At 50.8% G+C, this 57,671-nt stretch carries 35 protein-coding genes and 2 pseudogenes (1 of these 37 running past the window's edge); 26 read left to right on the top strand and 11 right to left on the bottom strand.

Annotated features, from left to right (window positions below):
• From selD to BM123_RS17225, 4 genes are all read left to right on the top strand, one after another.
• Positions 1-398 carry the final stretch of a selenide, water dikinase SelD gene (gene selD / locus BM123_RS17240; RefSeq protein WP_090170949.1) on the top strand. Its footprint begins 643 nt before the window's first position, so 398 of the gene's 1,041 nt are visible here — the last part of the coding sequence; its start codon lies beyond the left edge, outside the window; it ends in the stop codon at positions 396-398.
• A 96-nt stretch (positions 399-494) separates the two neighbouring features.
• A complete protein-coding gene (locus tag BM123_RS17235; RefSeq protein WP_090170946.1) occupies positions 495-2,045 on the top strand; it encodes an FAD-dependent oxidoreductase in 1,551 nt (516 codons plus the stop codon).
• A 28-nt stretch (positions 2,046-2,073) separates the two neighbouring features.
• The gene (locus BM123_RS17230) at positions 2,074-2,544 is read left to right on the top strand and encodes a DUF4190 domain-containing protein (protein WP_090170943.1); all 471 of its coding nucleotides are present in this window, start codon (positions 2,074-2,076) and stop codon (positions 2,542-2,544) included.
• Between the two features lie 138 nt (positions 2,545-2,682).
• Entirely contained in the window at positions 2,683-5,316 is a 2,634-nt protein-coding gene (locus tag BM123_RS17225) for a M14 family zinc carboxypeptidase (protein ID WP_090170940.1), read from the top strand.
• A gap of 112 nt (positions 5,317-5,428) precedes the next feature.
• Here BM123_RS17225 and BM123_RS17220 read toward each other — a convergent pair whose 3' ends face one another.
• A complete protein-coding gene (locus tag BM123_RS17220) occupies positions 5,429-6,121 on the bottom strand; it encodes a thioredoxin family protein (protein WP_090170937.1) in 693 nt (230 codons plus the stop codon).
• A gap of 17 nt (positions 6,122-6,138) precedes the next feature.
• On the bottom strand, positions 6,139-6,672 hold the full coding sequence (locus BM123_RS17215) for a TlpA disulfide reductase family protein (RefSeq protein WP_090170934.1): 534 nt from the start codon (positions 6,670-6,672) through the stop codon (positions 6,139-6,141).
• 103 nt (positions 6,673-6,775) lie between these two features.
• Here BM123_RS17215 and BM123_RS17210 point away from each other — a divergent pair, with 103 nt between their 5' ends.
• On the top strand, positions 6,776-8,236 hold the full coding sequence (locus BM123_RS17210) for an NAD-dependent succinate-semialdehyde dehydrogenase (protein ID WP_090170930.1): 1,461 nt from the start codon (positions 6,776-6,778) through the stop codon (positions 8,234-8,236).
• A gap of 49 nt (positions 8,237-8,285) precedes the next feature.
• On the opposite strand, the gene BM123_RS17205 is transcribed toward BM123_RS17210, so the two are convergent.
• Both BM123_RS17205 and BM123_RS17200 read right to left on the bottom strand, forming a co-directional pair.
• Positions 8,286-9,344, bottom strand: a complete 1,059-nt coding sequence (locus tag BM123_RS17205; protein WP_090170927.1) for an outer membrane beta-barrel protein — start codon at positions 9,342-9,344, stop codon at positions 8,286-8,288.
• 87 nt (positions 9,345-9,431) lie between these two features.
• Complete coding sequence (locus BM123_RS17200) at positions 9,432-11,246, bottom strand: DUF5060 domain-containing protein (protein WP_090170925.1); 1,815 nt, start codon at positions 11,244-11,246, stop codon at positions 9,432-9,434.
• A 343-nt stretch (positions 11,247-11,589) separates the two neighbouring features.
• Here BM123_RS17200 and BM123_RS17195 point away from each other — a divergent pair, with 343 nt between their 5' ends.
• From BM123_RS17195 to BM123_RS17150, 10 genes and pseudogenes are all read left to right on the top strand, one after another.
• Positions 11,590-12,744 carry a mandelate racemase/muconate lactonizing enzyme family protein gene (locus BM123_RS17195; protein WP_090170922.1) on the top strand — a complete coding sequence of 385 codons (1,155 nt, stop codon included), beginning with the start codon at positions 11,590-11,592 and terminating at the stop codon, positions 12,742-12,744.
• A gap of 55 nt (positions 12,745-12,799) precedes the next feature.
• Positions 12,800-13,807 carry an L-rhamnose/proton symporter RhaT gene (locus BM123_RS17190; protein ID WP_090170919.1) on the top strand — a complete coding sequence of 336 codons (1,008 nt, stop codon included), beginning with the start codon at positions 12,800-12,802 and terminating at the stop codon, positions 13,805-13,807.
• Positions 13,808-13,837: 30 nt separating this feature from the next.
• Positions 13,838-15,277: an aldehyde dehydrogenase family protein gene (locus BM123_RS17185; RefSeq protein ID WP_090170917.1), complete on the top strand. Its 1,440-nt coding sequence runs from the start codon at positions 13,838-13,840 to the stop codon at positions 15,275-15,277.
• Entirely contained in the window at positions 15,274-16,227 is a 954-nt protein-coding gene (locus BM123_RS17180; protein WP_090170914.1) for a 2-dehydro-3-deoxygalactonokinase, read from the top strand. Before BM123_RS17185 ends, BM123_RS17180 begins: the two co-directional genes overlap by 4 nt.
• On the top strand, positions 16,220-16,870 hold the full coding sequence (locus BM123_RS17175; RefSeq protein WP_090170911.1) for a bifunctional 4-hydroxy-2-oxoglutarate aldolase/2-dehydro-3-deoxy-phosphogluconate aldolase: 651 nt from the start codon (positions 16,220-16,222) through the stop codon (positions 16,868-16,870). Before BM123_RS17180 ends, BM123_RS17175 begins: the two co-directional genes overlap by 8 nt.
• A gap of 305 nt (positions 16,871-17,175) precedes the next feature.
• Positions 17,176-19,203: a glycoside hydrolase family 127 protein gene (locus tag BM123_RS17170; RefSeq protein WP_090170908.1), complete on the top strand. Its 2,028-nt coding sequence runs from the start codon at positions 17,176-17,178 to the stop codon at positions 19,201-19,203.
• Positions 19,204-19,247: 44 nt separating this feature from the next.
• Positions 19,248-20,816: pseudogene (locus BM123_RS17165) on the top strand (sugar porter family MFS transporter); the annotation flags it as partial.
• Between the two features lie 46 nt (positions 20,817-20,862).
• Positions 20,863-22,845 (top strand): glycoside hydrolase family 127 protein, encoded by a 1,983-nt coding sequence (locus BM123_RS17160; protein ID WP_090170903.1) that lies wholly within the window; start codon positions 20,863-20,865, stop codon positions 22,843-22,845.
• Positions 22,846-22,872: 27 nt separating this feature from the next.
• On the top strand, positions 22,873-24,288 hold the full coding sequence (locus BM123_RS17155; protein WP_090170901.1) for a sulfatase: 1,416 nt from the start codon (positions 22,873-22,875) through the stop codon (positions 24,286-24,288).
• A 40-nt stretch (positions 24,289-24,328) separates the two neighbouring features.
• On the top strand, positions 24,329-25,969 hold the full coding sequence (locus BM123_RS17150; protein ID WP_090170898.1) for a sulfatase: 1,641 nt from the start codon (positions 24,329-24,331) through the stop codon (positions 25,967-25,969).
• A 123-nt stretch (positions 25,970-26,092) separates the two neighbouring features.
• Here the strand turns inward: BM123_RS17150 and BM123_RS17145 are convergent, their stop codons facing one another.
• Entirely contained in the window at positions 26,093-27,427 is a 1,335-nt protein-coding gene (locus BM123_RS17145) for a GntP family permease (RefSeq protein ID WP_090170895.1), read from the bottom strand.
• A gap of 136 nt (positions 27,428-27,563) precedes the next feature.
• Here BM123_RS17145 and BM123_RS17140 point away from each other — a divergent pair, with 136 nt between their 5' ends.
• The 4 genes from BM123_RS17140 (at position 27,564) to BM123_RS17125 (ending at position 34,404) form a co-directional block, all read left to right on the top strand.
• Positions 27,564-28,433 (top strand): AraC family transcriptional regulator, encoded by an 870-nt coding sequence (locus tag BM123_RS17140; RefSeq protein ID WP_090170892.1) that lies wholly within the window; start codon positions 27,564-27,566, stop codon positions 28,431-28,433.
• Between the two features lie 228 nt (positions 28,434-28,661).
• Positions 28,662-31,148, top strand: coding sequence for a glycoside hydrolase family 2 TIM barrel-domain containing protein (locus BM123_RS17135; protein WP_217642180.1), 2,487 nt, complete (start codon positions 28,662-28,664; stop codon positions 31,146-31,148).
• Positions 31,149-31,222: 74 nt separating this feature from the next.
• Positions 31,223-32,854 (top strand): sulfatase-like hydrolase/transferase, encoded by a 1,632-nt coding sequence (locus BM123_RS17130; RefSeq protein WP_090171080.1) that lies wholly within the window; start codon positions 31,223-31,225, stop codon positions 32,852-32,854.
• An 11-nt stretch (positions 32,855-32,865) separates the two neighbouring features.
• Positions 32,866-34,404, top strand: a complete 1,539-nt coding sequence (locus BM123_RS17125) for a sulfatase-like hydrolase/transferase (protein ID WP_090170886.1) — start codon at positions 32,866-32,868, stop codon at positions 34,402-34,404.
• 150 nt (positions 34,405-34,554) lie between these two features.
• Here the strand turns inward: BM123_RS17125 and BM123_RS17120 are convergent, their stop codons facing one another.
• From BM123_RS17120 to BM123_RS17105, 4 genes are all read right to left on the bottom strand, one after another.
• A complete protein-coding gene (locus BM123_RS17120; RefSeq protein ID WP_090170883.1) occupies positions 34,555-35,988 on the bottom strand; it encodes a glycoside hydrolase family 28 protein in 1,434 nt (477 codons plus the stop codon).
• Positions 35,985-37,181, bottom strand: a complete 1,197-nt coding sequence (locus tag BM123_RS17115; protein WP_217642181.1) for a glycoside hydrolase family 117 protein — start codon at positions 37,179-37,181, stop codon at positions 35,985-35,987. Before BM123_RS17115 ends, BM123_RS17120 begins: the two co-directional genes overlap by 4 nt.
• A gap of 123 nt (positions 37,182-37,304) precedes the next feature.
• Positions 37,305-38,795: a sulfatase family protein gene (locus BM123_RS17110; protein ID WP_090171078.1), complete on the bottom strand. Its 1,491-nt coding sequence runs from the start codon at positions 38,793-38,795 to the stop codon at positions 37,305-37,307.
• Positions 38,796-38,933: 138 nt separating this feature from the next.
• Complete coding sequence (locus BM123_RS17105) at positions 38,934-41,069, bottom strand: thioredoxin domain-containing protein (RefSeq protein WP_090170877.1); 2,136 nt, start codon at positions 41,067-41,069, stop codon at positions 38,934-38,936.
• A 346-nt stretch (positions 41,070-41,415) separates the two neighbouring features.
• Between BM123_RS17105 and BM123_RS17100 the strand changes: the two genes are divergently transcribed.
• From BM123_RS17100 to BM123_RS17090, 3 genes are all read left to right on the top strand, one after another.
• Positions 41,416-44,376 (top strand): SusC/RagA family TonB-linked outer membrane protein, encoded by a 2,961-nt coding sequence (locus BM123_RS17100; RefSeq protein ID WP_175489439.1) that lies wholly within the window; start codon positions 41,416-41,418, stop codon positions 44,374-44,376.
• Between the two features lie 46 nt (positions 44,377-44,422).
• Positions 44,423-46,021 (top strand): RagB/SusD family nutrient uptake outer membrane protein, encoded by a 1,599-nt coding sequence (locus tag BM123_RS17095; RefSeq protein ID WP_090170870.1) that lies wholly within the window; start codon positions 44,423-44,425, stop codon positions 46,019-46,021.
• Between the two features lie 142 nt (positions 46,022-46,163).
• Positions 46,164-49,496: a VCBS repeat-containing protein gene (locus BM123_RS17090; RefSeq protein ID WP_090170867.1), complete on the top strand. Its 3,333-nt coding sequence runs from the start codon at positions 46,164-46,166 to the stop codon at positions 49,494-49,496.
• 64 nt (positions 49,497-49,560) lie between these two features.
• Here BM123_RS17090 and BM123_RS17085 read toward each other — a convergent pair whose 3' ends face one another.
• Positions 49,561-51,141 (bottom strand): sulfatase family protein, encoded by a 1,581-nt coding sequence (locus BM123_RS17085; RefSeq protein ID WP_217642179.1) that lies wholly within the window; start codon positions 51,139-51,141, stop codon positions 49,561-49,563.
• A gap of 212 nt (positions 51,142-51,353) precedes the next feature.
• Positions 51,354-53,993, bottom strand: coding sequence for an MGH1-like glycoside hydrolase domain-containing protein (locus tag BM123_RS17080; RefSeq protein ID WP_090170861.1), 2,640 nt, complete (start codon positions 53,991-53,993; stop codon positions 51,354-51,356).
• A 327-nt stretch (positions 53,994-54,320) separates the two neighbouring features.
• On the opposite strand from BM123_RS17080, the gene BM123_RS17075 reads away from it, so the two are divergent.
• The 4 genes and pseudogenes from BM123_RS17075 to BM123_RS17060 all read left to right on the top strand — a co-directional run.
• Entirely contained in the window at positions 54,321-54,902 is a 582-nt protein-coding gene (locus tag BM123_RS17075) for a Crp/Fnr family transcriptional regulator (RefSeq protein WP_090170858.1), read from the top strand.
• 316 nt (positions 54,903-55,218) lie between these two features.
• Entirely contained in the window at positions 55,219-55,713 is a 495-nt protein-coding gene (locus tag BM123_RS17070; protein ID WP_090170855.1) for a GlcG/HbpS family heme-binding protein, read from the top strand.
• A 50-nt stretch (positions 55,714-55,763) separates the two neighbouring features.
• Entirely contained in the window at positions 55,764-57,284 is a 1,521-nt protein-coding gene (locus BM123_RS17065) for a Dabb family protein (RefSeq protein ID WP_245748603.1), read from the top strand.
• A gap of 57 nt (positions 57,285-57,341) precedes the next feature.
• Positions 57,342-57,584 (top strand): annotated as a pseudogene (locus tag BM123_RS17060) (SDR family NAD(P)-dependent oxidoreductase); the annotation flags it as partial.
• Positions 57,585-57,671 lie beyond the last annotated feature (87 nt).

Genomic DNA, 57,671 nt, shown 5'->3' with positions numbered 1-57,671 from the left:
GTACCCTTGATTACGTTAATGCCATGACCGACGTTACTGGCTTTGGCCTCCTCGGTCACCTAACGGAAATGTGCAGGGCCAGTGAAACCTCCGCGACGGTGGAGTTGAACAAAGTCCCGCTGATCGATGAGGCCATCCTTGATCACTACCTCGCCGAAGGCTGCATCCCCGGAGGAACCAAACGTAACTGGGCCAGCTACGGCCACCACGTATCGCTGCCCAACGAACGTGCCAGGTGGCTCCTGGCCGATCCGCAGACCAGTGGCGGATTGCTCTGTGCCGTAGACGCCCTTCAGGCGGATACTTTCCGGGAGATTTGCTTTCAGCATGGGCATGAGGTGGAAGCGTTGGGGCAGATGGAAGTGGCTTCCGGTGATGTTTTGGTAAGCGTCGAATAGCTGGGGCAGCTGTGTCGTTATCGCAGAGGAAATTGAAAAAATCTGCGAACTAATTATGGCGCTCTGCTCTTATGGAGGTATACCAAAAAGTGCCGTATGACCTCTGTCCTAAAACTGTCTAACCTTCCCGCTGGGGACAGCCACCAAATCGATCATGGTGACTACAAGGTATTACTCACCAACGTCGAAGGAACCGTCTACGCCGTAGAATCTAAATGCAGCCACTTCGGGCTGCCCCTCGAAAAGGCGGCCCTGAACGGCCACCGCCTGCGCTGCCCTTTTCACCACGCCTGCTTTGATGTGCGCAACGGTCAGCAGCTGGAAGCCCCCGGCCTGGATGGTATCGCGACCTTCGGTGTGGAGATCATTGATGGAGACATTCACATCAGCGAAGAACCGATTACGAAGCCGGAAGCACCAGCCACGGGTGACTTTGCCCATAAGCTGGACGACGGCCATTATGGCTACGCCATTGTCGGTGGAGGCGTTGCGGCGGCTAACGCTGTTTACGGCATCCGGGAGCATGACGCTACCGGCAGTATCGTTTTGATCACCCGCGAAGACCTGCCGCCCTATGACCGGACGCACGTAAGCAAGGCGCTTCTGGATGGGGGCAAGGACCTTAGCGATCTTCCCCTTCATTCTGAAGCTTTCTACCGTGGACAAGGGGTCAGCTTAATGGAAAAAACTACGGCTGAGGAAGTGGATGTCGCAAATAAAACAATCGCTTTGTCCGGAGGAAAAACGATCTCCTACGATAAAATTTTGCTCGCTACCGGCGGGGAGCCCCGCAAACTTGATATACCAGGATCGGAGTTGGACAACATCTTCACCATTCGAAATGCGCGGGATGGAATGGCTGCCAGAAATCAGGTGTCAGAAGGTACCAAAGTGGTCATTATCGGCGGCAGTTTCATCGGTCTTGAAGCAGCCATGAGCCTGGGCAAACAGGGAGGGGACATAACGGTAGTTGCTCCCGAAGAGGTGCTGTTTAAAGGTCCCTTTGGGGAGAAAGTAGGTAAATACGTGCAGCAACTGCACGAGGAGGCAGGCGTCAGCTTTCGGTTGGGGCGCAAGTCATCTGCCTTTACGGGCAAGGGTAAAGTCTCTTCCGTAACGCTGGATAATGGCGAAGAACTACCCGCAGATGTTGTCGTGGTTGGAATCGGCGTTCGCCCGGTCACCAATTACCTCCGCGGTCTGGCCGGTACTGCGGACGGCGGGCTGAAAGTGGATAATCACCTCGCTTGTAATGTAGCAGACACCTGGGCGGCGGGAGACATCGCCTGCTATCCGGACCGGGAAGGCGCGGCTCGCATCGAACACTGGAAAGTAGCGGCTCAGCAGGGTAGAGTAGCCGGACGAAATATGGCCGGCGCAGCAGTGCCCTACACCATGTTACCGTTCTTTTGGAGCAACCAGCAAGGCGTCAATTTTCGCTATGCCGGGCACGCTACCGAATACGATAATATACTCTTTGACGGAACCCCCGGCGAAGGCCCCTTCCTGGCCTTCTACCTTATGGGAAAACACGTTCAGGCAGTCCTGGGCGTAAAGCGGGATGCTGATGTGGCCGCAATTGCCGAAAGAATGAGTCATCGTGAAATGCCCGACAATGATGATCTGCGAGGATTTAACTGGAGGTAGTTGGTGCTAAATAGTTTATTTTAGCCCCATGAATTACACACTAAGCCTTTTTATTTTACTGGTGCTTCTTTTAACTCCCGAGCCCTCATTCGCAGCCCTCACACCGGCAGCGGAAGCGCCCGTTCGGCATTTGGACCGCGCCCACGTTGAACAACAACTCGGCCGAAAACTAAAATTCAAAGAGCGTATCGGTCTGTCAATCATCAGGGGCAAAGCAAAGCGGCAGGCCCGGAGAGCGGCAAAAACTGCTGCCGGAGGCAGCCCCGTAGATGGCTATGCTGTGGCAAGTCTGGTCTGTGGAATCCTTGGCTTCTTTACCTTCTTTACGGCTATTCCGGCACTCGTTCTGGGTATTATTGCCCTAGGACGCTTTAACCGGGACCCGCAGTACAGAAGTGGGAAAGGGATGGCTATTGCAGGTGTGATTCTTGGGGGACTGGTCCTTTTTGCTGTACTGCTGATCATTGGAATTCTTGCCGCTACCTGGGGAAGACAGTAAGTCAGAATCACACTGAACCATAATTTAAGACTAATTGAGCACTGCCCGGTCATGGTTTATCGATAGATCAGTACGTGCCCAATCTGCTTCACTTTCATTTTAATCGCAGTACCTAACTTCAACGCACAAAATAACACTATGCGATCACTTTTACTCATCCAACTATTTCTCATTTCGATAGTTGCGTTTGCACAACAAGACGTCTTCCAGCGCCTTCCTCTTCCGGATAATGGCAGGGTAGGAGAGATCGTGTCTCCGGCAGCTTTCCTCGGCTATGAGCTTGGCGAACGCTTTACGGAATACGCCCGCTCGGTGGAGTATTTCCATCTGCTGGCGGCCAATAGTCCACGCATCAGCATTGAAAAGTACGGAGAGAGCTATGAGAAGAGGCCGCTGCTCATGCTGACGATAAGCGATGAAACTAATATGGCCAGGATCGATCAAATCCGGCTTAATCAACTGGCTCTGGTGAATGCAGCCAAGGAGGCGCGGCCGCAGGTGCAGAGTTTGGTGGATGGTCATCCCGTGATAAACTCTTACAGCTATAACATTCACGGAAACGAAGCCTCTTCGACGGAGGCTGCCATGCAGGTTGCTTACGAGCTGGCCACGACTAAAGACGCGGCCCTCCTGGCCGCCCTCAAAGAAACGGTCAACCTGCTGTTCATCTGCATCAACCCGGACGGCCGTGACCGCTACGTGTACTGGGCCAACTCCGTGGCCCGTAACACCGGCGGGCAAGAGCCTCGAGACCTGGAACACTACGCTCCCTGGCCGAACGGCCGGACCAACCACTACTGGTTCGACCTGAATCGCGACTGGGTCTGGGGCGTCCACCCCGAAAGCCGGGGCCATACCACTGCCTACCAGAAATGGATGCCACAGGTACATACCGATTACCACGAGCAGGGCTACGATGCCAACTACTTCACGGTACCCGGCACCACGCCCCGGAATCTGCTGTTGCCGGATGCTTATGAGACCTGGGCCGATACCTTCGGCCGGGCCAACATCACCGAATTCAACAAGAAGGGTTTGAGCTACTTCACCCGCGATCGCTTTGATTTCTACTACCCGAGCTACGGGTCCAGCTACCCTTCCGTGATGGGCGCTATCGGGATGCTGACCGAGCAGGGCGGTATCGGCGCACACCGCGCCGTGGAAACAGAGGACGGCTACGTGCTGACCCTCCGCCAGCGGGTATACGATCATTACACCACGAGCCTGGCGCAGGTCAAGGCATCGGCCCGCAACCGAAAGGAACTGATCAACTACAGCGTGGATGCCTGGAACCCACTCAACAGCAAAGCCTCGGCAACTGCTTACCTGATCGAGAATGATGGCAGTGATTACTTTAATGATGTCCTGAAAATGCTTCTGCTCAACGGCGTGGAGGTGGAGCGGACTACGGAGACTTTCTCTGCTTCCGCCACCAGTTTTCGCACCCGCGTCAGCGCCCAAAAACAATATGCCTCCGGCAGTCTGATTGTTGCTACTGAACAGCCGCGACACCTCTTCGTCAACAGCATTCTGAGCAATGATCTGCAGATCGAGGACAGCGTGATGTACGATATGTCAACCTGGTCAGCGCCTCTGGCCTACAACCTGGAGGCCTACGCCTTTAACCGCCCCGTGATGGTGGATACGGAGCCCGTGACGGAAGTGGAGGAGAGTGGCATGGTCGTACCCGTTGGTGGCAATGGCAAGGCCTACGCCTATGTTATTGATTGGAGCCAGCGCAATGCCCCCCGCGCCCTGGCGAAACTCTGGAAGGCAGGCTACCGCGTCCGCAGCGCAAACGAAGGTTTCGTGGCCGATGATGGTTCCGAGTTCGGAGCGGGTAGTCTCATTGTACTCGCCGGCCGAAACCTGGAACGGGAACGTTCTATTGAAACGGATATGCGCCAACTGGCGGCTGCCGAAAAAGTAAACATTCATCGTTTTCTGACCGGGCGGATGAAGGATGGCAACGACCTGGCCAGTACGCGTAATTTTCCCGTTAAACCGCCTCGCGTTGCCATGCTCGTAGAGCCTCCTTTCAATGTTTACACCAGCGGACAAGTCTATTTCCTCTTCGATTGGGAAACTGAGCTACCCGTGGAGCGCATTCGAGCTTCTACGCTCAGCCAAACGGACATCCCCAAGTTCGGCTCCCGCTACGGTATGGCCGATCTTAACGACTACGACGTCCTCATCCTGCCCGACGCCAGGAACCTGGAAAAAGTCTTTGGCCAAAGTGGCCAGGCCGAGCTCAAACGTTGGCTCACCAATGGCGGAACGCTGGTCAGTATCGGCTCCAGCGCCGAGTTTTTCACTAAGCGCAGTGGCTTCCTCAAGCAACAGGAAATTGTCTCTCCGGACCGGGATACCTCCCAGGAGTCCAAACTACTCTCTTACAGCGAACGAACGGATTACTTTGGCAAACAGCGTATCCCGGGCTCTGCGCTAAAGGCCACTATTGACGTTAGCCACCCGCTTGCCTTCGGCATGAAACCGGAGGTCTATACACTGAAATTCGGATCCAACTCCCTTAAGCCCGACCTTGGGCTGCAAACGGTTGGCCGCTACGCCACGGACGCGAGCCAACTGCTCGCCTCCGGCTACGCCTCCCCGAAAAACCTTGCCTCACTGGCGGGGAACACCTGGGCCGGTGTGCGCCCTTACGGGAGCGGGCGCATCGTTTATTTCCTGGATAACCCCCACTACCGGATGTTCTGGCGCGGGCCCAGCCGGATGATGCAGAATGCGGTAATGATTGTACCGGGGATGTAGTGAGAGGAAGAATTCCTGCTCCGGAAAACCAGTTGCAAAGCAGCGTAAAAGATAGCCAGTCGCTCGCCCTGCAGGCTCGGCTTTTCGGAGCAGGAACTCCTTATTCAAGGAATTATTTGGCCTTAATGCCACACCCAATCGCCTTCACTTCAGCGGGCTTGGGGTCTTCTCCTTTTTCAAGGGCTGCAACGGCCATTTCCACGTAGGCTTCCGTGACGGCTTCGGCGTCCTGTGGGCTGTCATCAATGGCACCGTGGTAACGCAGAACACGGTCAGCATCCAGCAGGTATACCTCTGGCGTCTTGCTGGCACCGTACTGCGGGTATACGCTTTGATCGGCATCGATCACGTAAGCGAAGCCAAAGCCACGCTCCGCAGCTCTTTCTTTCATGGCTTCCAGGTTGTCACCGGGCTTAAGTTCCACGTCGTTAGGCTGGATAGCAATCAGGGGGTAGCCCATCTTGCTCAGCTTTTCGTGCAGTGCCACCAGGCGTGGCTCGTACATCTTGGCGTAGGGACAGGTGTTGCAGGTGAATGTAACCGCATAGCCCTTCGGCTTTTCGCCGTTGGCATCCACCATGGTGGCCAGGCTGTGCATTTCACCATCAATGCCTTCGAGTTTGAAGTCCGGAGCCACATCGCCGATCTGGAGTCCGCTCATGGGTTCTGAGGCCTTCTCGGGCGCAGGCGCAGGTGCAGTGGTCTGTTCAACTTCAGCAGCGTTTGCCTCTGCCGGGTTGGTTTGTCCGCAAGCGCTGAGGATAAGCAGCAGGGCGAGAGGAAGGAGGTTGAAGATAATTCTCATTGGTTGGTTTTTTAGGTTTAACGGATAGCGTCTACGCTTGATTTTAGTTCTGCGTAGGAATTATACTTTTCGGAGTGAAAAACCCGCTTATCTCCGCGATAAATCACCGTCACGGGAATAGCACCACCCCAATCAGGGTCCACCCGATCGATCCAATCGTTGTACTTACTGTCGGCCAGGGCAATGACTGGCGGGAGGTCCGGATGACCGTCAACGAACTTCTTCAGCTTGGTCTCGATGTCTTTTTTAAAGTCCAGACTCACCGCAATCACCTCTGTGTCCGGGCCAGCCTCTTTCGCTAATTGCTCGAAGTAAGGCATTTCCTCCACGCAGGGTTTACACCAGGTTGCCCAGAAATTGATCACGTAGGTTTTGTCATCATCCTGGGTGAATAGCGGAGCGATGTCATCAAAGGATTCATACACCGGGTAAGAAAGTTCCTCTTTATTAGGCTGTAGGAGGTTCGTTATCGCAGACGAAGCAGGGGCTGAGTCTGTAGAAGAGGTACAGCCAATCAGAAAGAGAGGCAGCAAATAGAGCAATATGCGCATGGGGTAAAATTATCGGGTGGCAGCTTCACGTTGATCACTTAGAAGCGATGCCTGGAGAACACCCTTCAACTCGACTGTGTTCATAGCTGTAAACGCTTAAGTTATGAAACTCTCCCGGAAAAATCTCTTGCAAACACAGTCCTACATCGATGGACAATGGTGGGGAGCGGAGCACAACAGGAAGTTCTCGGTGTTCAATCCTTTTGACGGCAGTTTGATTACCAAGGTAGCCGATCTTGGAGAGAAAGAGACTGAATCTGCCATAGAGGCCGCAACTCGTGCCTTCCCCGCCTGGAGTCGTAAAACGGCCGGCGAACGCTCCGACATCTTACGTCGCTGGTACGAGCTGATCATGGAAAACGTGGATGATCTGGCCCTGATTCTCACTACGGAGCAGGGTAAACCGCTGGAAGAAGCGAAAGGTGAAATTCGTTACGGCGCCTCCTTTATTGAGTGGTTTGCGGAGGAGGGGAAACGTGCATACGGGGATGTCATTCCCGGGCACGGAACGGACAAACGGATAACGGTTATCAAGCAGCCCATTGGCGTGGTGGCGGCCATCACGCCCTGGAATTTCCCTAACGCCATGATCACCCGTAAAGTGGCGCCGGCGCTTGCGGTGGGATGTACGGTGGTTATCAAACCCGCGCAGGACACCCCGCTTTCCGCACTGGCGCTTGCTGTTTTAGCCGAAGAAGCGGGCATACCTCCGGGGGTGCTTAACATACTGACAACCAATCAGGCAAAAGAAGTGGGCGCAACACTTACTAAAAGCAAGGAGGTGCGTAAACTGAGTTTTACGGGCTCTACGGCGGTTGGGAAAGAATTGATGCGGCAGTGTTCAGGCACGGTAAAGAAGTTGTCGCTGGAGCTAGGCGGAAATGCTCCCTTCATCGTGTTTGACGATGCGGACATTGAGGGCGCGGTCGCAGGTGCCATGGCCAGTAAATACCGCAATGGAGGGCAGACCTGTGTCTGCGCTAACCGCTTTTTCGTGCAGGCGGGCGTGTATGACCGCTTCGTCGAAGCTTTAACGGCGGAGGTGAAAAAACTTAAGCCGGGTGATGGCCGGCAGAAGAACATTGACATCGGCCCACTGATCAATGTCTCCGGGCTAGAGAAGGTCGAGCGGATTGTTGGCGATGCGGTCAGCAAAGGTGCCGTAGCCACCACCGGAGGAAATCGCTCCGAAGCCGGCGACTTGTTTTATCAGCCAACGGTACTCACCGGCGTAGACAATACCATGGCGGTCAGCGAAGAGGAAATCTTCGGACCCGTCGCGCCCATCTTCCGCTTTGAGACGGAAGAGGAGGTTATCGCGATGGCCAACGACACCCCCTTTGGCCTTGCCGCCTACTTCTACGGACGGGATTACGCCCTGATCTGGCGCGTAGCTGAAGCTCTGGAATACGGTATGGTGGGCATCAACACCGGGATGATCTCCACGGCCGTCGCCCCCTTCGGCGGCGTCAAAGAATCTGGTTTTGGGCGGGAAGGCTCTAAGTACGGTCTGGAAGAGTATTTGGTGACGAAGTATATGTGCTGGGGAGGGGTGGAGCGTTAAACAGTCAAGGTGTAAAATATTGGCTGCTGCAGGTGGATTGCCTGATTAACTAATTTTGGCCGGAACGGGAGGGAAAGACTACGATCCGGAAATTAGCCGCTACCTGATCACCGGGCGGTATAAAAGGATATTGACTCTGGATGATGGGCAACCAGCTCAGGCCCAGGTCTAATGCTACGGTAGTTGATAAATGATACATTACTCCTGCTCCAACGTCGAATGATAAGTGCTTGAAAGATATTTCATCGAATGATATACCATTAATGAAGTACTGATTACCCGCTTGTTCACGCCTTAAACGTTGTAATCCCCCCTGAACGTAAGGCTGCCACTGTTTACCATTATTGATCTGGTAGCGCAGCCCCATCCCGAGTACTGTTTCATTGGAGGTAAGGTTGCGGGGAAGAATATCTGTGCCGACGTCTGCTCTGAAGGTATTGTATCCAGCCCGTACCATTAGTGCCAGATGATTGGAGAGAAAAAAACCGCCATCCAGCTGCACAGTCGCGAAAGCATATTCAGTGCTGAAGTTCAACCCTAAAGCAGCGTTACCAATGCTGGGGTTGAGCAGGAGGTCTCCTGCTTTGTTTACGTGCCCAAGCGCAGGATCCAGACTGTGCTGTTCGCCGAACAGTACATTAAGGCCGACCCCCAGCGTAAAAAGTCTTGGTAGTCGTTGTGTATTAAAATTATGGCGAACCGTAGCCGTGAGCATGGCTCCTGGTGCTATTTGGTATTCGCCGCCCAAAGCGATTGACGGCGATAATGCTGCTTGTTCGTCAAAGTTTATTGTCAGGCCCGTTTCACTGAATAACTGGGCATTTCTAGATTTGCCCAAGGGGAAATAATAACGAGCAAATGGGGTGAATTGAAATTGATTTCTGCTAGAAATACTGGCAAAATCTCCCGCTTCAACGGCTGCCCCCAGCAGTAGTCGGTCACGCACGAAATAGCCGCCACGAGCCCGCATACCAAAGCCACCGAATAAACCGTCAGTAACGCTTAGGAATTCAATGCCGGACTCCTGGCCAAAATACACGGTGCCTTTGCTGTATTGAGCCGATAGGATGCTACAGGACGAAAGCAGGAAGAAGAACAGAAAACGCATGCTTTAATTGGATTTAGGTGTATCCCTAAGACAAGGCTTTTTGCGAATTGTTGATTGAACCCGTTTAAATTCCCTTGAATAATTTTCTTAAATTTTTCTCACCAGTACGATATAATCCATATCCATCTCAGACGGAGGCTTTGGTAGCGTTATCTTTCCATTCTTCGGGGACTCCTTTTGCATTGAGCCTGTATCTTTCCCCGTGCGGGGGTTGAAAAGACGAATGCTGTAACTGCCGCCGGGCAGAATCAGTTGATTGTCGGGCTTTTCTCCCATCTTGAGCAGTACCAGGTATACCTCTCCTTTCTTGGCCAGAATCCAGTCGTTCTCGGAAGAACTCAATTCATTGGCGGGAGACATTTCCTTCAGCGGCAGATTAGCCTGCTCCATAAACTCCAGGTGATAGCGTACCTGATCCCAGAACTTATCCCGGCTGCGGAAATCTTCACAGGAGAGATCAGAGTGCGCGTGCTTGTAGCCGAAGTACCATTCTGAGCCCCACCCGCCGGCCATAATGGCTCCCCAGAGGGCGTTTTGGCGAGCGTTGTCGTGTACGCCGTCATCATCGGCGTCCGGCACGAGGCTGTGCTGTGCGTCTCCGGGTTCGTCAATGGCAATGGCCCAATTTACCTTTTGCCGTTTGGAAAGTTCCAGCCAACGCCGAATGCTGGGGTACACCTCGCGGAAATCAGGCTTACTGGTCTGGTAGGATAATCCGGTATACCGGCTTTCCGGACCGAGCAAATCATAAAACTGCTGACCGTTGTGAATAACGACGTGGTGGCGGTAGGGATCATTCTCATAAAAGTAGCGGGCCATAGCCAGTCGTTGGGTCGTGTTCTGCCAGGGGGTTGTATGTTTTTTCATCCACAGACCATTCTCTTCGCCTACGTTCCAGTTGAGGGCCAGGTGGTGCCCGAAGCGGGCCATGAGTTCCCGATAGTAGAGTTTTCGTTGAGGGCCCAGATCTCCGCCGTCGAGTAAGCCCTGATTCTCCACTTCGGCCAGTTTGAAGTGAAGAAACATCCCCAGGCGTTCACCGTGGCTGAAGACGATCTCCCACTGGTCCATTTTCGAGACGTCAATCCGCTCGTAGTTGTGGTAACTGACGTAAGGGAAGACGTTCATATCGTCTCCGGCAATGTTATTCGTCAGGAAGCTGAAGGCGTTGAGCCCCTTACCGGCCAGGTAATTAATGGCGCCGATGAGTGCCTTTCCCTTACCGTCTTTCCAGGTAGGATCTCCGGCTTTCCAGTCGGAAAGATGTGGTGCCCAGGTTTTAACCAGATTGTCCTTCAGGCCATCATTGTGAAAAGTACCGTCGAAGTCGGCGTAAGAAAGCAGGTTCTCTGGTGCGTCGGTGCCGGACTTGATGAAGTACTCTCCGGTTTCGGCGAAGACGGGGTACTGGCGGCCATGAAATAAGAGCCGGCCTTTTGCCCGCAGGTCCTTTCCGGTCTTGTCAGAAGGAGAAACCGAAAATTGCCCGTGTAAGCCATCTGCGCCGGCGACAATCTCTCCGGCATTGGGGTTGTCACTAACGGCCACATTCGTGCCGTTTCGAAAACTAACGGTCCAGGTCCATTCTCCTGTGTGGCCCGGAGAGAAATGAGCACGCCATTTGTTCCCCTTGTCAGCACTGCTGTTACCCGCATCACCATCCGCAGCGAAATAACCCGGAATAACGTAAGTGGCAGAGTCGTGGCGGAAGGTTACGTCCATTCGGTAATGAAGAAAGGGGTTGTAATTCGCCAGTTCGCTGGTATTGGGGCCATCAATGGTCAGGGTGATTTTGTGCCACTTCCTGAGCTCGCCGCTAAGTTCTACCTGCCCGTTGAGCAAGAGACATCCGAAGGTGAAGGAGACTAAAAGCAGGTAGGGGAGAAAAGAGTGTTTTTGCATGGTAGTTGTTTTTCTGTTTTTTCGGAACGCACAATATGGCAGCTGTTGGCCAGGGCCTATCCGTAAGCTAAGGCATACGCGGTAGAATCATTGCCCCTAAAACCTTCTTTGCACCTGCGTGAGCGCCTGAGAAACTTATGGTGTAGAAAAATGAAGTTCTGTGATAGCAGGACGGAAAGGATTAAAACACCCCCGGCTTATCTTAGGACCTAGCCAATATTGATCCCTCGGAAGTAGCCTACTGCATCAGGGCAGTTAATATCCTGCTTGCCATGGATAATTACCTGCTGGTTTTCGATTTCCTCAGCGGCTAGCTTTGTTCCACTATCTAAAAGTCTAACTCGTGAAGATCGCCAAGATTGAGACCTACCTATTATCTGATCAGCTGGAAGAATCCTTCTTCTTCTCACAATGGGCGTATTCGGAGCGACGAATTTGTATTGTGAAAGTGAGCACCGAATGCGGCATCATTGGCTGGGGAGAAGGTTATGGCCCCGCAGATGTGTTGGAGGCCGGCATTAAGCTTCTCCAGCCGATGCTGATCGGGAAGAACCCGCTCGAACAGGAAGCCATTTGGTTTGACCTGTACCGCAAAACACTTGACTACGCCCGTCGGGGTATACTGGTAGCTTCCATCAGTGCCATTGACCTGGCTTTATGGGATATTAAGGGTAAGACTTTTGGCCAGCCCGTTAGTGTTTTGCTTGGCGGAAGGCATCGCAAGCAGATATTACCTTATGCTACCGGGCTGTATTTCTCTCAGGGAGAGAATTTAGCGAGCCGCCTGGCCCAGGAAGCCGTCAGTTATATTGAGCAAGGCTTCAGGGCCATCAAAATGAAAGTAGGGTTTACCCCGGAGCAAGACCTGATTAACGTGCGGGAAGTACGGAAAGCCATTGGGCCAGACACAAAGCTGATGGTAGATGCCAATCACGCTTATTCCCTGCGGGAAGCTACTGAGCTCTGCCGTAAGATTGAACCCTACGATATTGGTTGGTTTGAAGAACCCATCTCACCGGAGTTTCACCAGCAGTATCAGCAACTCAGAACCAAAACGAGCATTCCCATTGCCGGAGGAGAATGTGAGTACCTGAGATATGGCCATCATGAGTTGCTTAAAAACAACTCGGTAGACATTTTGCAGATAGACATCTGCTCCGCTGGCGGCTTAACGGAAGCCAAACGTATTGCGGCCCTTGCATCTACTTACGGCGTCGAGATTATTCCTCATACCTGGGGAACCGGAATTGCCTTTCATGCAGCACTCCACTTTATTGCTAACCTGGAACCCGTTCCCGGACGCCTCTTTCCGCCCGATTTTTATATTGAATACGATCGGACGAGTAACGGCATTCGGGATAAACTTACCTCTCCATGCATTTGCATGAAGGATGGATACATTGATGTTCCCAGCCGTCCGGGGCTTGGATTTGAAGTCGATGAAGATGTCTTAGCGTATTATTCGCTCCCCGCTCAAAACGGGAAGAAAGTAAGTTGAAGCAGACCCGGAACACCTTTTTACTTATCAAACTAACGAATTAATCCGAGTCATCATGGAAGCAAGCTTTCCTTTCATTCTGGTACTTATTGCCAGTGTTTTTCAAGGCAGTTTTGGTGTAGGCATGAAACACATGGAGCCACTGAAGTGGGAAGCCTGGTGGTTGCTACACGCCACGGTAGCTATGATTGTTTTTCCGCTGAGCTGGGCTTTACTTGTCGTCCCTGATCTGTTTGGGATCATCGCTGCGGCGCCGTCCGAAGCTATCTGGACCGGAATGCTTTACGGCTTCCTCTGGGGAATTGGCGGTATCCTCTTCGGAAAAAGTATCCCCTATATCGGGATCTCACTCACTTATGGCATCGTTATGGGCGTCTGCTCAGCGGTGGGTTGCCTGATTCCCTTCTTTCAGTTGGAAGAGGTAACCGGCATGGCCGCATTTCCCTACGTGATTGGTGGGGTACTGCTGATGCTCATTGGGGTGGCCATTACCGCCTACGCTGGTGTTAAAAGAGACCGTCTCCTTAAGCAGGAGGTAGATGGTGGCTCGAACCTTAAAGCAGGCTTGGTAATCGCTCTGCTCAGCGGTGTACTGTCAGCCTTGCTCAACGTTGGGTTTGTGAGTGCCCAACCCGTCGGGGAGATCGCGGCAGAAGCAGGGGTGATAACCCGAAACACAAGCCTGGCCGTTTGGGTGGTGGTTTTGTTGGGCGCTTACCTGATGAATGCAGGCTACGCCATTTTCCTGCTCTTCAAAAACAAAAGCTGGGCTTCTTTCTCCGTGGCGGGGTCGGGGAAAGCCTACTCCTGGTCTGTTGCTGCCGGACTGCTCTGGTTTGGTGCACTTGGCGTTTATGGCCAGGGAGCTACCCTGATGGGAGATATCGGCCCGGTTATTGGCTGGCCGATCCTGTTGGGGGTGTCCCTCATTGTCAGTAATATCTGGGCTTACCTGAACAAGGAATGGGACGGGGCCAAAGGACCTTTCATGACCCTTTTGTTCGGTTTGCTTATCCTGATAGTTGCCACCATCGTACTCGGATATTCCAACGGCCTGAGCTAACAATACATAACTAATAAAAACAGCGTGACTATGCACTTCGGTCATAAGAAACTATACATCGACGGAGAACTGCGCGAGGCAGCTTCGGGTAAGACATTTGACGTGATATGCCCTGGAGATGAAACCGTAATTGCTACCATTGCCTGGGCGGGTAAAGAGGATACCGAACAAGCCCTGGAAAGTGCACAACGGGGATTCAAAGCCTGGTCAGTCTTACCCCTTGAGAGCAGAAAGGAATGGATGACAAAACTGCGGGCTGGTATTCTGGAAAAGAGAGATTATCTGCGCCACGCCATTTCTCACGAAATGGGAAAAGTATGGGCGGGAACGGATGAAGACCTGACCAGCATTTCCAATTCATTGCAATACTACGCCACGGAGATGGAGAGTAGGGGAGACACCGATATTCCGGACCGGGAAGGAACCCACACCCATCGCTTAATTTCACAGCCCGTAGGTGTTACCGTTGCCTTCCTAGCTTATAACTTTCCGCTGTTAAATCTTGGTTTCAAGCTTGGACCGGCCCTGGCTGCGGGCTGTTCCATCATTATCAAGCCGTCGGAGTTCTCACCGCTTTCCGCTTATATCATCGGAGAGATATGCCACGAGATTGGTTTTCCGGCCGGAGTGGTAACCGTTATCTGCGGAGACGTTCAGGACGTAGGCATTCCTCTGTGTGAAAGCACCATTCCACGATTAATTACGATGATCGGCTCAACGGAAACAGCTCAGAAGCTGATCCGGCAGAGCAGTGCTACGTCTCTGAAACGGTTTAGCATGGAATGTGGTGGTAACGCGCCCTTCATCGTTTTTGAAGATGCGGACCTGGAGCAAGCAATCAATCTTGGCGTCGCACTCAAGGTGGGTAATAGCGGTCAGATTTGTGTTGCGCCTAACCGCTTTTACATTCACGAGTCAGTGATCGATGCATTTACAGAAGGAATGGAAGCGCGCTTCCGGACGACTAGCATTGGTTTTGGGAAGGAAGAAAATCCGGATATGGGCCCGCTTACGAACCGTGCTTCTGTGCTCAAGGTCGATGACATTGTCAAAGAGGCGCAAACGCAGGGGGCAGAGTTGGTTTTTGGAGGCAGTGAATTGGACCGCCCCGGTTACTACTACGAGCCTACTGTTCTCCGGCTCAATGATCCGGAGGCCTCCGTTTTACAGCGGGAAATATTTGGCCCGGTAGCCATCATCGTTCCCTTTTCTACCCGGGAGGAAGTAATTGCCCTGGCCAACGAAACGGATAGCGGCCTGGTTTCCTACGTATTTACCGGCAGCCAGGAGACCATGGATTTCTTTGCCCGTGAGCTTGAGTTCGGAGAAGTACAGCTCAATGGCGTCAAGTACGATATTTACCTGCCTCATGGTGGCATCAAAAACAGTGGTTTTGGCGTAGATTGCTCCCCTTACGCCCTGGACGATTATCTGATCCGTAAACGGGTAAGTCAGGCCATTACTTTATGAAAAGAAAACCCGATTACTTCATTAGTTGCGACTGGGGGACCACAAACTTCCGCCTCAGAGTCGTTAGCAGTATTACCCTTGACGTAGCGTTTGAGCTGACGGGCGGTCTTGGGATTCGTGACCTGAACAACGAGTTCTTACGGGCAGGTACGGGCGACCGTTACGCCCACTTTGCCCGGTATCTCAGTGGTCAAATAGGCAGAATACCTGATGAATATCAGAGGGAACCCGTGGTAGTTTCCGGTATGGCCTCGGCCAATATTGGCATGGTTGACCTGCCTTACGGAGAGTTACCCATCACGGCGGATGCTGCTGGCTTCAGGGTGGAAGAATACGTACTTGAGGGTGGACAGCCATTGCACATTATCTCCGGGGTGAAAAGCAGCACCGGAATGATGCGTGGTGAAGAGACGCAGGCGCTGGGCTTGCTCGAATTAATGAAGGCCGACCGTGAAGGAGTGTTGTTGCTCCCCGGCACACACAGTAAACACCTGAATTACCGGCAGGGAGCCTTTACCGATTTTGGATCCTACATGACGGGCGAGCTGTTCGAACTGCTCTCCAGTAAAAGTATCCTGTCTAATTCTCTCCGTCCGGAAGCCCTTGATGTGGCTAACGAAGGGGCGTATCTGTCCGGCCTTCGGGCCGGTGCGCAAGACGGTGCCGCCAGTCATCTTTTTTCCATTCGGGCCGGTGATGTGCTTAGGCAGGCTGACCCGGGAAAAAGCTATTTACAGCTCAGTGGCCTGCTGATTGGTGATGAACTTCGGTATTTATCCAACACAAATGATGAATTCTGCTATCTGGCCGGCTCCGGTCCACTATTATTACTCTACAAGCGGGCGTTGCAGGAATTAGTTGGCCCCGATCGTTTAACCGTCTTTGGGGCGGAAGAGCTGCAACGGGCCCTGCTGTCAGGGCAGCGCAAAATTATGCTACGGAATGACTAAGACTTCCTCCTTTTCAATGGAATTATTTCGGCAGGCTCCCGTGGTTGGGATTATCCGGAACCAGTCCGCAGAAGATTGTTACCGGATCGCCGAGACGATGCTGGAAGCGGGACTTTACACGCTGGAAGTGACGATGAATACGCCGAACGTTGCGGGTATAATTACCGAGGTTAAGCGCCGCTTTCCGGAGCTCAACGTAGGTGCGGGAACGGTCTGTACGCCAGCGGAACTGGAGCAGGCACTGGCCGCAGGAGCGGGCTTCATCGTAACGCCCATTCTTGACGAGCAGGTGGTGACCACCTGCGTTGGGCAGGAAATCCCCGTATTTCCGGGGGCGTATACCCCAACGGAAATTTACCGCGCCTGGCGCCTGGGAGCGACGGCCGTAAAAGTATTCCCGGCCAGCCAGCTGGGGACTAAATACATAAAAGACCTGAGTGGACCATTACCACAGATTAAGCTGATCCCCACCGGAGGCGTTTCGTTGCAGAATATTGCCTCCTTTTTTGAAGTCGGAGTGGCGGGTGTAGGCATGGGGAGTTCGCTGCTAAATAAAGCGTTAATAGCTGCCGGGGATTATAATGGACTGAGAAAACACTTTGAACACATTTTGCGGGCTATTCCCGCAAAATCAAAACAGTAGAATTGAATTCATAATAATATGTTTTTAACGGTAAATGGGTAATGATGGACAGCATGGAGTTAAAATACGGCCAGTTCGACCTCATTTTTTCCCGTCTCTTTGCTTCATACAGAGGTGGCGCGTCCGCTGGTGCAAAGGTTAGGGTAAAGGAGCAATGCTTGTCCGCAGGGCGATCATTCTGATCGCAAGGGATTAAACTACCTCCCCTTTGCTCCCTTAAGCAATCCCCTGCACCTGCGGTCCCCGCCAAGCCTGCCAGGGCGTTCGCGCCTGCCCCCATTTTACCACTAATGATCATGTAACCAATGAAACGACTATTCATCTTCTGCCTGACCTCTTTGCTATGGCTGTCAATCTTTGCCCAGCAAAAAGGTATCATCAATAATGCAAACAGTCCGCACGTCACTTTCCGAAGTATCGATATTGGAGACTGCGAATGGACCGAGGGTTTCTGGGCGGACAAAGTAAAGGTAGCGGAACACACCATGGTTCCACATATGGGCACGCTGTTGAAGGGCGATGTCGGACATGGCCTGAACAATTTCAAAATAGCTGCCGGCCTGATGGAAGGAAAGCCCAAAGGAATGTGGTGGCACGACGGTGATTTCTATAAATGGATGGAAGCATCTATGTACCTCTACGGGATGAATAAAGATGAGCGAATCGTAGAAGAACTTGACGAGCTCATTGCCATCATCGGTCAGGCACAGGAGGATGATGGATACCTTTCCACGCATACTCAGATCAAGGGGACCCCGCGGTATTCAAAAGTTAACCACCATGAAATGTATAACAGCGGGCACCTGATCACGAGTGCATGCATTCATCACCGACTAACGGGAAAGACGAACTTTCTGGACATAGCCAAAAAGAACGCAGACTTCCTCTACGAAAAGTTTCAGCCAACACCTGCCAGTTTAAAGAGTTTTGGCTTTAACCCATCGCAGATTATGGGGCTGGTAGAGCTCTACCGGACAACAGGAGACAAACGCTACCTGGAGTTAGCCCAGACCTTCGTGGATAACCGGGGAAGTAATAAAGTCGGTAAGCGCAACGCGATGCCTGCTGATAATACTGTACCGTTCTTTTTCGTCGGAGACCAGCACCAAAACCGAACGCCCTTACGGGAGGAAACGGAAGCTGTCGGTCATGCCGTTCTGGGGATGTACCTCTGGTCCGGTGCCGCTGATGTCTACGCCGAAACCGGAGAGCAAGCCATCGTAGATGCGCTTGAGCGCATCTGGGACAGTGCCGTTAACCGCAAAATGTATGTGACCGGTGCGTTGGGTCAGGTGCACCACGGAGCAAGTAAGCCCTTTGACATGGTCCATGAGGGGTTCATTGATGATTACATGATGCCCAATGCCACGGCCTATAACGAAACCTGTGCCAACATTGCCAACGCTATGTTTAACTGGCGGATGCTCGGGCTCAAAGGCGAAGCCAAATATGCTGACGTGATGGAAACGGTGCTCTACAACAGTGCGTTGGTGGGCATCAGTCTGGAGGGTAAGGATTATTTCTACGCCAATCCCCTGCGAATGAATAAGGGACAAAGGGACTATTCCAGCACAGAATCTGCTTGTCGGGAGCCCTATATCGACTGCTTCTGTTGCCCACCTAATCTGGTCAGAACCTTAGTGAAGATGTCTGCCTGGGCATACAGCAAAACGGATGACGGCATTGCCGTCAATCTTTACGGCGGCAACCGGCTCAAAACAAGCCTGTTGGATGGTTCTGAGATTGAGTTGGAGCAGGAAACGGCTTACCCGTGGAATGGAACCGTAAAACTGACGGTTAAAAAGGCAAAAAGAAAGGCTTTTGACCTCCAGCTTCGCATCCCTGCCTGGGCCGACGAGGCAAAGGTGTTGATAAATGGAAAGACCGCCGATGTTGAAGTGATGCCAGGCACCTATGTCACCATCAACCGAAAGTGGAAGAAGGGCGACGTGCTTACCCTCGAAATGCCCATGCCCGTCAATATGGTAGAAGGCCACCCGCTCATCGAGGAGGTACGCAACCAGGTAGCGCTGAAGCGTGGACCAATTGTGTACGCAATGGAAACGCCTGATTTACCAGAAGACACGAAAATACTGGATGTTTACCTGCCCGGTGACCAGGAGTTTGAAGCGGTACATCGCGGTGACTTTCTTGGCGGGGTAACCGTTATTAATGCCGACGTAAAGCTCAGACAAGATAAGAAAGAAGGAATGTACCGCAAGGTGACTAAGCCTGACTGGACGACCTATTCTACCCAACTGGTTCCTTACTACTCCTGGAATAACCGGGGGATTAGTGAAATGACCGTTTTTCTGCCTGTGATATGGAAATAGTGATTCACTAAGCCAACGCAGTTCATGCATCAGACCACCCGTATACGATGAATAAATTTCAAAGGACAGCTTTTACTTATGCGACGATTGTCGCATTGGGTGGCTTCATTTTTGGCCTGGATGCGGCCCTGATCTCCGGCACAGTCAACTTCATTTCAGCTGAATTCGGCCTGACGGACCTGCAGTTGGGAATGGCCGTAGGGGCACCCGGCCTGGGGGTTATCGTTGCTCTTCCCTTTGCCAGCTATGCCTGTAATGCCCTGGGGCGGAAACGTACGCTGCAAATTATCGCCTTGCTCTATGTCGTTTCCGCCATTGCTTCTGCTTTAGCGCCAAACTACTGGAGCCTGGTGGGGGCTCGGTTTTTGGGTGGTCTGGCCTTCAGCTCCATCTCGTTGTCTTCTATGTACATCGGAGAGATTTCTCCGCCCGCCTGGCGGGGGAAGCTGGTGTCCATGAATCAGATCAATATCGTCCTGGGTCTTTCTTGTGCCTACTTCGTTAACTACCTGATTCTTGATCTGGCGGCAGAGCCCTGGGTTTGGGTGCAGGACTGGGGCATCAGTACGCACACCTGGCGATGGATGCTGGCGATGGAAATTGCGCCGTCCATTATCTGGTTATTATTACTTTCCTTCATTCCTCTTAGCCCTGCCTGGCTCGTTTACCGGGGGCGGGAAGCGGAGGCCAGAGAAGTACTGCAAAAGCTCCTTCCCGAAACGGAGGTAGATGCTCAATTAGCTGATATGCAACTGAGCATGGAAGAGGTCGCTGATGATCGCTCCACCATGGCTCAAATGCGAGACATATTCAGTAAGCCACTGCGCGTAACGCTGATTATTGCCGTGACCATTGCTATTGTACAACAGGCGACCGGTATTAACGCCATTATGTTCTACGCCCCTAAGGTTATTGAGCAACTGGGACTGGGAACGGATGCCGCCTTTCAGCAAGCAATCTGGTTTGGGCTGACCAGTATCGTCTTTACCGTTCTGGCATTGCTGTTGATTGATAAAATTGGCCGAAAACCAATGATCATTGGCGGGCTGGTTTGGATTATGATCAGCCTGGGCGTTTGTTCTTACGGCTTCAGTCAGGCACGATATACCCTAAGCGAAGAAGACCTCACGGAGATGACGGATTTACCGAACGCCCAACGCCTGAGTGGGATGGTAGGGACGGAATACCAAAGTGATACGGAGTATAAAGCGGCCCTGGCCGCATCACTCGGAGAGGCGGAGGCGCGTGACTTTAGCAGCATACTGCTGCAAAAAGCGGCTGACCTTCCCGGGACCCTTATCCTGATTGGTATACTAAGTTTCATCGCAGCCTTCCACTTCTCCGTTGGCCCCATTATGTGGGTGCTTTTCTCGGAGATATTCCCGATTGGATTGCGGGGCGTCGCGATACCTTTTTTCGCGCTTATCACGAGTGTCACGAGCTATCTGGTTCAGCAGTTTTTCCCCTGGCAGCTAGCCACAATGGGTGGCAGCAGCATTTTCCTTTTCTATGCGCTAATGGTCGGGGTTGGCCTCTTGATTCTTTCCCGCTATCTCGTTGAAACCAAGAATCTGACGATTGAAGAGATCCAGGAGAAGTTGATTAGAAAGTAAGACCTCTTATCAGTTGATTATCAATACAAAAAGTGAATTGAGATAAATGATTGCCACAACACCACACCGCCGCTCCATTACGGACACCTCCCAAAGCACCTTCGCTCAGAGTAAGAGTATAAACATTGGAGATTGCCAATGGACGGAAGGGTTCTGGGCTAAGAAGTTCCGGCAATGCGAAGAGGTCATGATTCCCTACATGGGGGCTCTACTACAGGGAGACATTGGTCATGCCTACAATAACTTCAAAATCGCTGCCGGCCTGATGCAAGGCGAAGCCAAAGGCATGCTTTGGCACGACGGCGATTTTTATAAATGGATGGAAGCTGCTATCCACGTTTACGGAAACACGGGCAACGAAAGCGTGATTGCAGGCTTCGACGATATCATAAAGGTTATCGGTCAGGCGCAGGAAGCAGATGGCTATTTGTCTACTCACGTTCAGATTAAGGGCTTAGGGCGCTGGACTAAAGTTACCAATCATGAGCTCTACAACAGCGGTCACCTGATTACCGGCGCTTGTCTTCACTTTCGGGTGACGGGAAAAACCAATTGGCTGGACATTGCGATTAAGCACGCTGACTACCTCGGTGATGTGTTTGAGCCACAAACGGAGGCGCTGGCCCGATTCGGGTTTAATCCTTCTCAGATCATGGCACTGGTGGAACTCTACCGCACGACGGGGGAAAAGCGCTACCTCAAGCTGGCCGAGACCTTTGTCAATATGCGGGGGGCCGTTCCTTTGGAGCTTCACCCCAGCGTTCCCTATTGGTTTACCGGTGATCAGTGCCAGATGAAGACTCCCCTCCGGCAGGAAACCGAAGCAACCGGGCATGCCGTTACCGGCATGTATCTCTACGCCGGTGCTGCAGATGTTTATGCAGAAACCGGAGAAAAAGAGCTACTGGATGCACTAAAGCGCATCTGGTCAAGCGCCATCGAACGAAAAATGTATATCACCGGAGCGTTGGGGCAGGTGCATCATGGAGCCAGGGATGACCAGAACATGATCCACGAAGGCTTTGTGGACGATTACCTGATGCCTAACAGCACCGCTTACAATGAAACCTGTGCTAATATTGCCAACGCCATGTTCAACTGGCGAATGCTGAGCATCACCGGTGAGGCGAAGTACGCAGAAATCATAGAGCTGGTGCTTTTCAACAGCGCTCTGGTGGGGATTAGTGCTGATGGAAAGCATTACTTCTATGCTAATCCTCTGCGGATGACGCACGGTGCCCGGGAGTATACTAACGATCCGGATTGCACAGAGTCTGCCGAAAGAGAGCCCTACATTCCCTGCTTCTGTTGCCCCCCTAATCTGGTTCGGACTATCGCTAAAGTCTCCGGCTGGGCTTACAGCCTGCGCGAAGATGGAATCGCCATCAACCTCTATGGCGGTAACAAACTGAAAACGACGTTTCTTGACGGTGCGCAAATTGAGCTAGCCCAGGTTACAGATTATCCCTGGGAGGGAAGAGTAGAGGTACAGATAAAAGCTTGTCCGGACGCCCCGTTCAGCCTCTACGCACGGATTCCGGCCTGGGCCGAAGGCACCAGGGTATTTATCAACGGAACCGAGGTAAATGAACCAGTAGCGCCCGGAACATTCTTGCGGCTGTACCGGGGCTGGCGGGCCGGAGATCGTCTCACCCTGGAAATGCCCATGGAGCCCCGCCTGGTGGAGGGGCACCCCCGAATTGAAGAAGTGCGCAATCAGGTAGCCGTCATGCGGGGACCGCTGGTCTATTGTATTGAATCTCCGGACCTGCCGGAGGGTACCAGTATTCTGGACGTATACCTGTCTGGAGATCATCCGCTCAGGCCTGTACACCAGCGTGAGCTGCTTGGCGGCATTACTACCATAAGTGCGGAGTTGAAACTACGAAAGCACCCCGACGCAGGAATGTATCATCGTATGCAGCGCCCGGAGTGGGAACGACGGGATGCCTCCTTTGTGCCTTACTACGCCTGGTCCAACCGGGGGAAAAGTGAAATGACCGTGTGGGTGCCGGTACTGTGGAGTTAGGAAGTTTATATCAATAAAAAGATCATCATGAAATTCATACTAAAAGCTGCAGCTTTATGGCCACTGGCAATCCTGCTGAGCCTTTCATTATCGGCGCAGGAAAAACCCAATATTGTTTTCTTATTCGCGGATGATGCGGGTTACGCTGATTTTGGCTTTCAGGGAAGCAAGACTATGATTACGCCCAACCTTGACCGGATGGCGAAGCAGGGAGTACGGTTTCAGCAAGCTTACGTTTCCCACCCGACCTGCGGCCCTTCACGTGCCGGTATTTTGACGGGGCGCCACCAGAACCGTTTTGGCTTTGAAGAAAACAACGTTCCCGGATTCATGAGCGCAGTTTCGGCCGCAGATAATGAGGAAATGGGCCTCCCGCTGGAAGAGAAAACGATGGGTGAGTACATGAAATCAATTGGCTATCGGACCGGCTACTTCGGAAAGTGGCACCAGGGCGGAGCAGATCGTTTTCACCCCCTGCAGCGGGGCTTCGATGAATTCTTTGGATTCAGGGGCGGTGCCAGGAGCTACTTCCCTTACGAAAAAACGCCCGCCGAAGTTCAGAATAAACTGGAGCGTAACTTCGGAAACTTCGCCGAGCACGAAGGCTACCTGACCGATGTCCTCGGAGCGGAAGCCGCAGACTTTATTGATCGCCACCAGAAAGAGCCCTTTCTGGTCTTCCTGGCCTTCAACGCCGTTCATACACCAATGGACGCTACTCCGGAAGATTTGGCTAAGTTTCCTCAGCTAAAAGGAGCTCGGCAACAGGTTGCAGCCATGACCCTGGCACTCGACCGTGCCTGTGGCGTAGTGCTGGATAAACTTGAAGAGCTAGGACTTGCAGAAAACACCATCGTTGTTTTCTCTAACGATAATGGCGGGCCGACGGACAGAAACGCCTCCAGCAATTACCCGCTCAGCGGCACCAAGTCTACTTATCTGGAAGGGGGCATACGTGTACCTTTTGTTATGCGATGGCCAGCCCGCCTCCCGGCAGGAACGACCTATCCTCAGCCCGTCAGTACACTGGATCTGCTGCCCACTTTCTACGCTGCCGGTGGCGGATCAGTTGAAGACATTAAGGATGCTGATGGAGTGGACCTTACTCCTTTTTTGACAGGAGAGCAGTTCGGTCGTCCGCACAAGACACTTTACTGGAAACGGGAATCAAGAGCCGTGGTGCGGGACGGCGACTGGAAGCTGATCCGTTACGGTGATCGCCCGGCGGAACTCTACTACCTGCCGGAGGACGAAAGTGAGAATAAAGACCTGGCCAGTGCTCACCCGGAAAAAGTACGCAAGCTTTACAAAATGCTCTTCGACTGGGAGATGACCCTGGAAAGACCCCGGTGGCTTCTGGGTAGAAAATACGAGGGCATGGACGTAAAACGGTCCGATACTTATCGGGATCAGTCTAAGCTTTTTGCTGAAGAACGAAATTAATCTCATCGCTCTATCTCCCTCTCCGCTTTAAAGACTAACTATGAAGCATTACCTGCTATTCTCTCTATCCGTGTTATTCTTCGCTTGTGGCGGAGATCAGGCCACCGAAGCGGAACAACCATCCCGGCCCAATGTTCTTTTCATTGCCATTGATGATCTGCGTCCGGAGCTGGGGTGCTATGGCTCAGAGATTGCGGTGACGCCGAACCTTGACGCCCTTGCTGCGGGCGGCTTACTATTTAACCGTGCGTATTGCCAGCAGGCTATTTGCAGCCCCTCGCGGGCCAGCCTGATGACCGGGGCGCGGCCGGAGTCTACCGGTATCATCGAGAACTATACTTATTTCCGGGATGTGTTGCCGGACATCGTAACGCTCCCGCAGCACTTCCGCGCCAACGGATACGAGACGGTTTACAGTGGTAAAATCTATCATGGCAGGTTTACGGACGAGGAAAAGTCCTGGAGCAGAAAGCCTGCCAAGCCTGCCGTAGAAAGGCCCCAATACCCCGGTGGCTACGCACTAAAAGAAAACCAGGAAGCTTACCTTACGAACAAGGAGGCGATGAAGAAGAAGTATGGCGATGTTTACGGCCTCGGGATGGGCCCGGCTTACGAAAAAGCCGACGTGCCGGACCATCATTATGGTGACGGCTACAATACGGAAGTGGCCATTGCCACCCTGCGGGAAATGGTGGCCGACGGAAACGATCAACCGTTCTTTCTCGGTCTGGGCTTTCACCATCCGCATCTGAACTGGACTTCCCCTGCGAAATACTGGGATCTTTACGACCCGGCAGAGATCCCGCTGGCGGAGCTGACGAATGCTCCGGAAGGCGGCGCTGCTATGGGGCTGCATGCCTCCTTCGAGCTGCGGGTACGTGACGGGGTGCCGGATGGCGGAGAGATTGACCCCGAACTTTCCCGCACGCTCAAACACGCTTATCTGGCGGCAGTTAGTTACGTGGACGCGCAGATTGGAAAAATGATCGCGGCACTCGAAGAAACGGGAATGCGGGAGAATACGATCATTATGGTCTGGAGCGACCACGGCTGGCACCTGGGCGATATGGGTGTCTGGGGCAAAGCCACCAACTACGAAATTGCTACCCGCGTGCCGCTGATGATCTGGACGCCGGACATGCCGGCTGGCAGCCGGGGCAAAACATCCGATGCGTTGGTGGAGTTGGTGGACATGTACCCTACGCTTACGGAACTGGCGGGCCTGCCGCTTCCGGATCACCTGGAGGGGCAAAGCTTTGCTCCGCTGCTGGAGAACCCCGGACAGCAATGGAAAACGGCGGCCTTTAGCCAGTACCCGAATCCCGCGCTACGGGAGTGGGCGGCCAATCCGCTAAATCAGGGAATGCGGGAAACTTACTTCGGTCCGCTGATTGAAGAGGTGGAAGAACGGATCCAAAACCAACAGGGAAATGTCTGGAATCGCGACCTTTTTGAGAATCACCTGATGGGCTATGCCATGCGAACGGAGCGGTATCGCTTAGTGGTCTGGAAAGACAGGCGTAAACCCGACGCAGCGCCCCTTTTCGTTGAGCTTTATGATCATCAGGCAGACCCGGGAGAGACCAAAAACATAGCGGGAGATAATGGGGAACTGGTCAACGAATTGAGACAACGCCTGAATGCCGGATGGCAAGCAAGCAGGGTAGAGGTGCAACCCTGATTTTTTGCGGGGGACACGCATGATTTGGGCGCGGCCGCAGGTGCAAGGAAGGGGATGCAAGAGCAGGGAAATGCACTGCTCTGTTAACTTCCCCCTGCACCTGCGTTCAGCGCCCCCTGGTCGTCATGCTATGCCCAGCCAATACAGTATTCCTACCCCCACCAGGCCGGAAAATCCCATTACTAAGGACTGCAGCGTGTAGGTTCGGTACAAGGTGGCCACCGGCACCTTGTGCAGCCGGTTGAGTAACCAGAAAAAACTGGAGTTAGCATGGAAAACACAAAAGGAGCCACAGCCGATTAACGCTGCCAGCAACTCCGGAGAGTAGGGAAGTACCTCCACCATTGACCCTACGATAGAAGCTGCCCCGATGAGTGAAACCGTAATGGAGCCCGTCGCGGTGGTCAGGATAGCTGCAATGAAAAAAGGGAGGAAGAAACCAAGAAAGGGAATAGTGGTGAAGAAAGCTGACAGGGAATCCTGCACCCCTGACTCCCGGATCAGAAAACCAAAGGCGCCGCCAGCTCCGGTAATCATAATCACCAAAGCCGACTTTATGATGGCCTGCTCCACCAATTCAGCTATACTCCCTGCTTTTTCTTTCCGACGGTATTGTAAACCAGCAATGCCCGCACCTACCAAAACGGCCACCATGGGGGTACTGATGAAGCCAAGGAACTCTCCCCAATAACCAGTACGCTCGGCTTGTAAAAAAGCACCCATAGCCATGAGTGCGATGGGGACAACAATGGGCAACAGGTCCAGCAGAGCGGAGTCTTTGCCCCCGTCAACAGATTTGGCGGCAGCCTGGCTATTGAGGTGTTCTTTTTTAAGCTCTTCGTCATATTCGATCCAGGAATTTGCGCAGCAGTTGATGACAAAGAAAATGCCGCCCGCAAGAGCAAAGAGGCCCACCACTCCATTGATAAGCAACATCCTGCCGATATCTGCCTCCAGTAACGATGCGACGGCAAGCGGACCGGGAGTTGGCGGCAGTAACGTATGCGAAACGGTGAGCCCGGCCGTGAGGGCCAGCCCAATCATCAGTACCGGTTTTCGGGCACTTACCGCAATGGCTTCGGTTACGGGCTGGAGCACGATATAGGCTACGTCGACGAAAACAGGGATAGAGACCAGATAGCCCGTGAAACCCATCGCCCAGGGAAGTCTCTTTGCCCCAAATAGCCGCAACACGGAACCGGCAATTCTGAGTGCTCCACCCGTTTCCCGAAGTACTTCTCCAATGAACGCTCCGAGAATGACCACAATAGCGATCCACTTCATCGTATTACCAAAGCCCTGTGCCAGCAAGTCGATCGTAGTTTTTCCTCCGAGGCCGGAACAAAGCCCCAGGGCCATTGCCGCCAATATGAGCGCAATGAACGGATGCCACTTCCAACGCGAAACGCTCAGGATAAGTAACAAGAGTACGATCAGCAGGACAAGCAGAGGAGACATGGTGTATAATTTTTACGATAGTAGAATATTTACACCGCAAATTTTATAAACTCAAAATAGATGTTAAAATAGTGCTTTGATTCGGTAAATACTGACTATTGTTACGGCAAGTAAACAAGCTAACTTAGGCCTGATAATGAAACTAGAATACAAAAGCACAGATAAGAATCCACTTAGCTCTTTTTACATCAGACGAATAGACAAGCCCTACCTCGGGGAGAATTGGCATTTTCACGAGGAGTTTGAACTAATCTATTTCCTGAAGGGGAGGGGGATGCGCATTGTTGGCGATCATATTTCTAATTTCCAACGGGGTGAGTTAGTCCTGGTTGGCCAGTGGTTGCCACACCTCTGGCGAAACGATGAGGGCAGAGAAGATAATGGTGAAGCGGATTATATAGTCGTCAAATTTTCGCGAATGCTTAAGGGAGTTGACCTCTTTTCCTTACCCGAATTGGCTGCCATTAATCAATTGCTGAAAAGCTCTATTCGCGGATTATTGTTCTCAAGTACCACCGGTGAGAGAATTCACGACTTATTGATCCGCCTGAGTGAGAGTTCCGCTGCCGGCAGGATTATTCATTTTCTGCAAATTCTGGAGATTCTGGCCCGGGATCAGGAATATGAATACCTATGTAGTCCGGACTTTACCCTGCCCAAAGAAGTCTCTAGTGAAAACCGGTTGCAAACCGTTATCAATCATATTTTTAAACACTTTGCAACGGACATTACGCTAGACGAAATATCAGGAGTAGCCTGTATGACTTCGCCGGCGTTCTGCCGCTTCTTCAAAGGACGCACGAACAAGACTTTCTTTAGTTTTTTGAATGAGTTTCGGGTCAATAAGGCTTGTCAGTTGTTGATTAGCGGAGACTTGCCCGTGAAGGAGGTCTGTTATGAAGTGGGCTTCAGGTCTCTTACCAATTTCAACCGGACCTTTAAAAAAATCAAGGAGGTAACCCCCAGTGATTACCGGGATCACTACTTGAGGCTTAGAGCGATATAACTGTCAACTCTGGTGCCTATTCCGGATTCCTGCAGGATCGAAGTGGGTTCGGTTGAAACAAGGTCCCGTCCATCACTGGCAGGTGATATGGTTTTTGCTGATGTCAGTAAAGAATTAAACATCCGTCCTAGCATTATCACGTTTAGCCGCCTTGGGGGGCAGTTACGGCCAATACCTTTGGCGACCAGGAAGTGATGAATACTTCTTCTGTCTTTTTACCAACGATCCATGCTAATGCTCTTTCGAATTTTCACGATCTCTCTTATACCAATACTGTTATTGTCTTGCGTAGCGGAAAAACCTGCTTTTTCTGCGAATAAAGAAGCGTTCCATCACGGGTGGTTGTTTCAAAAAGGGGATCCTGCTGATGGTGCCTCAACGGCGCTGACGGATGCTGGCTGGCGCAAGGTAAACATCCCCCATGACTGGGCCATTGAGGGCCCTTTTGACAAAAAGTATAACGCCCGAACTGGTGGCTTGCCGGTTCATGGCGTAGCCTGGTACCGTAAACACTTCACGGTTTCTGAAGAGGAAGCTAAACAGCACGTCACTGTTTTCTTCGATGGAGTTATGAATAACAGCACCATCTATCTGAACGGAGAAAAAATCGGTGAGCGTCCCTTTGGGTATATGGGCTTTGAAGTAGACCTGACGCCCCACCTCCGGCCGGGGAAAGACAATGTACTCGCCGTACGGCTTGCCCCCGAAGACCTGGCGTCCCGCTGGTATTCCGGCGCGGGAATTTACCGCAACGTTCGGCTGAAAGTAGAGCATCCCGTTCGGGTGCCGGAGTGGGGAACTTACATTACCACACCAAAGATTAAAGACGGCGAAGCCACCGTCAAAATAGAAACTACCGTAGAGAATACGAGTACTATTGATGCTGAGGTTTCATTCAGGACAACCATTACGGACCCTGCTGGTGCAAAGGTTGCTACTATCGGTAAAGGCTTCCGTTTGCCGGGAAGTGCGAAAGAAAACATCGTTCAGGAATTTCCACTCTTTAATATTTTACGATGGGATATCGGCAGCCCTTATCTCTACACCGCAACCAGTATTATAGAAGTAAATGGAAAAGTCGTTCAGAGCAAGCAAAGCCCCTTTGGAATTCGTAGCATTGAATTTGACGCAGAGGAAGGCTTCATCCTGAACGGTAAACCAGTAGAACTCAAAGGCGTCTGTATGCACCACGACCTTGGTCCGCTCGGCGCAGCAGTCAACTACCGCGCTACGGAAAGGCAGATGGAGATCATGCAAAGTATGGGGGTGAACGCTTTACGGACCAGTCATAACCCTCCCTCCCCGGAAGTATTGGATGTTTGTGATCGTCTGGGCATTGTGGTGCTCGACGAAGCTTTCGATGAGTGGGGAATTGGCAAAGTCCCGAATGGTTACAGCAAAGTTTTTGATAAATGGCACGAACGTGACCTGCGGGATATGATCAGGCGTGACCGGAATCACCCTTCAGTAATCATGTGGAGTATCGGGAATGAGATTCTTGAACAAAGGGAGAAGGAGGGCTATAAAGTAGCACAAATGCTTAGCGACATCTGCCACGATGAAGACCCTACGCGGCCAACCACGGCTGGCTTCAATTACTGGCCTGGCCCCTATAAAAACGGTATGGCCGCCGCCGTTGACATCGTGGGCATAAACTATAAACCCTGGCAGTATGATAACATTGTTTCCATGATGCCGGAGGGAACGATTTTCTATGGCTCAGAGACCAGCTCAATGACCAGCAGCCGTGGGGTATATCATCTTCCCATTGAGCACGATTTTCAGCGGGAGACCGGTCATGTATCCAGTTATGATGTAGTGACCGGACCCTTTTGGGCATACCCCCCGGACATTGAGTTCGATGCGCAAGAGCAGCACCCTGAATTTTTGGGAGAGTTTATCTGGACGGGTTTTGACTACCTCGGAGAGCCAACCCCTTACGGAGGACGAGACAACAGTACAAATGGTTACTGGAACGACGACTGGCCGAGTAAGAGCTCTTACTTTGCCCCCGTCGATCTGAGCGGGCATAAAAAAGACCGATTCTATCTCTACCAAAGTCAGTGGACGGAGGAGCCCATGGTACACGTTTTACCCCACTGGAACTGGGAGGGGATGGAAGGAAAGGAAATCCCCGTATATGCCTATACTAACGCAGAGGAGGTGGAGCTTTTTGTCAACGGAAAATCCTACGGTAAAAAAGTAAAAGGAAAAGACCTGACCGAGATTCCGGTGGAGTTTCGGGGGTATGAAAAAGGGACCTATGCTTCAAAATACCGCCTGAGCTGGACGGTGCCTTACGCTCCCGGCAATCTGAAAGTAGTTGCCTATACCGGAGGAAAACCGGTAGCGGAAAAGGAAATCAGGACAGCTGGAGTGCCTGCAGGCATTAGGCTGGAGGCTGACCGGTCTGCCATCACGGCCGACGGAGAAGACCTGTCTTTCATTACCGCTACTGTTGTGGACAAAGACGGTAATCCCTGTCCGATGGCTGATAACACCATCACCTTTGACGTCAGTGGAGCAGGAAAGCTCGAAGCTGTCAGTAACGGGGATCAGCGATCCGTGGAGTTGTTTCAGACCAATAAGCGCAAAGCCTTTAATGGTAAATGTCTGTTGATTGTCCGCTCAGGAAAATCAACAGGAACGATTGAGGTAGAGGCATATTCACCTGGCCTTAGCACGGCTAATACCAGCATCTCAACCTCTAAGTAAGCATGAACCGACATTCTATATTCCTCCTCCTTTTTCTCTTACAAACCTCTTGCCAGGCGACCGCCATCAGCCGAATGGTGGAGGACGTTTCTGCGGCTGATTCCACCCGGCCAAACATCGTCTTCATCCTGACTGACGACCAATCCTACGGTTTGATGGGCTGCACGGGAAATACCATCGTGCAGACTCCTAATCTGGATCAATTGGCCTCAGAAGGGATCTTGTTTACCAACGCCCACGTCACCAGTGCCATCTGTACGCCTAGCCGGACGAGTATTCTTACCAGTCAATTTGAAAGAAAGCACGGGGTAAATTTCAACTCCGGCACCAGCCTTGCGGCCGAAGCCTGGGAAGATACTTACCCGATGATGCTGCGTGCCAATGGCTACTACACCGGCTGGGTAGGTAAGAACCATGTACCCATCGGGCAGGGCGGTTACACCAGCGGCCTGATGGAGAAGAGTTTCGACTACTGGTATGCGGGGCACGGGCACCTGGGCTTTTACCCGAAAGCGCGTCACGACATTTTTGATCACGCCCGATCTGATACTCAGGTAGAAATCGTTGCCGAAGGAATCGACGATTTCCTTTCCAACGAGCAAAAGTTGGAAGGAGCTCTGCACTTTGTTGATCAGCGTCCGGCAGATGCCCCGTTTGCCCTGTCGATCTGCTTTAACCTTCCACATGGCGCCGGAACTTCATCGATGAAAATGAGGGCGTCAGATGATGAGATTTACCGGACCTTGTACCGGGACATAGAACTGCCACTGCCCGATAATTACCTGGCAAAAGAAGACATCATTACACCTAAGCTACCTGCTTCTATCCATCGGGCAGAAGACCGGCAAACGGGCTATAACTACGTAGACACCCCTGCAGGAGTACGGGAGCGATACACCCGCCAGCTGCAGGCAATGACGGGAATTGACCGGTTGGTAGGGCAGATCAGGAAAAAATTGAAAGCCGAAGGACTTGCGGATAATACCATCATCGTATTCACGTCTGACCATGGCTTGTTTATGGGGCAGCATGGTCTGGGGGGTAAAGCTTTCTGCTATGAAGAAACTACTCACGTCCCCATGATTGTCTTCGATCCCCGTGCTGATGTGCGACGCCGGGGCCGTTCCTCCGATGCACTTGTTCAGACCATTGACATTGCCCCAACGCTTCTTCGTCAGGCGGGAATAGCCATTCCCGATAGTTATCAGGGCAGGGACCTGAGTGCACTGCTTTCCGGAAGAACAAATAGCGTTCGGGAGTATCTTTTTACGGAGAACCTGTGGTCTACTCAATTCGGCAACCCCCGCTGCGAATCCGTACAGAACATGGAGTGGAAATACATCAGGTACTACAAGAACGAAAATTTCCCAGCGGGTAAGAAGATCGCCACTGCCAAAGAAATGGGGATTCCCCTGAACGCCATGTTGTACAAAGTTCACGACCCCGACATGGCCGTTTATCGTTCTTTCGTAGAAGGGCCGTTGGCCGGGGAGCCCGCTGTTTACGAGGAGCTTTTTCACCTGACTTCTGATCCAGAAGAAGTCCGTAATCTGGCGCAGGCCCCTGACCATACAACCCGTTTAGCTGCCATGCGGACGGCCTGGAAGCAGGCTATTGTCCAGGCGAGAGGAACAGGAAAACCAAGGGTGATACGCTACACGTCTGATAGCGAGGCGGAGAGAGGCGTACTGATTGAGCCAAAGTAAACCAAGTATTTATGAGTAAGTTAATGCCATTGCTTTACCTGTTGTTCCTGGCGACTGTAAGTCTTTATGGGCAACGCCCGAACGTTGTCATGATTTATACCGACGATCATCGGTATTCTGGCATACAAGCCCTGGGAGGGATGCAAGTAAAAACACCTCATATGGACGCATTGGCAAAAGAGGGTGCCTCCTTCTCTAATGCCTACATAATGGGGTCTTTTTCCGGGGCGACCTGCATTCCCAGCAGGGCCATGCTACTGACGGGCCGTAATCTGTTTGAGCTAAAAGGTAAAGGTCATATCATTCCAAAGGAGCATGCCACCATGGGCGAAACTTTCGGTCGAGCGGGTTACCATACAGAAGTCATTGGGAAGTGGCACCAGGATAATGCATCCTTAGCACGTAGCTTTGACGATGGTAAAACCATCATGGGAAGGGGGGTGTACCTCGTTGACCATTTTCGGATGCCACTTTGGGACTGGGATGAAGACGGGAGATTTGCTCATGAAGATGCCTATCTGCTCACCTACGGTAAAACGAATACACTTGAGCGCAGACCGCTTTCAGAACGGGATCAACGTGGGCCAGTAGGCACTCATACTGATGGGCCGCACACCTCCGAAATTTTTGCGGGAGAAGCTGTCAGCTTTATTGAGCAATACCAGAAGGAGACTCCATTTTTCATGTATCTCGCCTTTCATGCTCCACACGATCCTCGTCAGGCCCCACCAGCATACCTGGCGATGTACCCATCAGATGAAATCGTTCTTCCGCCTTCCTACCAACCGCAACATCCTTTTGATAACGGTCATATGTTTTTGAGGGATGAACAGTTGGCTCCCTGGCCCCGCAGCCCGGAAATCGCCAGGGAGGAACTGGCGGGTTACTATGCCATCATCACTCATCTAGACGATCAAATCGGCAAGGTCGTTGCTGCGCTTAAAGCCGCGGGAGCTTACGAAAACACTATTATTGTACTAGCCGGAGACAGTGGCCTGGCTGTCGGTAATCATGGTCTGATGGGCAAACAAAATATTTACGATGAAGACGGGGTACATATCCCATTGATTTTTTCCGGAAATCTCATTCCTGAAAAAGACAGCAATCATGAAGCCTTTGTCTATAATTTTGACATCTTCCCAACTCTCTGTGCCATGGCAGGAATACCTGTCCCGGAATCAGTATCCGGTAAAAACTTATTACCGGTCATGGAAGGTAAGCAGGCTGGAGTCAGAGACCACACTTATCATGCTTACCGGCAATTCCAACGTGCCTGTCGCAGCGGTGACTATAAACTGATCGAATACGTCCGCAGCCCGGACAAGGACTGGAAACGAGGAGACATTGTCACCGGCTCCCGTGTCACGCAATTATTTAACGTAGCAAGTGATCCCTGGGAGGTGTATGATTTGTCTTTTTTGCCGGAGCATAGTGAGCGTATCGATAAGATGCGGCAACAAATGCGCTCCATGGCCACCGAATTAGGGGATTATAAAGAAAACATCGAAGGGGAAAAGTATGACTTTTGGGATGTCTATGAAAAACGATAGCATTGAGGTACGAGCGTAGGTCCGGAGCTTGCTGAAAGTCCGGGAGCAAGAGGAGGTTTAAAAAAGCAGCGACGAGATCTGGCATACGTACTTAGGAAAGCTCTGGCCGCTTAGACCAATTGATCGTATGCGCAGTAATACCCATTGAGGTTAGTCTTGATTTTTAGCTTGCACAACATTTACGAGCACTTCTTTCTCACGCTTGTCACTCTTTAAGAGATTGAAGTTAATGTCTTTAATTAACAGCTGGTCAATATGCCGGGCAAATAACCCGTAGGCAGGTGTTGCGCCGAGTTTAGTAAATTCGGGATATTCCATTTCGCTTTCCGGGACATTAATACTACGATGTTCAGCAGTTCCTCCGCCGGGGAGGGTTATCCGGATACTCTCCAGGGAGACTTTGCCAATAGAATGACCAGGCGTTCCGGTGATAAATAAAGCCGTAGTGGGAAAGAGCCGTAAATCCTGTTCTCTGCTGACGCTGGCGGTGATGTTTCTGATGGTAACTCCGCTGATACTGCCTACAGGCTGGCGAGTGGCATCACGATAAACTAGTCTACGCTCTCCAAGACGAATGAAGACTGGCATCTCGACGTTCTTCATATCAATGCTGTCGATCATAATGTTGGAGATGTTAGCCCCATCAACACTAAGGATCTTGATTCCGCCTCCTTTGGTGTCATGAATTGAGGTGTTTCTGACGATGATGTTTCTGAAATCTCCCATTGACTCAGTCCCGAATTTGATAGCACCCCATTCACTACTCAAGCGGCAATCTTTTACGACGATATTTTCGGTGGGCTGAGGACTGGTAGTTTTAAAGCAGATGGCATCATCTCCGGAGTCAATGTTGCAGTTGGTGATAGTACCATCCGTACTGGAATCTAAGTCAATACCATCATTATTACGATTGGCGTGGCTATAAATATCGACACCGTCAACAGAAAAGCCCTGACACTGATAAAAGTGAATCGTCCAGGCGGCTGGTTGCCGTAAGTGGATGTCCTTGATCGAAATGTTTTTGGCGCGTACCATTCTGAGCAGGAAGGGGCGATCGAATTTGCTGACTTTACCTCCGGCATACAAGCTGTCTTCCCGGATATCCTCAGTGGATTCTACGAGCTCTTGTCCGAGGCGAAGGAGTGTTTTTTCAACTTGCTTACGGGTGAATTGATCGCCACGCCCGTCAATAGTGCCACTACCAGTAATGCCGATAGATTCAGCGTCCAAAGCTCCCACCAGGCATTTGCCCCGAAGTTGGCCGGTGGCATCTACGAAGGGATCGATGCTGCGGTAGTCATTAGGATTGTCACTACCCAGCAGAGTAGCCCCATTAGAAACGTTTAAAGTAACACCATCTTTTAGCAAAATGGTACCTGTTACAAATACACCGTCCTCAATAATCACCTCTCCACCACCCGTGGCGGAACAAGTGTCGATGGCCCGTTGAATGGCCTTTGTGTTAACAGTAAGGCCATCTCCTACAGCACCGAAATCGGTGACATTCCACTGAGCAGATGGCTCCGTCCAGCAGGAGAACGCCCCCAAGATCAATAAGCAAAAGCCAAGAGAGCGGCCTGTCATTGCCCCTTTACTTTTCCTTGCCCCTGCGTTTGCGCCGCAATACGTTCCCGTTGTTTTTTGCTCAAACCATACTGGTAGTAGAATTCCGGCTTGTGGTAAGTGTTGTGCTTTTTCATTTCCTGATCGTCAATATCCTGGCTGAGATCACAATCAAATCGAAGCAACACAGCGTGATTCTGTGCCCAGGTAGTAACGTTGGTGATGTGCGAAATGCCCCAGGTGATTCCTCTCCCGTCTTTGGTGTCCGTAAAAGCGTCAGGAACGAAGGGGCCGGCGGCCACGGGTAGTAAACTTGTGATGGCCTTTATTTCAAAGTTGACCCAATCTTCGGCGTACTGAATCGTGAAATGTTCGTTCCCGTCCCTCGTTACGATGGCGGCGACTCCTTCTTTCCAGGGAAACAGGGTAGTTTCGTGGCCAGAATTAATCAGGGGGTTCAGGGGGTGCTTGGTGAAGGGGCCAAGGGGGGAATCTGCAGTGGCTAATCCTTGCATTCTTACCCTCGGATTAGCAGCATTAAAGTCCGATTTATAATAGATGTAGATCTTACCATCGTGTACCAGCGGGTAGGGGTCATGGATAGAGTATTGGTCCCATTCTCCATCTTTTCCGTTGGGGATCACAATTTCACCGTGTGCCGTCCATGGGCCGTCAGGAGAGTCTGCGTAAGAAACAGCCACGGGGCAATCATCTCCGCGCTTTCCACTTGCTTCCATAAAGCCTTGATAATAGAGGTAGTACTTTCCTTCCCATTCCAGAATGTCAGTTGTCGTGACGGAGCGCCAGCCTACTTCCGGTTTGGGGGGGCGGGCAATGGCTACGCCCTGCTCTTCCCAGGTGAAGCCGTCTTCGCTGGTGGCATACCAGATTTCAGACAGGTCCCAATCTGAAGATGGAATAACATCCGTTGAAGCATCCGCTCCCTGGGGTGGGGTAGGTGTTTCCCGATACGTGTACCAAACGTAGTACTTGCCGTTAGCGAAAATGACCTTAGAAGGGTCTCTGCGAGAGATAGTACCGTCATGGCCGTTATAGTCAACCCCCTTCAGCTCCGTGTACTTAAACTGTGAGTAGAGCTCATTGTCTTCCGGAAGCGGAGCGGGATAGTTAGTGTAATTTCTTTCCATCGCTGCACTCATCGGGCGGTCGGGCTTTTCCTTTGGCAGGATAAACGGAAATCCATTTTCCGGCATTTCGGTGGACGCCGAGGGAGCCGCTGGCGCCTGCTGTACTGATTCGCAGCCACTAATAGCCAGCAGTAAAAGCAGTGCAAGACTGGTCGTAAGTAATTGTAAGTTCTTCATACGAATGAGTAGTTATTCCTGGCTCTTTTTATACATCAGGAGGGCTTTGTGAAAACCAACCTCTTCTCCTTGCAGCATCCGTTGATAGATGTCGGGATGCGTTGTTTTTATGTATACCAAAACATCCCTCGAGGTTGGGTGCGTTGGCTCATAGGTATCATCCACCGGGCGCATTTTCCGATCAAAGCGACGGGTGATTTTCCTCAGGCGGCGCAGCTTTGAGCGGTATGTTTTGTCTTGCGCAAGGTTGACCAGTTCTAAGGGGTCATTTTTAAGGTCGTAGAGCTCTTCATCTGGTTTTCTGGGGGCGAAGAAGAAAAGCTCATCCTGATCAAGCTTGCCTGTCTCCCGCAGACTTCGCATGATGTGTACTGCCGGACGGTAAAACTCCAGGTAGGCGTGGCCAGCATCAAAGGGGATTTTAGGCTTGTCGTTGCGAATGTATTTCCAACGGCCGGAGGTAACCCCCTTAGAATCCTCGAGGATCTCATCCCAAAGATCGCGGGCGGCGTAGACGTAGTCTCGGTCAAATTTGTCGTTGAGAACGGACTGCCCGGTCAGGTAATCCGGCATTTCGGCGCCAGCCAGGTCTAGGATGGTGGCGGTGATGTCGGTCGCGCTCACTACCTCCTCCCGGACGGTGGCTCTTGTGTCACGGGGATCGTACATCAGGAAAGGAATACGGAGGCCGGAATCGTGGAGATAGCCCTTACCGCGGATATTACAGCGGCCGTTGTCACCGATGAAGAGGATGATGGTGTTGTCGGCCAGCCCCTTATCCGCCAGTTCCTGGCGGATCATGCCTACCTCCCGGTCCATGTACTCAATCTGATCGAGATAGCGGGCCCAGTCAGCCCGGATGACGGGATGGTCGGCAAAGTAGTCCGGCAGCGTAACGGAGGCCGGATCGTGCCGGTCAGGTGACTGCTGGCTAACCTCTTCCCACCAATCTCCCCGGTGGGTAACATTAAGTTGGATTTGGGCGAAAAAAGGGCCGTCATCCGCTGAGAACTCATCGTATTTGTCGAACAGCCCGAATTGTGTTTTTCCGTCCCAGGGGCCAACCTTCTGATGCTTGAAGTTGACGTCTGTTTTGCGGCCTTTTCCGCGAACGCTATGATTTCCCAGAATGGTGGTGTACCCTGCTTCGCGAAGCAGTTGGGTAAAGGGCCGGTAAGGAGCCGAAAGAGGTACCTCCCGATTGCTGCGGTGGTGATGCGTATTTGTTTTCACCTGATGCACCCCAACCATCATGGATGACCGGCTGGGAGAACAAATGGGGTTGGTGACAAAGCAGTTTTCGAAGCGGGCTCCCTCACTCGCCAATTTGTCCAGATTAGGCGTCCGGACGTCCGGCATGCCGTAGCACGCCAGGTCGGTGCTCATGTCCTCGGCCATTATCCAGATAATATTGGGTGGCTCCTGGGCAACAAGGGAGAAGTTAGCGGCTAAAAAGAATAGCCAGAAGCAGATCGTTGTGGTAGTGGGGAGCTTTTTTTTCATAGCAATACAGCCTTTCCGTTTCAGGGCAGTAGCATGAATATCCACAAATCCGGGGAAAGGAAGTAGCTGTCTTCCAGCATAAGGCAGTAAGAAAACCACCAGTATCAGGATTAAAACCAAGAGAAGAAAATAGCCTGGTCAGTCTGGCGAATTAAGCTGCTCCAAAGCCTTAGCTGCATCCGTAACGGGTAGCTGACAGACTTTGTCGAGGCAGACGTAAATGGTCGTTTGTTCCGGGATTAGTTTGTTGGTGAGAAGCTCTAAGGATCCTTCGGCATCGCCTCCGAGAAAAAGTGCATTGGGGTGGAACTCTCTGCTCATTTGGTCTCGCACAGCACCTGCGTCCGCGCCCATAATGGCTACTTCGTAAGTCGGCTGCAGCAGGTCGATGTAGAGTCTGCCCCAGTTGGCGAAAAAGCGGGGGCCATTCTTTATCAGTGGTTCCCGTAAATTGGCAAGCATAGTGCCGGCCCGTTGCTTCTTCGCATCGTCGGCCAGCAAGATGCCCGTTTGGTATACGACGCGGGCCATGACCGAGTTTCCGGAAGGGATCGCCTGGTCGTTTACGGGTACGTTTCCGGTGACTAATGCAGGGTCAAGATCAGAGGTGTAATTGTATAAGCCTGATACATTGTCGTAGAAATGCAACTCAGCGTATTCAATCAACTGATTTGCAGTCTTTAACCAGGATTCATCAAAAGTTATTTGGTAAATATCTACACAGGCTTGGGCAAACAGCGCATAGTCATCGAGAAAAGCATTGATGCCCGCTTCTCCGTCTTTGTAGTTTCGGTACAGACGGCCATCGCTTTCCATGCTGTGGTTGCGTAAGAAGGCTGCGGCTTCCACCGCCCGCTGCCGGTATTCCTCCGTACCCAGTGCCCGGAAAGCATCTGCGTAGCCAGAAATCATCAGGCTGTTCCAGGCCGTCAGAGCCTTGTCGTCCAGGCCTGGCTGTGGGCGTTTCTCCCGAAGGACCAATAGTTTATCGGATGCCGGTTTAAGTCCCTTTCGCAAATCAGCTTCAGTGGCAAAATCGTATTTCCGGGCTATTTCATCCCCGTTTTCGGCCCGCAGCAAAATATTTTTTCCTTCCCAGTTGCCGCCTTCCGTAATTGAGTAGTATTCCACAAACGCCTGCGCCAGGTCTTTTTCAGGGATGCTTTGCAAAATCTCCTCTTCCTGCCAAACATAGGTCAGTCCTTCTTCGCCTTCGGTATCAGCGTCTAGCGAAGAATAAAAAATACCTTCCGGAGAAGACAGCTTGCTCTCCACAAATTCAAGAGATTGCCGGACGACCTCCGCGTATCGCTCATAGCCCGTGACCTGATACGCCCTGGCGTACAGGCTGATGAGCTGACCATTGTCATAGAGCATCTTTTCAAAGTGAGGTACTTTCCAGTCTGCATCGGTGCTGTAGCGGGCAAAACCGCCAGCCAGCTGATCGTAGATGCCACCACCAGCCATTTTATCCAGTGTAGTCGTTACGGCTTCCAGGCTGCGCTTGTTTCCGGAGTAGAAGTATTCCGTCAGCAGGAATTCGTAGAGGGTAGGAGTGGGGAATTTCGGAGCGCCCTGAGTGCCCCCCCGGTCAAAATCAATATCATCCAACAAAAGGGAGGCCATCGTATTAACTTCTTCTTCTGTGAGCGCTTCCCCCTCTCCGGCACCACCAGCGAAGCGGTTGCGTTCCTGTAGCGCCTGGGTTAGGTCAGCAGCATACTGTTCCATTTTCGCGGGGTTTTCTCCTCTCAGTTTCCGGAACTGTGTCAATACGTCCATCCACTGCTCTTTTGCCAGATAAGTTCCCGTCCAGACGGGTTTTCCGTCGGGCAGGGCGATTACATTAAGGGGCCAGCCGCAGCCGCGCTCATTGGTGAGTTGGCAGGCAGACATGTAAACGTCGTCAATGTCAGGTCTTTCCTCCCGGTCAACTTTGATGCTTATGAAGGATTCATTCATCACGGCAGCCACGGTACTGTCTTCAAAACTTTCGTGTTCCATCACGTGGCACCAATGGCAGGCAGCGTAACCGACGCTGATGACGAGTAGCTTGTTCTCCTCATCGGCTTTATCAAGCGCCTCTTCACCCCAGGGGTACCAGTCTACCGGGTTACGGGCGTGCTGCAACAGGTAAGGCGATTTTTCGCCCGCAAGATGGTTTTGGTGACCAGTTTCATCATTGCTCACTCCTGGCGCAGGGCTGTTTGTGGCGCGGTCGCAGGTGCAAAGAAGGCTAAGGAGCAGGGAGCAGAGAGAAATTCTGGTAAGCATCACTGAATGGTTGAAGACACAAAGGAACGGCATGTGCGGCACAGTCTGACGGTTCATTTTAACATTACCTGATATCAGAACATTATTTGGTTGCAACCGATAGCTTTTTGAGGCCTGTTCTGGCTATTGGCCTAATGATTAGTATTTATTTCTCTAACACTTATGTGTTTATTGGCTTTGATAGGTTAAAATTGAGCCACTCTAGGATAATTCACTGCTATTGGGCCCTTAGATTGAAGTCTATTTTTACTCTTAACATCAGAGCTTTCAAGCTTTTTCTTTTATAAATCACTAGTAGATGAAATGCAAAAAACGTTTTTCACGATGGCAATTCTTATTGCTACTCATGACTCTTTTCAACTTTGCCTACGGGCAAATTACCGTATCGGGTACCGTTACGGATAAAGATGACAACTCTCCGCTTATTGGAGTAACCGTCTCCGTAGTTGGCACCAACTCAGGGACCATTACAGACATTGATGGATCATATTCTCTTTCAGTTCCCGGACCCGACACTAAGTTGGCTTATTCCTACACTGGCTATGGCTCTCAGGAAGTGACGGTTGGGCAGCAAACCAGAATTGATGTTGCCATGCTTGCGGGTGCGGACCTGGATGAGATTGTGGTTATTGGCTACGGTACCGTCAAAAAAAGTGACGTAACCGGAGCAGTATCTTCCGTTAGCGCCGCTGATTATGAAGATCAGCCCTTAACCAGGCTGGAGGACGCTCTTCAGGGGCGTGCGGCGGGTGTTTCCGTAGCTAAGTCTAACGGTCAGCCCGGATCTAACTTTAAGGTCAGAATCCGTGGTGTAAACTCCATTACGGGAAACAACAGCCCGTTGATTGTAGTAGATGGGATTCAGGGAGTCGATTTGAGCACCCTCAATCCTAATGATATTCAGACCATCGATGTACTTAAAGATGCTTCCGCCACCGCTATTTATGGTGTCCGGGGGTCTAACGGAGTCATCATTGTAACGACAAAGCGAGGTAGCGGTCAGGGGAAAGTAAACCTGGAATACTTTGTTACATCTGCGGCAGTACCGGAGTTTCTGCCCACACTGCAGGATAACGTTGGTGACTTCGCCAGATTAGAGAATCTCAGAAGAGTTAACGCTGGTGGCAACCCCAATTTTACGGATGCGGAAATTGCAGCTCTGGAAGCTAACGGAGGAACCAACTGGCAACGAGAAATTTTCCAAACCGGCATCGGACAAAACCTGCTGGGTTCGGTAAGTGGCTCCGAAGGCAAAATCAACTACTTCGTATCCGGTGTTTTCCGTGATCAGGAAGGCATTGTCATCAACACCGGGTTCAAACAGTTGTCGCTTCGTTCCAATATCGATGCTCAGATTAATAACAAGTTGAAAGTTGGTCTGAACGTGTTTGTTAACCGGGATCAAACCCAAAATGACTTCAGCTTTGCCGGCAATGGCCAGGGAAGCCTGGTCGCCAAGGCTTTAACCTGGGACCCAACTACTCCGGTGTTTGCGGACGATGGAACATACAACTTACGCTCCCTGCGCGGGATCGGCTCTTTGAATGATAACCCGGTAAGAACGCTGATGGAAAGTGACGCGCAGCGCGTCAGAGAGCAACTAAGTACTGCCTTAGTCCTTGGTTGGGACATCACAGATGACATTTCCTACACCCTCAATGCGGGAACCAGACTAAACAACATCAATAACCAGGTCTACGACGTCGAAGTAGGAGATGACTTTTTGCCTCACACCAACTTCAATAACAACAAGTTCCAGTCTTACCAGGTAAGTCATATTCTTTCCTGGGGTAAGTCATTTGGCAACAATGATCTGAAACTTACGGGTGTACAGGAATACCTGAAGGAAACGAGCATTGTGAACGGCTGGTCCGCTCAGGACCTCAGCTTACCCAGAGGGTATTACTTTGCTGAGCTGGCACCTGGTGCCGGGCAAACGGTCAGCAATAATTTCTCTGAACGGGAGCTGTCCTCTTACATGCTCCGTGGTGAATACGTGATGGGAGATAAATTATTCGTTACTGCTACCGGCCGCTACGACGGAACGTCCGTATTCAGAGCTGACAACCGCTGGGGCTTCTTTCCGTCTCTGGCCGTTGGATACAGTCTGAACGATCTAATTGGTGGTAGTGGTCCGCTTAGCAGCATGAAAGTGCGCTTAGGCTGGGGACAGGTAGGCAACCAGAACATTGGCCCTTACAGCACCTTTGGTGGCTTACGCACCAATGCTTCTTACTCCTTCGACTTTAATTCTGCCCAGACGGGTACCGTACTTAATAGCTTTGAGAGTGCTGACCTGACCTGGGAGACTACCACCCAGACAAATGTTGGTCTGGACATTGGCATTCTGGAAGGCAGAGGCAGCTTCACCATTGAGTACTTCAGTAAGAAGACAACAGATTTGCTTCTGGCTACTCCCGTTCCGGGAACCTTCGGCGGTGGCATCATTAATCAAAATGTTGGCGAAGTGACTAACAATGGCATTGATCTTAGCCTTAGCTATGCTATCGTTAACACGACGAACTTTGACTGGGACGCAAGCTTCAACGCCTCCTACGTGAAGAACGAAGTGACGCAACTTTACAATGACCTTGAGCAAATTAATGGTCTGTTTACCTCACCGGGTGGACAGAGCCGCGTACTCAATATCATCGAACTGGGGCAGCCATTAGGTCAGTTTCAGGGCTCGACCTTCCTTGGCACCTGGAAGACAGCTGAAGCAGCTCAGGCTGCCGAATTCGGAGCACAGCCAGGTGATCCTAAATACCTGAGAGATGCGAATGGTGACATTGTTTTTGGGAGTATTGGGAACGGAACACCTGACTTTGTCTGGGGCTTCAACAATAGTTTCACCTTCAAAAACTTCGACCTCAACATCTTTATCCAGGGTATGCATGGCTTTGATGTTTACAACATTCAGCAGGCCATGATTACGGGTGGAGCAGGTGACTCAAGAAGTTTCCTGTCAGCAGATCAGGTAAACCAATGGACTCCTCAGAATGAAACGGACATTCCCGCAACGGTTCAGTTTTACAACTCATCCCGTTACATTGAGAAAGGGGATTTCATCCGACTGTCCAACCTGAATCTTGGCTACAACTTCGGACAAATCGGGTCCACCGACATGAACCTGAAAGTATACGCCAGCGGCCAGAACCTTTTACTCATTACCGATTACTCAGGTTATGACCCGGAGCTTTCGTCGCGGAAAGGAGGTCAGGGGATTGAGGACGTAGCACCAGGTATTAACCTGGGAGCCTACCCGAACCCCCGCACCTACACCTTCGGCCTTAAACTTGGTTTCTAGTGTTGCCCTCCGGCAACATTGAATCCCTTCAACAACAACTATCATCATGAATAGAATCAATAATTATAAATCGCTTAAGCTGCTGCTTTTGCTACCCGCTATGGCAGTGCTTAGCCTGGCATTTTATGGATGTGATCTGGATGAAGATCCAGCGCGTTCGCAGCTAGCTGTATTGCCCTATGAAAACCTGGCGGAGCTTGAACTAGGCGTAACCGGAGCTTATGACCGGATGTGGGCTGCGCTGCGAATGACTACTGCCTGGGCGAGTGCCTGGGGCGGTGATGACCTGACCACCCACCGCGCCAGTAACAAGGCTGACTTCCGGGAATACGACAAGCGATCCGTGACCACGGGTAACGCTCGTACCCAAGGTACCTGGAATGGTCTTTTCTCCGCCATCAGAGCTGCCAATACCGTTTTGGAAAATGCTGCGGAAACCAATTTGCCTGAACAGGCGGAACAAGATCGTTTGGTGGGAGAAGCTTTCTTTATCCGGGCCTACTGTTACCATCACTTGATTCGGGTCTTTGAAGAACTCCCGATCATTACGAGTACAACTCCCGATTTTGAAATCACACTGGCCACCAGAGAAGAAGTGTTCTCACAGATTGAGAGTGATTACCAGTCCGCAGAGTCAATGCTTCCAGTATCCAGCAATTTAGGAGCTACCCGCCCCAATAGCGGAAGTGCAAAGGCTTTCCTGGCTCGTCTGTATATGGATTGGGCTGGTTACCCCACTAATGACACGGGTAAATACACCGAGGCTGCCTCCATGGCTAAACAGGTGATTGACAACGCTTCCAGCCATGGCTTTGCTCTTGTTCCGGATATGGCTACGCTGTACACGCTCGCCGGAGCAGCTAATACTGAAGGCGTTTACACCTTATCTCATTGCCAGCCCTGCGGCCGCGGCAACAGAAAGACCGGAAAACTGGGCTTACCCGGTGATCTGGGGGGGTGGCAGGAATCCTTCGCTGAAATCAGATTCTTTGAAGATATGCCGGAGAACTACCGCAAGGAGGTGACCTACCATACGGATGTCCCCGTAAACGCTGCGGGCAACCGTGCTGTCGCCAATCCTGCAGATGCCGCCAGCATTCTTTCCTGGACAGAATTCAAGGACCAGCAGAATCCCATTTTTGCTAAAATTACCGGCCCGTGGGAAGATGATATTTTCAACGGCTTCCAGAACTCCCGTGCGGATTACATTATGCGCTATGCGGAGGTCCTCCTCATTTATGCAGAAGCCTCCGGTCGGTCTTCCTCCGTTACTGATGATGCCTGGGAAGCGCTGAATATGGTTCGTAGACGGTCCGAAGGTTTACCCGTTGGACAGGCGGACGCTTCCGTCGACCTTACATCCGGAGACATTGCCGAGCTCGCCTACACAGAAAAGAAATGGGAGCTCGCCGGAGAGTATCAACGTTGGTATGACCTGGTCCGAATGCAACGAGTGGACGAGGCGTTAAGTGACCGAAACCCGAGGGTTTCTATTGGTACGGTCTTTGACGCTGACGGCAATGCCGTCCCAACGCCACTAACGGAAGCTTCGAACCCCATCACCGGGTCTTTGGGGACAGATAATTATTTTGCCCCCATTCCTCCGGATGAGCTGGAGCAGCTGCCGGGACTCATGGGCAACTAACAGCCTTAATTCCGGTTAAGGAAGTCATTGCCGCAAAGCAAAATATTTGCTTTGCGGCAATTTTTTGCGGCAAAAATTTCGGGTTCGATTCTTCAGTATTTAGGTTTATCTTCAAGCCAGAACGATCAAAAATATCAACCAAATGAGACTAGTTTTACGCCTGGGAGTTTTGTCAGTCTTGTTAGTCTTTATTTCCTGTAATGGAGATGAATCAATGGTTGCGGATACCCGCAAATTATTTACCAGCGTTTCCCCAGCCTCTTCCGGTATAGACTTTCAAAATGAATTAGTCGAAACAGAAGAGTCAAACTATTATAAATACATGTATTCCTACATCGGAGGGGGAGTAGCGGCTGCAGATTTCAATCAGGATGGCTTAGAAGACTTGTTTTTTATCTCCAATACCTTTGACAACAAACTGTACATTAATCAGGGTGATTTTCACTTTGAAGATATTAGCCAGCGTGCGGGAATTGAAAAGCGACCGGGCTTTGACGCGGGTGTATCCGTCGCGGATGTTAATAATGATGGCTGGTTAGACATCTATATTACCCGGGGAGGCTGGAAATCAGCAGGTGGTGCTTTCGCCAATATGCTCTATATTAATAATGGCCCGATGGGAGACGATGGTGAGATAACCTTTTCTGAGCGGGCCGCTGAGTTTGGATTAGCCGACGACAACCGATCGATCCAAGCCACCTTCTTTGACTATGACAAGGACGGAGACCTGGATGTATACGTTTCCAACACCCCGGATTTTGAGGATCGGGCCGCAAAAACTGTAAATCTGGTAGAGGCCCGGACGGCTCCTGAAACAATAGCCCTGAAGGGGAGTGACAAACTTTATCGAAATAACGGTAAAGGGCATTTTGAGGACGCCTCTCAGGAGGCTGGCATTTTCCCGGATATAGGATTCGGCCTCAATCCACAGGTAGGAGATTTGAATAATGACGGCTGGCTGGATATTTACGTCAGTAACGACTTTAAGATCCCTGACTTCGCCTATCTCAACAACGGAGACGGAACCTTCCGGGAAGGTAGAAACGAATTATTCAAGCATATTTCTTTCAACAGTATGGGAGGAGATATCGCAGACGTCGACAACGACGGACTGACAGACGTATACACCCTCGATATGAACCCCGATGATTACGTGCGCTCAAAAACTACTATGGGAATGACCCAGCAGAGTCGCTTTGAAGAAATGGTTCGCATGGATTACCACCACCAGTACATGCACAACATGCTTCAGATCAATAACGGTAACGGTAGCTTCAGAGAAGTCGCCAACCTGGCTGGCGTTGCTAACACTGACTGGAGCTGGTCCGCACTGCTAGCTGATTTTGATCTGGATGGCTACAATGATGTTTATGTTACCAATGGTGTTTACCGGGATGTTATTGACCGGGATGCTAATAACAGAATTCTGCAGGAGCTGAGAAATAACCCCCGGAAACCTTCCGACAAAGATTTTCTTGAGTTCACTAAAATGCTTCCACAACAAAAGTTGACCAATTTCTTTTTCAGGAATAAAGGAGACCTGACTTTCGATAATGTCTCCTATACATGGGCGGATTCGATCCCTGGTTATTCCAATGGTGCAGTGTACACGGATTTAGATAATGACGGAGATCTGGATGTCGTCGTTAATAACATTAATGACCCGGCCACAATTTTGAAAAACCATGCGATTGAAGGAGGGATTAACCGGTTTTTAAAGGTAAAGCTGAATGGTCCCGAAAAAAACAAAATGGGCGTAGGTGCTACCGTAAATCTATTTATGGAGGAAGGGCAGATACAAACCCGTCAATTAATCAATTCCAGAGGGTTTTTGTCTTCGGTTTCTAACACGCTGCACTTTGGTGTGGATGACCGTGCATCCGTTAAAATCGAGGTCGTTTGGATGGATGGCAAGACCCAATCTTTAGAGGATGTCCCCACGAATCAACTAGTAAGCCTGGATTACGCAGATGCGGTAACACCAGTACAATCTACCATCGGCCCGGCTACTGTTTTTGAGCGGAAGGAATTTGACTTTGCACACACTGACCCGCCTTACAACGACTATCAAAAGCAAATCTTATTACCTGGTAAACTATCCCAAACCGGGCCGGCAGCAGCCAGTGCTGACGTCAACGGTGATGGCCTCGAAGACATCTATCTGGGGGGTGGGCACACCCAGGCGGGGCAACTGTTACTGGCTGACCCATCGGGCGAATTCAGAAAATCAGCCACTGTTGCTTTCGAACAGGACAAAAGAAGAGAAGACGTAGCCGCTTGTTTTTTTGACGCCGATAATGATGGGGACCAGGACCTCTACGTTGCAAGTGGCAGCTATGAGTTTGCCCCTGACTCTAAAATGCTGATCGACCGCCTTTACCTCAATGACGGTAAAGGGAATTTCACCAAAACGAGCAATCGTATTCCAGCTTTCGCTACCGCAGGAGCCGTGGTTCGATCAGCCGATTTTGACAACGATGGTGATATGGACCTGTTTGTCGGTAACAGAGTTATCTCAGGCCTCTATCCTTACCCGCCTAACAGCTTTTTATTGATAAACAACGGAGGAACCTTTAGCCTGGCTGGTGAGGAAATTACCCCGGGCCTGAGAACCATCGGAATGGTAACCGACGCTGCCTGGCACGATATGGACGGCGATGAGGATGTAGAATTGATCGTTACCGGAGAATGGATGGGTATAGAGGTATTTGAAAATGATAACGGGCGATTAGTAAAAAGTGAAAACTACTCTAATCTCTCTTCGGCAAAGGGATGGTGGAACAAAATTCTCTTCGCAGACATCGATCAGGACGGTGACGAAGACATCATTGCCGGTAATCTGGGGCTGAATTCTAAATTTCACGCTTCGCCCGATAAACCGCTTCACGTTTACACTAAAGACTTCGACTACAACGGAACCGCTGACGTTTTCCTTGCTAAATACTATAAAGGAGCAGAAGTTCCGGTGAGGGGAAAAACCTGTACCGCACAGCAGTTGCCCCACTTAGCGGCCAAGATTCCTACCTACACGGAATTCGCCAGTAGGGATATGGAAGGGATTTTAGGCCCCGGAATTGAAACGGCTCTGCATTATGAAGCCACGGAGTTCAGATCGGGAATCTTCGTAAACGAGGGAGGCCACTTTCAGTTTTCTCCTTTACCGAACAGCGCCCAGCAGTCTCCAGTTAACAGTATTTTGTACGAAGATTTTGACCAGGATGGACAGCCTGATTTATTGATTGCCGGAAATAACCATCAACCAGAAATTGAGACCACCCGCTATGATGCCGGAATTGGCCAGTTTTTCAAAGGGAACCGGGATGGACAGCTTGAGGCCGTCCCCCTATCTAAAAGCGGATTTTTCACAGATAAAGATGTTCGGAATATGCTGAAAACTGGCGACTACATTGTAGTAATAAACAACAATAGCAATCATGACCTTTTTGAGTTGGGTGCACAGCAGGAGTCTAGATAATCCCCCCCTGCATCAGGCGCAAACGCAGGATGCAAAGGGAGGTAAGAAAGCAGGGTAGGGGCGCCTATTCCAGCGGCCCGGCCTCAAAGTCCGTATCATTCACCCAACCCGCCTTCATTTTCTCTCCGGCCATGTATCGGTTGTAGAAGTTTCTGGACTGTTCACTTGAATAGAGGTAACTGTCGAAAACCTGTGCATTTCCCGTCATTCTCGGATCATTTTGCAACATCAACTGCTCCGTCATGGCAGCGATCATCGCTTTTTTTTGCTCCTGCACCTCCGGTGTGTCCGCTAAGTTTTTCAGGCAAAACGGATCTTCTTTAATGTTATAGACTTCTTCCTGGCTACGCTTACCGAAATTCAGCTGCCACCACTCCTGTAGCTTATTTACCCGCCGGCTATTGAGGAGGAAAGATTTCGTCGGGCTGCCATCCGTATTCAGATAGCCGGTTTCGGGGTTGCCGACAGGCCAGCGCTCCGGGTGGAAATTTTTGAGGTAGAGATAGTCTCCTTTGAATATTCCCCGCACCGGGTAGCCCTGATCGTCCGGTCGGCCCACGTCATGGCGCTCTTTCCCGACCAGAACGTAGTCCCGGTAGTTCGTGACGGTTCCGTCCTTTTCGGATTGGAAGATGTCAGATAAGCTTCGACCGGTAATCGCTTGCATTCCCATCGTTTCCGGTTGTACTCCCGCTGCCTCCAGAAAGGTAGGAGCAAGGTCAATAAAATTCACAAAGTCATCGATTTTTCTTCCCGGCTTTTTAATGCCTTCAGGCCAACGGATCGCCAGTGGAAGATGATTGGAATATTCGTAGACCTGCCCCTTGATTCTGGGGAATGGCATTCCGTTGTCTGCCGTAACCACAATGATGGTGTTATCTAATTCTCCGGCAGCTTCCAGGGTGGCGATCATTCGGGCAAGATGGCCGTCGAAGTACTCAATCTCATAGGCATAATCCAGCAGGTCCGTTCGGATGCTGTCTACATCCGGCCAAAAGGGAGGTACCTCGTCAATGTCGGAGAGCTTCTTGTCTGTTAGCCGCAGCGCAGCGCCATAGTCGTACGCCCGGTGGGGTTCCAAGCCACCGTACCAGAAGCAAAATGGCTCACCATCCGGCCGTTTTTGCAGGAAATCCTCAAAGTTGCTGGCGTAGTCTACCTGGCTGATAAATTTGGCCGGAGGCTCCAAAGTAATTTGGTTGAACTTCTGCCCGGCCAGCTGGCGGGGAACACCATTTCTGCTGCCCTGATCTCCAGGCCCCCAGGGTTTACCTGTCGCTCCAACCCAGTAGCCGCTGCTATCCAGTGCTTCAGCGTAGGTGCCAAACTTCTCAGGGAAGAAGGGCAGGTGGCTCACCGCCTCTTCCAACTGCCAACTGTTTCGTCCGGTAAGTATACAAGAACGGGAAGGCGAACACTTAGCGTTCGGTACGTAGGCTCGGTTAAACAATAAGCCCTCCGCCGCAACCCGATCAAAAGCGGGTGTTTTCACCCAGTCACAACCATAGGCTCCGAAGTGTTTCCAGGAAGCATCGTCGGCAATGGCAAAGAGAATGTTCGGACGTGTTAGGGCAGAGGTGTCCTGAGAGTCGGCTTCGGTCCCTTCACAGGCACTCAGCAAGCCAAGTAGGAGTAAAACAAGCAATCTGTGGCTTTTCATTTGGCAATGGTCATTAATGCAAAAGATAAGCTATAGAATTGGGATGGCCGTATTGGTTGAGACGCTATGCGTCGATCGGGAGCCTTTACGTTCGGCAGGCTCAGTAACCACGGCTCCGTTCGCGATCGACGCATAGCGCTTCAACCAACTCTGCACCTGCGGCCGCGCCCTCTGCATATTCTTTTGCCACGAAAGATTTATTCCAGCCGGTTAATCAGTTCCGCTACAATCCCCGTCCAGCCCGTTTGGTGAGAGGCTCCGACTCCCCGGGAGTTGTCCCCGTGGAAGTACTCATAGAAAAGGACAAGGTCTTTGAAATACGGATCATTTTGATAGATGGTATCCGTTCCATGAGCCGGGCGTTTACCTTGTTCATCTTTGGTGAAGATAGAGACAAGACGCTTCGATATGTCAAGAGATACCTGTTTCAGATCAACCTCCCGACCGCTACCGGTGGGACACTGAACACCAAGGCTTCCCTGGTAGTGGTGATTGAAATTCTGGAGGGACTCCAGTAGCAGATAATTCATCGGCATCCAGACAGGGCCCCGCCAATTCGAGTTTCCGCCGAACAGATAAGAACTGGATTCAGCAGGTTCATACTTCAGGCTGAACTCCTTTCCGGCAATCTGTACCGAGTACCCCTGCTGATGGAATTTAGACAGCGAGCGAATCCCGCCCGGAGCCAAAAACTCTTCTTCATCCAGCAGTGCTTCCAACATCTTTTCCAGTCTTGCGCGGGGCACGAGTGCCAGGAGAATGTCTCCGGTTTCTTCCGACTCTTCGATGCTTACCGAAAAATCGGCGCTGGGGCGGTGCGTCCGGTGCCAGTTAAAACGGGTCATGAAATCCGGTAAGTTTTGCAGACGCTTTTTATCCATCACCATGGTGGCAAACAAGGAGGTCAGCCCGACGAGAGAGCGCAATTTCAGCGGTGTACGGGAGCCATCCGGCAGCACCAGCATATCGTAGAAAAAGCCTTCTTCCTCGTCCCATGCGCCTTTGTAGTCGCGGGTAATGCTGTTGATCGATTCTGAGATGAGGACAAAGTGTTCGAAGAATTTCGTCGCTACGTCTTCGAAACTTTTATCCGTTTGAGCAATCTCCAGTGCGATGTCCAGCATGTTGAGAGAATACATGGCCATCCAACTTGTTCCGTCGGCCTGATCGAGACTACCGCCACCAGGGATTTCTTTGCTACGGTCGAAAACGCCGATGTTGTCCAGCCCAAGGAAACCTCCCTCAAAGATGTTGTTGTCATTGGTGTCTACCTTGTTGACCCACCAGGTAAAGTTGATGAGGAGTTTTTGAAAAACCCGCTTGAGAAACACTATATCTCCTTTCCCTTTTTGCTCCTTATCGATGTGGTAAACCTTGAGGCATGCCCAGGCATGAACGGGAGGGTTCACGTCACTAAAGTTCCATTCATAGGCTGGAATTTGTCCGTTGGGCCGCATGTACCACTCCCGTAAAAAGAGAACGAGTTGTTTTTTAGCAAAATCAGGATCCAGTTTGGCAATGGGGACACAGTGGAAGGCAAGGTCCCAGACCGCATACCAGGGATACTCCCATTTATCCGGCATGGAAATGATGTCTTCATTGTTCAGCGTCATCCATTCGTGGTTACGCCCTTTTTTCCGGGCCGCGGGCGGGGTGGGCTGTTCGGGGTCACCATTCAGCCAGGTGGGAATGTCGATATGGTAAAATTGCTTCGACCACATCATCCCACCGTAAGCCTGTCGCTGGATGTTCTTCAGGTCGTCGGAAAGGTCGTCGTCATGCTGAGTGGCATAAAACTCATCAGCCTCCTGTAAGCGATCAGTGAATATTTCATCAAAAGCCTTTTCTAAGGGAGCTTCCAGTGCTTTACTGCTTAGCCGCAGACGAATTTCGCGCGATCCCCCTCCTTCAATAGTAAGTTGGTAATGTGGGCTGCACTTGGTGCCCGTCGCCACGGAAGTAACTGCTTCGAAATCATTACCAATGAGCGCATCATTGATGCTGTCTTTCACTAGTGGAGTAGCGTTAGGGGTTCCAAAAAGCCGCTCCTCATTGGTGTTGTTCTCCGTAAAGAGTACGCGATCGCAAGCATCGAAATAAAGGTGGTACTGGCCCACCTTGTCGTGTTCGACCTTTACGCTTCCCATCTTCTCATTGCTCTCAGCCAGTTCGATGAAGGGTTTCTTTTCCACCTCCACAAAAGACCAGCGGTTCCGGATCAGTAGCGTAGGTAAAAGGTGGATGGGGGCAGCTTCAGCTGCCCGGTTATGTATGGTGATCCGGATGAGGATATCCTTTTCGTCCGCCTTGGCATATTCCGTAAACACGTCGAAGTACTTACCATCATCAAAAACACCGGTGTCCAGTAGTTCATATTCAGGTTCCAGTTTTGACCTCCGTTGATTGGTCGTCACCAGGTCACTGTAGGGGAAAGCTCTCTGGGGATACTTGTAGAGGTGCTTCATGTAGGAATGTGTGGGGGTACTATCGAGGTAGTAGTAGAGTTCCTTCACGTCTTCCCCATGATTGCCTTCTTTTCCGGTCAATCCATACAGCCGCTCCTTTATGATGGGGTCTTTAGTATTCCAAAGTGCGACACTGAAGCATAATTGGCAATGGTTATCGCTAATGCCTGCAATACCATCTTCGCCCCAACGATATACACGGCTCCGCGCATGATCGTGCGGGAAATACTTCCAGGCGGTTCCTTTTTCACTGTAGTCCTCCCGGACGGTTCCCCATTGACGTTCGCTCAGGTAGGGGCCCCACTTCATCCAGTGCTTCTCCTTGGCGTAATGTTGTTCCAGTCGCTGGTGCTCCTTGGTCTTATTTTTCATCGCTGTTGATTTGTGGCGTCGTAAAAGTATACATATAAGACTTAAGCCCTGACTTAACGAGGAGTAATGATGTCGAACAAGCCTTAGCTCTATACCGCGGCTAATGGAGCATTTCAGGGCGCTCCCCGCAGGTGCAAAGGGAAGTTTTTTAAAAAAAGCAGCGTGTTCAGGCGTACGCTCTGCGGCAGAAGCTTCTTTCCGGATAACTCGAAAAAACCTTGCATATTTACAGAAAAGATGTTCTCAGGGTAAGACCGTAAATATTACCTTCCCCAAACATCGAAAAGGCTGATAAGAAACACCATCCGTTAGGTTAAGACGACGACCATGCCATACAACTTACTGAGAGAGAATATCAATAGCTACTTGCCACTTTCTGATCAGGACCTGAGCACGATCAGTGACTTCTTCACTTTCAGAGAAATAAAGAAAAAAGACTTTTTATTAAGAGGAGGCAAGACCTGCCGATTTGAAGGTTTCGTTTTGGGTGGATGTTTCAGGGTGTTCACCTTGGATCAGAAAGGCAATGAGATCAACTTGTACTTCGCCGTCAGCGGTTGGTGGCTGATGGATATTGATAGCTTCATGAACCAGACGCCATCTGATTTATACATTCAAGCACTGGAGGATAGCCAGGTTCTGTTGATCAGCAAAGAGAACAAACGCAAGTTGTACAATTCTCTTCCAATAGTGGAAAAACTGTTTAGAATCATTTTCCAGAAAGCATTGGTATCCTGGCAAAGACGGTTGATACGCAATCATTCCATGACGGCCAAAGAGCGCTATTTCCATTTCATGGACACTTACCCGGACATTAGCGCCAGACTGAGTAATAAACATCTGGCCAGTTATCTGGGAATAAGTCATGAGTTCCTGAGTAGGATTAAGAATTCAAACAAGGTCCGGTAACAGCCGGTCTTTTCGGGGGCAGATCCGGCCCGTTGGAATAACCGGCTGAGCAGATAACCATTTGGATCCGTTTCAATAAGAGCATTCGCGAAATCACTTGCAAATGTTGGCCCAGGTTGATCGATATGGAGGGAAATCAGCTTCGAGTTGTCTACGATCTTGAAGCGAAACATAAAGTGAGCCTGCCCTTGCCCCTCTATTAGCCTGCTACTGTTAACCATAGTTACCAATAGTTGAACAAGTTCAAATTTTAGATTGATTCCCGTCCTGACATTTGCTGCTGCAAACCATCAATCGAAGATTAACCAGTCTAACCATGAAAGCTCGTCGCAAACTGATTCTCCTTTCCATGACTTTCCTCCTTACTATTCTTATGAATGGAGCTACCGCCTATGCCCAGAACGCATATGACATTACACACGAGGAGTCACTAAAAGCCATGGCCGCAGCAAAAAAGCACGCTGAGCAATCAGGTGTTTTGGTAAACATCGCAGTCGTTGACGCAGGTGCCAACTTGAAGGCTTTTGTTCGCATGGATGGTTCCTTCCTGGGAAGTATCGATGTTGCCATCAAGAAAGCTAAAACCTCGCGGTACTTCGATATAGACTCAGGTGAACTGGGGGCACTAACCCAACCCGGAGGAATTATCTATAATATTGAACACTCTAACGGAGGACTGATGACCTTTCCCGGTGGAGTCCCGATTAAGGATAAAGAAGGAAACATTATCGGAGCTATTGGCGTCAGCGGAGGCACCATTGAGCAGGATCGGGAAATTGCTACTGCGGGAGCCAAAGCAATAATTGATTAGACATAACATTGAAAATAACCATCTTAACTTAAAGGAAATCCATGTCTGCTATGAAATATCTTGCTCTTTTAGTAATACTGCTTTTGTCTCAGATTTGCTGGTCTCAGACTTCAGATAATTTAATGCTGTTTCGTCAGGATTTTAAAGGTCTGTCCGCTAACAATACGGTTACCATTACCAGCTACGAAAAAAACGATTCTCATTTTGTCTATGTAGGTGGCTTCAAAGGTATTGATGTATTCAGCCTGAATAAGGACGGACAACTAACAGCGGTCAGTAAACACGAAATGTACAAAATAGAAGGACCGGCCAGAGGCATGGTGGCTGACAACATTAACGGAACGGATTTTCTATTCGTAGCTAATAAACATGGAGACGCAATTGAAACGTTTAGAATACTGGAAAAGGGGTCTCTTAAACAGGTGTCTTTAACCCTGGATACGGAGGAAACTTATCTTGGTACTGCCATCACTTTGCAGGTAGTTCATATGAAGCAGGCATCCTATCTTTTTGTAGGTGGCTTAGAAGAAACGCCGGGGCTCAGCAGCTTCAAAATTGAGGATGACGGTAAGCTGACCCACGTCCAGTCTATGGCAGACAATGAAGACATTCATACCGATGGTATTATCGGAATGTATACGCATAAAATCAAAAAGAAAACTTACTTGTACACAGGAGGTTTTCAAGACAATGGCGTCAGCAGTTTCAGAGTTGAGGAAGATGGCAGTTTTAAAAATATTAATAGCATAAGTGACAATACCACTGATCGCTATCTAACGGGTGCTTACCCAGTAACCGGAGTGGAATTAGGAGGGAATAACTATGTTGTTGTTGGCCACCGTCATCATAAATACTACAAGAGGGGCGGAAATTTCATTAAGAGAAAAGACTTCGTATATCACGGTGATGCCATAAGCGTTTTCAAAGTCAACCGTAAAGGTGCTTTAGTGCCGCATTTCGTTTTAAAGGACGATGAAAACACCAAGCTATCTGGTCAAACCAGAATTGAAATAGTCTCCGTAAATAACAATGAAGCCATACTCGCAGTGGGCACCAGAGACGATGCAAGCATTCAGCTTTGTAAACTTGATGCAGCAGGTACTCTCAGCCCCGTAAATTATTTGGAAACAGGCTTCTCTATTTACTACGGCTTGCGGTCCCACAGAATAGGGGAGGAGAACTTTCTTATTGCCGGATCTAATCAGTTTGACTTAAGAAAAGTGGTGGCCTACAAAGTAGCTCCGAAAATTAATCGTGACGGAAAAATCCTGAGGCACATTGTTAACCTTAGGTACAAAGATCAAGCTTCTGAGGAAGAAGTTGATAATGCCGTAAAGATGTTTCTGGACCTTAAAGATGAAATTCCTGGCATTTCGGATATTGAATGGGGAGTAAACGATAGTACCGAAGGGGCAAGTAAAGGCTTCACCCATTCCTTTGTCCTGACTTTCGAAGATGAACATGCCAGAGAGGTGTACCTTTTCCATAAAGCTCATTTAGACCTGGTAAGCCAAATAGGCCCGATCATTGCAGATGTTCTCGTGATGGATTACTGGACGAAAGCACCGTAGGTTGACGTCAGGAGTACCTGCAATACCTTATTTAACCGTTCTACAAAAAGAGAAAACATGACCATGCTTAAGGGCAAAAAAGCGATAATTACCGGAGGTGGCAGAGGGCTGGGAAAAGCCACGGCTCTGGCATTTGCCCGGGAAGGAATTGATGTCGCCATCACGGGCAGAAATGAAGAAAAACTGAAGGAAACCGTTGCTGAATTAGAAAAGTTTGGCGTTAAGGCCATCTATTCTGTATTCGATGTCGGGAATTACCCGGAAGTGCAAACCAGCATCAAGAATACAGTTAAGAGCATGTCTAAAAATTTGAGTCTCGGTTTCTACTGATCGACGAAAGAACCATCTGAATATTGGCCGCTAGAATGAATCCTGCCGAATTTTCTA

Origin of the sequence: Neolewinella agarilytica (assembly GCF_900110645.1) — a bacterium.
Lineage (GTDB): Bacteria > Bacteroidota > Bacteroidia > Chitinophagales > Saprospiraceae > Neolewinella > Neolewinella agarilytica.
The sequence above is the reverse complement of the archived record's forward strand: the minus strand, read 5'-3'. Positions and strand labels throughout refer to the sequence as shown.

Bases quoted from the DNA above. Each gene is read 5' to 3' on its own strand.
- BM123_RS17220 (WP_090170937.1), bottom strand. From the start codon at position 6,121: ATGAGAATTATCTTCAACCTCCTTCCTCTCGCCCTGCTGCTTATCCTC.
- BM123_RS17080 (WP_090170861.1), bottom strand. From the start codon at position 53,993: ATGAAAAATAAGACCAAGGAGCACCAGCGACTGGAACAACATTACGCC.
- BM123_RS17075 (WP_090170858.1), top strand. From the start codon at position 54,321: ATGCCATACAACTTACTGAGAGAGAATATCAATAGCTACTTGCCACTT.
- BM123_RS17150 (WP_090170898.1), top strand. From the start codon at position 24,329: ATGAAGCATTACCTGCTATTCTCTCTATCCGTGTTATTCTTCGCTTGT.
- BM123_RS17100 (WP_175489439.1), top strand. From the start codon at position 41,416: ATGACTCTTTTCAACTTTGCCTACGGGCAAATTACCGTATCGGGTACC.
- BM123_RS17185 (WP_090170917.1), top strand. From the start codon at position 13,838: ATGCACTTCGGTCATAAGAAACTATACATCGACGGAGAACTGCGCGAG.
- BM123_RS17125 (WP_090170886.1), top strand. From the start codon at position 32,866: ATGAGTAAGTTAATGCCATTGCTTTACCTGTTGTTCCTGGCGACTGTA.
- BM123_RS17115 (WP_217642181.1), bottom strand. From the start codon at position 37,181: ATGCCGGAAAATGGATTTCCGTTTATCCTGCCAAAGGAAAAGCCCGAC.
- BM123_RS17130 (WP_090171080.1), top strand. From the start codon at position 31,223: ATGGTGGAGGACGTTTCTGCGGCTGATTCCACCCGGCCAAACATCGTC.
- BM123_RS17215 (WP_090170934.1), bottom strand. From the start codon at position 6,672: ATGCGCATATTGCTCTATTTGCTGCCTCTCTTTCTGATTGGCTGTACC.
- BM123_RS17225 (WP_090170940.1), top strand. From the start codon at position 2,683: ATGCGATCACTTTTACTCATCCAACTATTTCTCATTTCGATAGTTGCG.
- BM123_RS17190 (WP_090170919.1), top strand. From the start codon at position 12,800: ATGGAAGCAAGCTTTCCTTTCATTCTGGTACTTATTGCCAGTGTTTTT.
- BM123_RS17155 (WP_090170901.1), top strand. From the start codon at position 22,873: ATGAAATTCATACTAAAAGCTGCAGCTTTATGGCCACTGGCAATCCTG.
- BM123_RS17145 (WP_090170895.1), bottom strand. From the start codon at position 27,427: ATGTCTCCTCTGCTTGTCCTGCTGATCGTACTCTTGTTACTTATCCTG.
- BM123_RS17110 (WP_090171078.1), bottom strand. From the start codon at position 38,795: ATGAAAAAAAAGCTCCCCACTACCACAACGATCTGCTTCTGGCTATTC.
- BM123_RS17065 (WP_245748603.1), top strand. From the start codon at position 55,764: ATGAAATATCTTGCTCTTTTAGTAATACTGCTTTTGTCTCAGATTTGC.
- BM123_RS17160 (WP_090170903.1), top strand. From the start codon at position 20,863: ATGATTGCCACAACACCACACCGCCGCTCCATTACGGACACCTCCCAA.
- BM123_RS17120 (WP_090170883.1), bottom strand. From the start codon at position 35,988: ATGACAGGCCGCTCTCTTGGCTTTTGCTTATTGATCTTGGGGGCGTTC.
- BM123_RS17175 (WP_090170911.1), top strand. From the start codon at position 16,220: ATGACTAAGACTTCCTCCTTTTCAATGGAATTATTTCGGCAGGCTCCC.
- BM123_RS17135 (WP_217642180.1), top strand. From the start codon at position 28,662: ATGCTAATGCTCTTTCGAATTTTCACGATCTCTCTTATACCAATACTG.
- BM123_RS17210 (WP_090170930.1), top strand. From the start codon at position 6,776: ATGAAACTCTCCCGGAAAAATCTCTTGCAAACACAGTCCTACATCGAT.
- BM123_RS17230 (WP_090170943.1), top strand. From the start codon at position 2,074: ATGAATTACACACTAAGCCTTTTTATTTTACTGGTGCTTCTTTTAACT.
- BM123_RS17070 (WP_090170855.1), top strand. From the start codon at position 55,219: ATGAAAGCTCGTCGCAAACTGATTCTCCTTTCCATGACTTTCCTCCTT.
- BM123_RS17200 (WP_090170925.1), bottom strand. From the start codon at position 11,246: ATGCAAAAACACTCTTTTCTCCCCTACCTGCTTTTAGTCTCCTTCACC.
- BM123_RS17180 (WP_090170914.1), top strand. From the start codon at position 15,274: ATGAAAAGAAAACCCGATTACTTCATTAGTTGCGACTGGGGGACCACA.
- BM123_RS17140 (WP_090170892.1), top strand. From the start codon at position 27,564: ATGAAACTAGAATACAAAAGCACAGATAAGAATCCACTTAGCTCTTTT.
- BM123_RS17095 (WP_090170870.1), top strand. From the start codon at position 44,423: ATGAATAGAATCAATAATTATAAATCGCTTAAGCTGCTGCTTTTGCTA.
- BM123_RS17205 (WP_090170927.1), bottom strand. From the start codon at position 9,344: ATGCGTTTTCTGTTCTTCTTCCTGCTTTCGTCCTGTAGCATCCTATCG.
- BM123_RS17235 (WP_090170946.1), top strand. From the start codon at position 495: ATGACCTCTGTCCTAAAACTGTCTAACCTTCCCGCTGGGGACAGCCAC.
- BM123_RS17105 (WP_090170877.1), bottom strand. From the start codon at position 41,069: ATGCTTACCAGAATTTCTCTCTGCTCCCTGCTCCTTAGCCTTCTTTGC.
- BM123_RS17090 (WP_090170867.1), top strand. From the start codon at position 46,164: ATGAGACTAGTTTTACGCCTGGGAGTTTTGTCAGTCTTGTTAGTCTTT.
- BM123_RS17170 (WP_090170908.1), top strand. From the start codon at position 17,176: ATGAAACGACTATTCATCTTCTGCCTGACCTCTTTGCTATGGCTGTCA.